The sequence below is a fragment of the Acinetobacter sp. genome (assembly GCF_041911495.1).
In the GTDB taxonomy this organism is placed as follows: Bacteria; Pseudomonadota; Gammaproteobacteria; order Pseudomonadales; family Moraxellaceae; genus Acinetobacter.
In genome coordinates this window covers 1-57,671 of the sequence record NZ_JAYROT010000030.1, presented here as the reverse complement: position 1 = coordinate 57,671, position 57,671 = coordinate 1, and the positions used below count along the sequence as shown (strand labels likewise).

Genomic DNA, 57,671 nt, shown 5'->3' with positions numbered 1-57,671 from the left:
GCAATCACAGGTTCAATGAATCAACTTGGACAAGTACAACCAATTGGTGGCGTCAATGCCAAAATCGAAGGCTTCTTCGATGCCTGTAAGCTACAAGGCTTCTCAGGTTCGCAAGGTGTGATTATTCCACGTCAGAACATGCAACATCTAATGCTTCGCCAAGAAGTCATTGATGCGGTCAATGAAGGCAAGTTCCATATTCACGCCATTGACACGATTGACCAAGCCTTAGAAATCCTCATGTCACGCCCTGTTGGCACTTTAGATAAAGACGGACAGTACAGTAAAGATTCGATTTTTGCTGCGGTAATGGAGCAACTGAACTACTGGCAAGCTGTTGAAGATGGCGAGATTGAAGAACCTAAAAAAGCCAAAAAGAAAAAGCCGAAAGATGATAAAACGAAAAAAGAGAAAGTCGCAGAAACAAAAGTGCCTGAAAGCAAAAAGATCTCACGCAAACAAAAATCAAAGCTGAAAAAGAAATAATGATTTTAATGAATCAAACTCAGCCAGTAATTCGTTACTGGTTTTTTTATTGAAAAATAATAACTAGATGAAAAGTTTACAGACTTTTCGCAATTTTCTAAAATCTAAGAAAAAACAAAAGTAATTGTTTGAAATTACAAATATAGTGATCACAAATTAAAGAAATGATAAAGCTAAATAAATTAATAAAATGCGTGGTTAAAATAGAAATACAGACACAATAAAATTGAAAACTTATTTTTATAATACATCCACAGTCTCACTATAATAATGAACACTATGGTGGGGACGGAGAGACTCGAACTCTCACACCTTGCGGCGCTGGAACCTAAATCCAGTGCGTCTACCAATTTCGCCACGTCCCCGATGTGTTGCGTATATTAGCAATGAGTTTTTCAATTGCCAAGTACTTTTTTTAAAAAACCATGACAAGCGTGTATTTAATCATCAATTTTATAATTTTCGTATATTTTTAAATCACTTATGACACTTTTTATCGCTGAAGCTCGATTTTTTTGATGTTTTGCGAGCATATGGTCCAAACATTCTTGATACTTTTGCAAACCTTTTGGAAGCAGTGGGATCTCTTGTTGGCAGTGTGCTTTCGCCCATTGTCGATAGCTATTCTGCTGACCACGAACCGTATAAGGCTTCTCACCGACTAATATTTCATAAAAGATAATTCCCAAAGCATATAGATCACTTTGCACAGACTTCGCTTGTCCATGAAAAATCTCAGGTGCCATATAGGCAGGAGTGGCAGTCATTTCACTTACAGTTTTTAAATGAGAAGAATGCACAGAATTGATTGGTTGCAATTGCGCAAAATCAATGAGTTGAATGGGCGAATCATGACTTTGTTCAGCTCGGAGAAAATGGCGAAGCTTTAAATCACCATGAATAAAACCCAAATCATGCAAATCATCAACACGTTTTAAAATGTCGATAAAAATCGTTATTCGCTCAACTATTGAATGCTTTTGAAAATCAATTGTATGAGCGTATGGGAGCACTAAAATTGTGGCGTTGGTATCGCTCTGATGCCGAAATTCAGCAGATTTTAGTATCAAAAAAGGTAAAACTAGCCCTGTACTTTGTAATTGCAAATACATTGCCATTTCATTCTGAAAGGCACTTTTTAGCTGTGAATCAGCCACGTCATCGAGATACTTGAAAACAAAATATTGGTTTTTTTGGTCAACCAAATCAACGAACTGCCCTAACTTTCGACTAAAATCCGCATTGAGCGATTTGATCTTCTGATAAGGCAGTTGTGGATCAAAGTCGATGTTCATGCGCTGAGGCTTGATGTTGTTGCTGTCCAGATTTCAAAACTGTCAGACAATGCTCAATGGTTTTGCCGATTCGAGCGTGCATTTCAATACTGCTAATCTTCGGCCAAGTCGCTCGTTCACCTTCTTTTTGCAATTGTTTAAAGATTTTTTTATCAGGATTTTTCACCATCCATAGATAATGATTCAGGTTATATTTCGCAGCAATATTGATATCACCATAATAGCGCTGTCCAACGATACCGTAGCCATGATCAACCACACGCTGAATCAACGGAAAACTGGATAAATTGTTGCGCGTAAAATCTAAACCTTGCATGGATAAAGTCTTGGCTTGATGACGAATAAAACGACTTGGCCAGCTGAGCAAATCTCGACGATAACGCTGAAAATCCGATTGCATGAACGGCACCACATGCGGATTGACCTGACAAGCAATGCTGTAATTAATATTATAAAGTCGAGCCATACGAATTTGTGGAAAATCACTGCGCACACTGCCATCCACCCAATGCGTATTTGCCATATAGGGTGTGTACACGCCATCATGGCGTTTAGTTTTGAGGCGGACAGGTGGAAAGAAAAATGGAATCGCACAGGATGCCAATGTCGCACTCCACACCAACAACTCTGGCGACATGATTTCATTCATAATCCGAGGGTTATAACCTGTGCTATAAGGCGCTACCACAATCGAACAATGTCGACCCGACTTGGCAAAGGCTTCCTCAAAAGTATAATCCCCAAGATTGGCAATCAAGAATTTTTTTAGGGTGCCGATATCCGCTAGACCACCTTGATCTGCCAAAATTTGGTAAATACTGCGATATTTAAAGGCATGGTCAATAAAACCATCGCCTTGGATAAAATCCATCAGCTCTTGATCATTATGCGTTGCCAACATCGCCGCCATGATCGCACCCGCACTAGAGCCTGAAAATACTTTTGGTAATAAATCTTGCTCATACAGCACCTTACACACACCAAGATGAAAAATACCCAGTGTCGCACCGCCTGAGAACATCAATGCAGGCTGACCATAAGCTTTTAAAGCGCCTTCGAAATATTCGATTTTTTCGGCTCGATTAAATGCAGTGAACTCATCGGAAGCGATATGAGCAAAAGCTTTACTCATGCTATCGACATAATCTTCAATCAGCTTCTTTGTCCCTGTAAAAGTTTGATTATAAAGTAAGGGATGCGCAATATTGGCAATATCAAAGTTTAAACCTTCGCGCAAATATTCTGCCAAATCAAGCTGTTGATCATTTTCAATCAATCGCTTCATCCGCACCAAACGCTGTGCCAAAAATGGATACCCGTAATGTGGCGAAGTATTATCAAATTTCCATGCTTCCAGACCCGTCGCCTCATCCAACTGCTGCGCAATAGTTTTCCATTCATTATAATTCTCGGCGTGTTGCAAATCACGCTTCAGTGAAGCGATCAAATAGCGTTGGTGACCATTAAGATGAGCATCGTTGTATATCGGCATAGAAAGCACCAAGTTGATTTTTATTGCATTTATTTAGGCATTGAAATCATAGCATGACACGAAGCCATCTGCTGACTGTAGCGTTTTGTAGTTGTCTAACAAGTTTTAAAAGTTAATTCAGTTGTATTAAAAAAGCCCTAAACCGTAATTTAGAGCTTTTCTTTTTTTAAGTTTACTTTTGAATTAAAGAAACTGTCGAATTAAAGCTGAACAATCGCCTTAATCTGAGCCACAGCTTCATCGACTGATTTTGCAGTGATTTCAGTATCTGCAAGCTCAGCTTGATCGACAAGTACAGTGATACCAGTTTCACGAAGTAAATTGATGCTGTCTGCATTCAAGTTCGCTTGTGCAATCACCACAATACCGTCAGAGAGTGAGGCACGTTCAAGCTGTTGCGACTGTGCAAATAGCTCAGCAGTCACTGCCAATACCGCAGGTTTTTGACCAAGTCGAGCCGCACGATCTTCAGCAGTCACAGGTTGTGCGCTATCAGACACTTGCGCCAAATCTTCGATCATCGCTGCGCCAATGGTGACATTGCTCAAACGATCAATAAAGATAAATGCACCTGTATGACGACTGTCTTGATAATGATCAAACACGATTGGACGGTCAAATTCAACAGTAATATCCGCAATACCGTTGAGCTCTAACTGCTCAACCTGACCATGCTCAAGCGTATTGACATCAATACGATGGTTAATACGGGTGACTTTGGCAGGGACACTTTGCACGCCAACTTTGACGTTGTACAACTTGCCCACCACGAGCGGATGGTCACTCATCCACACCACAGTCGAACGTACCGCACGAGATACAGACGGTAATGCGCTTGGGTGCGTGATCAAATCACCACGGCTAATGTCGATTTCATCATTTAAAGTCAAAGTGACGGCTTGACCAACTTGCGCCTGATCAAGATTGCCATCATAAGTCACGATTTCTTTGACGGTACTGCGTTTTCCTGATGGAAGCGCAACGATCTCATCACCGACTTTCACTGCACCGAGCGCAATTGTCCCTGCAAAACCACGGAAGTCGAGGTTTGGACGATTGACGTATTGCACAGGCAGACGGAAATCTTGCTTCTTGGCATCACGAGTGATTTCAACGGTTTCCAAGATATTCATCAAAGTTTGTGCTTGGTAACCATTCTCGTAGTACCACGGCGTACTTTCTGATGGATTGACCACATTGTCGCCGTTCAATGCAGAAATCGGCACAAAACGAATGTCTTTAGGCTGACGGTCGCCCAACTGCTCAACAAAAGCATAATAATCTTGGCGAATTTGATCGAATTTGTCTTGAGAAAATTCCACCAAATCCATCTTGTTAATTGCCACTACGATATTACGAATACCGAGTAATGCAGCAATAAAAGTATGACGACGAGTCTGTGTCTGTACGCCATAACGTGCATCAATCAAGATGATCGCAAGATCACAAGTCGATGCGCCAGTTGCCATATTACGGGTATATTGCTCATGTCCTGGCGTATCAGCGATGATGAATTTACGCTTTTCCGTGGAAAAATAACGATACGCCACATCAATGGTAATGCCCTGCTCACGTTCTGCTTGCAGACCATCGACCAACAGTGCAAGGTCAATTTTCTCACCTTGTGTACCGACCTTTTTACTGTCACGTTGTACCGCTTCGAGTTGATCTTCATAGATCATTTTCGAGTCATGCAACAAGCGACCAATCAAGGTACTTTTACCATCATCGACATTACCGCAAGTCAGAAAACGCAATAAGTCTTTTTGTTCGTGCTGTTTGAGATATGCCAAAATGTCTTGGCTAATCAGTTCGGATTGATGCGACATTTATATTCCGCCTAATATTCTTTAAAAACTTTACCAGTTAAAAACTTAAATCAGTCATTGCTGTGAAAAACCAAACCACATGCAATCAACAATGAAATGCTGTGAGAAAAAAATTAGAAGTAACCTTCTTGCTTTTTCTTTTCCATTGAACCTGCTTCATCATGGTCAATCATGCGACCTTGACGTTCAGAACTGGTGGTTAGGAGCATTTCTTGGATAATGTCAGGCAAGGTATCCGCTTTCGACTCGACCGCACCTGTTAGCGGATAACAGCCCAGTGTACGGAAACGTACCGATTTCATTTCAGGCACTTCATTTTCACGCAGTGGGAAACGCTCGTCATCAATCATGATCAAGGTGCCATCACGTTCAACCACAGGACGTTCCGCAGCGTAATACAACGGGACAATTGGAATCTGCTCAAGATAGATATATTGCCAAATGTCGAGCTCCGTCCAGTTTGAGAGTGGAAACACACGGATACTTTCGCCTTGATTGACTTTGCCGTTATAGATATTCCACAGCTCAGGACGTTGGTTTTTTGGATCCCAACGGTGCTTGCTGTCACGGAAAGAATAAACACGCTCTTTGGCACGTGATTTTTCTTCATCACGACGTGCACCACCAAATGCCGCATCGAATTTATATTTATCCAATGCTTGTTTTAAGGCTTGGGTTTTCATGATGTCGGTATATTTTGAGCTACCATGATCGAATGGGTTAATGCCCTGCGCCATGCCTTCAAGGTTTTTATGTTCGATCAATTCAAGACCATTTTTTTTCACCATCTCATCACGGAAGGTGATCATGTCTTTGAATTTCCAACCTGTATTGACGTGCATCAATGGAAATGGGAGCTTTGCAGGATAGAATGCCTTCATCGCAAGATGCAGCATCACCGCCGAATCTTTACCGATCGAATACAGCATTACAGGATTGTCAAACTCTGCTGCAACCTCTCGAATAATATGAATACTTTCAGCTTCAAGCTGTTTTAGGTGGGTTAATCTTTCGTCAGACATTAAGGAGACCCTACTACGATTCCAATCAAATATTCCAATGAACACGTTTTCAAAAAACGTATGACGCATACAACAAGGTGTTAAATTTCATGCAACTAGTCTAGCATATTACTGGTTAACTTTCTGAATGTTATGCCGATATTCTGCCATACTCATGGATTTTCAAGTCGATGATAAGAATTTTTGAGATATATTGATGAAATTACAACATATATATTTTTTGCATGTTGTTATGAAAAAATATGATAAGCAATCATTCTCATCTTCTGATTTTACGATATTAAAGCGTCAAACCGTTCGTAAAAATCAATCTCAGCAAAGTCATTGTCATGACGAATAACATAGCCATTTCCGACAAAATTTCGTATCATATGCACCTCAATTTTGAGGGCTTGTAAAGATGGCGAATACTTCAAATTTAGCATCATCAAACGCAACATCAGCGTGGACTGCACATGTCACCGTAGCAACTGTGGTACAGCGTGAAGATCGCTTCCTGTTGGTTGAAGAACATAGCGAAGGGTTTAGTCATAGCGTGCTTAACCAACCTGCGGGACACGTCGAAGCAGGTGAAACCTTAATCCAAGCTGCCATCCGTGAAACCCTAGAGGAAACTGCTTGGCGAGTGGAAATTACCGATTTACTTGGCATCTACAGCTATACCCCGCCGATGTTTACTGATCGTACTTATTATCGTTTTTGTTTCTTAGCGAATGCGCTTGAGGATACTCAGCAGGATTTAGATGATGGCATCGTGCAAGCGCTCTGGATGACATTTGAGGAATTACAACTGACTGCACGTGCACGGAGTCCATTGGTGATTCGAGCGATTGAAGATGCTTTGGCTGGTAAGAAGTATCCCGTCGATTTGATTTATGAACATCCATTTGCGCAAGTTTCAGCCTCACCCTTTACCGCTTGAGTTGATTTAAACGCTCTAAACGCCATATAGGCTTTTAAACTGCCTTGTTAATTTTAGGCTATAATTTTTTGGAACGACATTCTCCTATGACTGATCACAACACTCCTACACCACAAAACACACGTGTCATTGTCGGCATGTCTGGCGGTGTGGATTCTTCAGTTTCTGCGGCACTTTTACTTGAGCAAGGTTATCAAGTCGAGGGCTTATTTATGAAGAATTGGGAGGAAGATGACGGTACGGAATATTGTACAGCACTGGAAGATTTAGCCGATGCGCAAGCGGTTGCCGACCGCCTAGGCATTGTGCTCCATACCGCAAATTTTGCCTCAGAATACTGGGATCGTGTGTTTGAGCATTTCTTGGCGGAATATTCTGCAGGACGCACGCCAAATCCAGACATTCTCTGTAATAAAGAAATTAAATTCCGTGCATTTTTGGACTATGCCATGACGTTGGGTGCAGATTATATTGCCACAGGTCACTACGCACGCCGTGGACAAACCATGCACAATAGTCAAGGCGAAAGCTACGCACCATTACTACGTGGCGTAGACAATAATAAAGATCAAACCTATTTCCTGCATGCCGTGCATGGGCGTGAAATCAATAAAACTCTATTCCCTGTTGGTGAATTAGAAAAACCACAAGTGCGTGAAATTGCCAAGAAATATGATCTTGCCACAGCGACTAAAAAAGACTCGACGGGGATTTGCTTTATCGGTGAGCGTCGCTTTAGTGATTTCTTAAAACAGTATTTGCCTGCTCAAGCTGGGGAGATTGTTTTGGAGGATGGTAAAGTCATCGGCGAACATCATGGCTTAATGTATTACACACTTGGTCAACGAGGCGGTATTGGCATTGGCGGTCTGAAAGATGTGGCTGAAGGTGCATGGTTCGTATTGCACAAAGACATTGCAAATAATCGACTTGTCGTTGGTCAAGGACATGAACATACGCTGATGCTCAGTCATAGTCTTGACAGTGAAAACATTGACTGGATAGCAGGCGAACAAGCCATTCCGACGACTGGACTGCGCTGTACTGCAAAAACACGCTATCGCCAACCCGATCAAGACTGTACAATATTTCCACATCCTGATTTTGAACAGGGTGTGCGTGTGATATTTGATCAAGCGCAACGTGCCGCAACGCCAGGGCAATCTGTGGTGTTTTATCAAGATCAAGTGTGTTTGGGTGGTGGTGTGATTCGTAGTATTGATGCGCCGTTACCGAAATATTTAGCTTGATGGATTTAACTTGAGTAAGTTGATTTTAAAATTTCAATCGTAGCTAGCCTAGCAAGGCAACCTAACCGTTACAAGGCAATAGTACATGACCGATCTTAGCCCTTTTCAGCCAAGCGTGACGCTCAGCCGTGAACAGCATCAAGTGCTGGCGCTGGCTGCGGTGTTTCAAGCGGCGCAGATTGTGCATCTGATTGCGCTACGTGGCAGTCAGGCGGTACATGATGTCGGCGATCAATATAGTCAAACGCTATTGCAAGCTGCCCTAAATATTCGTGCGACAGACAACCCAAATCAAAACAGTTTATTATTTTTTGGCTCACTTGAGCATTTGGGTTTAGGCTTACGCACACTCGAACAAAGTTTGATTGCGCCTTACGATCCACAGCCGAAGCATCGTTTTCCACGCTTTAAATTGCCTGCGAGCAAACGGACTTTGGCTTATGCGATGGCGATGTTGCAGCTCTCAAACAAAGTTTACAGCAACAAAGATTTTCAGCAGAAAATTCTCAATACTCAGCAACAGATCATTCGTCAGTTGACTTTTTTTGAGCATAATTTTCAGCATCAAAGTATTATTCAAAGCCTAGCGACTTTATATACCGACACTGCAAGCACCATGAAACCTCGTATCATGGTTAAAGGCACGGCTCGGACATTTAAAAATCCGAATGATGTGGCACTGATCCGAGCGATGTTATTTACAGGTTTACAAGCGGCACATTATTGGCGACAGCTTGGCGGTAGTCCGTGGAAAATGATTTTCTCCAAATCCAAAACGCTAAAACAGATTCGTTATTTTGCTTCGATACAACATCAGCAAAGTCAAAAAGAGATGGTTCATGATGGTTAATCTAGCTCATTTAAAATCAGATGAGTAGAAACCATCTGATTCGTGGAAACGTCTGTTGCATTGTTCGAGGTCAGCATGAATTTTGAAAGATACTGTTTTTCAAAAGTATTTGATAGATAAATGGAGTTCGATCGAGTTTGCAACGGACAAATGGTTTTGCTTACTTTTCCCGAAAGAAAAGTAAGTCGAACCGAAGGTTAATCCCGACATATGCACATACACCGCAAGACCTTGTCGAAAATGCTTTAATTTTTTCATATAATGCGACACATATTTTGCACCACTTAACATATATTTCCCTTTAATTTCTTAGGAATTGTCATGCTCTCTAGCCTAACCGCACTTTCACCACTCGATGGACGCTACGCCAGCAAATGCGATGCCCTGCGCCCTTTTCTCTCTGAATTTGGTCTGATTCATGCTCGTGTTACTGTAGAAGTGCGTTGGTTACAAGCACTTGCCAATCACGCAGAAATTACAGAAATTCAGCCATTTAGCGCAGAAACCAACACTGCACTCGATGCGATCGTAGCGAATTTTTCAGAAGATGATGCCAATCGCATTAAAGAGATCGAACGCACAACTAATCACGATGTGAAAGCGGTTGAATATTTCCTTAAAGAAAAAATTGCACACATTGATGAACTCAAAGATGCAGGCGAATTTATTCACTTTGCCTGTACCTCTGAAGACATCAACAACTTGTCACATGCTTTGATGCTGAAAAGTGGGCGTGATGTGCTGATGACGAGCATGAAAAATATTTTAGATAGCATTGCAAAACTCGCTGAAACCCATGCAGCACAGCCTATGCTTTCACGCACACATGGTCAGACTGCAAGCCCAACGACTTTGGGTAAAGAAATGGCAAATGTGGCGTATCGCCTGTCTCGCCAAATCAAACAATTTGAACAAGTGGAATTGCTTGGCAAAATCAATGGCGCAGTCGGTAACTACAATGCGCATCTGTCAGCTTATCCAGAGCTCGATTGGGCGAAACATTCTCAAGCCTTTGTTGAATCTTTAGGTTTAACCTTTAACCCATACACTACGCAGATCGAACCGCATGACTACATGGCGGAATTATTCGATGCACTGCGTCGTTTTAATACGATTTTGATCGATTTTAACCGTGATGTGTGGGGTTATATTTCACTCGGTTATTTCAAACAAAAACTCAAAGATGGCGAAGTTGGTTCATCGACTATGCCACACAAAGTGAATCCAATTGACTTTGAAAACTCAGAAGGTAACCTCGGTATTGCCAATGCCGTGCTTGCGCATTTGGGTGAAAAATTACCAATCTCTCGCTGGCAACGTGACCTTACCGACTCAACGGTACTACGCAATATGGGCGTTGGCTTTGCGCAAAGTCTGATTGCATTTGATGCCTGCTTAAAAGGTATTGGTAAACTTGAGCTGAACGCTGATCGCTTACTTGCTGACCTCGATCAAGCACAAGAAGTCTTGGCTGAACCGATTCAAACCGTGATGCGTCGTTATAACATTGAAAAGCCATATGAAAAACTGAAAGCACTGACGCGTGGTCAAGCCATGACGCGTGACATGATGGTGAACTTTGTGAATGGTGATGAGCTCACTCAAGTGCCTGCATCTGATCGTGCTCGCCTCGCTGAAATGACCCCTGCAAGCTATACAGGTAATGCGGAACAGCAAGCGAAAGACTTGAAAAAGTTTCTTTAAGCTTTAATTATTGATTTTTGATAGTTAACACAAGTCGTTTTACTCATCAAAACCAAATACCATCCTAAAAATATGGGTGGTATTTTTTTGCTCGCACAAAGACGAATGTAAGTAATAAGATTCCGGAATTCCATAAAATCTACACGCAATAAAAAACACCTTATTCCATTCAGCCTATTTAAAATAGGCTGAGAAATAAGGTGTCTTTTTGGCTTTAGGTTTTGAGCAAACCTAAAACTATCGTGATCTAGAAATTAGTCAACTGGACGAACTTCTTCAGCTTGCAAGCCTTTTTGACCTTGAGCAACTGTAAATTCAACTTTTTGACCATCACGTAGTGAACGGTGACCATCTGCTTGAATCGCACGGAAATGTACGAATACATCTTCGCCACTATTACGTTGGATAAAACCGAAACCTTTAGTATCGTTAAACCACTTTACAACACCTTGTTCACGTGCCGTCATAACTATTCCTCATCGTTTTTTGGAAAAAAATAAGGACGCACAGGTGCTGCTAACAGTAGAGAAACACGATTGAAAAAACATCTTAGTTATTTTACTCTCGTTATCATTCTGAAGAACTTTCAACATCAACCCATTCACATCCATTTGTATTTTGTCAGTGGATCGTGCATTTCCAGCAACGAACTCTATTCAAAATTACGCAACGAGCTTAGCACGACTAAAAGGATATTGGTACTTATTTTTTAAGATATTGATATGAATCAGATGAATAGTTTTTATACAACGATTTATATCTTGATCAAATTTATTGATTCTGCGCTATCGTGGTGCGCTAGAACGTCCAATACCAAAATATTTTGCCATAATAGCGTCGTAGCACCATTGAAAAATAAAGGTATACACTACGATACACATTGCTAAGGCAATATCGAGGATTAATGCTTGCCAAAAGCTAATATCCATCATCCACGCAATGATTGGCACCGTAAAAATAATCAAGCCACCCTCAAAGCCGATCGCATGTAAAATTCGCACTGACAAAGTACGTTCCCACTGCATTTTATATTCAATCTTTTCAAAGCCAAAGTTAAAGACCATATTCCACAGCATCGCAATCACGCTCATGATCACCCACAGTACACCAGTATGTGCCAAATCTTTATTCAGCACCCAACTGAGAATAGGCGTACCGAGAATGAGTAATATCACCTCATAACTTAATGCATGGATAATACGATGTTTTAACTGAACTTGATTTGATGCGGCGCGTTTCATGGGCGTGATCGAAAAATTAAAACATAATCAAGCTCATTCTAGCTGATTCTGCGTTATTTTGGTGCGCAAATTGCCATTTTATTTTTATCAAGCCTAACTCATGTAAGGCTGACATCGGCATATGTTTTGCTTTATGATCCACCATACAATGTGATGAACGATCTTCGCTTGGTTCACCATTTTTATTATTGATTTTCTATTTTGATCTTATTGTTTCTTATTTCAGAGTCATCTTATGTCTAGCGCTCAATCCAGTTCTCAACCTACATCACAAAAACGCAATATCTACGCTTTAGAGGAGCACCCTTTTGCGCAGTATGTTCGTATTTTGGGAAAAGGCAAAACAGGGAGTCGCTCGCTGAGCTATGAAGAAGCGTATCAAGCATTTCGCATGATTTTAAATGGTGAAGCATTGGATTTGCAGATCGGCGCATTTTTAATGTTGCTTCGAGTGAAAGAAGAATCCGTTGATGAATTGACAGGTTTTGTTCAGGCGACCAAAGATTCATTGAATCTACCGAATCTTAGCTGTGAAGTGGATCTAGACTGGTCGAGCTATGCAGGTAAGCGGAAACATTATCCGTGGTTTTTACTTGCTGCGCTGACCTTAGCGCAACATGGTTATAAGATCGTCATGCACGGCGTTGCAGGTCATACCGTCAATCGACTCTATACGGAAGATGCTGTTCAAGCACTGGGTTTTCAAAGTTGTGAATCACTTGAGCAGGTTGATGCACATTTGCAAGCACAAAATTTTGCCTTTATTCCTTTAGATTTGCTGAGTCCAAAGCTTGCAGAAATGATTCAATTTCGTCAAATGCTTGGCTTACGCTCTCCTGTGCATACGCTCTCTCGCTTGATTAACCCATTTGATGCCAAAGCAACTTTACAAGCCATCTTCCACCCTGCATATCGTGCATCGCACCAACAAGCAGCATTTCAATTGGGTTATAAAAATAGTGCGGTGATCAAAGGTGAAGGTGGTGAGTTTGAGCGTAATCCTGATGCCAAGACATTGATTTGTGGTATTAAAGATGGTGAATGTTTTGAACTCGAATTACCTAAAATCAATCCTGATCGATCACAAGCGGAAGAAGCATTTGATTTAGATGTGTATAAAGCGGTGTGGTTGGGTGATGCGACGCATGATTATGGTGAACAAGCGATCATCGAAACTTTAGCCATTGCTTTAATGACCATGAAGATTGAGTCAACTTATACCACTGCCCAAGAAAAGGCAAAAACGCTTTGGCAAACTCGATTTGCACCAACCAGTTAAGCCTCACAAAATTACAGCGATAAAAAAAGCACTTCGATTGAAATGCTTTTTAAATTCTCGGCGCAACATCATGTAAAGCGAATCGGTTGAAACTCATCGTCATTTTTCGGATCATGTGAGTCGCAATGCTCATCTTCTTCTTTTGTGCCACGATCAATATAACCTGTACGCTCAGCTTCTGGTAGATGCTTATGATCCCAAACCAAAACCGCCTGCATACACGTTTGACGTTGCTCTTTTGTGAGCGCAACACCATTTGGCCATTTACCAATTTCGACCGCAGTTTTCAATTTTTCTACGATCTCTGGGGTGAGCGTATTTAACATTTGTTCAATATTCATCAGGTGATATTTCCATGTTCTTAGAGCATTTCAATCTGCTTGTCTACAATTCAAATTTTCATAACCAAAATCATTCATCATTCGGATCAAAGTCACGATTCCAACCCAACTTCGTGCGACATGCTGCATAGAAGTCATAACCTGGTGGGTGTAATAAAGTGAGTTTGAAAGGATGTTTACGAATCAACAAATGATCACCAACTTGTAAAGTCACGCTGTTCTGACCATCAGGACTGACCATTGGCAAGATTTGATTATCTCGGATAAAAATTTTGATTTCGCTCTGTCCACCGACCACGATAGGACGAGAGGACAAGGTATGCGGGTGCATCGGCACGACCACGATCGCATCCATGTTGGGATGCACAATCGGACCACCACCTGAGAGCGCATATGCTGTCGAGCCTGTTGGTGAAGAAATGATTAGACCATCACTGTGTTGGCGATAGACATACATGCCATCAATATTCATCTCAAAGTCGATCATATGCACCGACTTTCCAGAGTGCAGTACGATATCGTTTAAGGCAATATCTTCGTAGACCGTCTGCCCTTTGGAGCGAATTTCAGTTTCTAATAAAAAGCGCTGATCATAAACAAAATCACCATCTAACACTTGTCCAAGCTTATGTAGGACATCAGCAGGTGAAATATCAGTCAAGAAGCCCAAACGACCTCGGTTCACACCTACTACAGGGACGTTATATTTGGCGAGTGCACGAGCAGCATGCAGTAGTGAACCATCACCGCCTACTACGACCACTAAGTCTGTCACTTGCCCAAGATGCGATCGACTACTGGTTTGCACATTTTCAAATGGACCAAGCTCAGCTGTTTCTTGGTCGAAAATAGTGCGTAGCCCACGTTCAATGAGATATTGATGAATGATCTTTAATGTATCGACAACCGAAGACTTTCCTGGACGTCCGATCAGACCAATATTCCGAAAAGATTTCGAGAAATTTTGTTGCACCCAATTCACTCCAGTGAAATTCGCCTTTATCATAGCATTTCACAAGGGCTTGACCAATCAGACATTTACACTTTCTACATGAGTTTGCAGGTTGTTTTATGTTTTTTATGTGAAGTTGATGAAATTTAGCAATTTACAACATAGTTTTTATTGCATATCCCTGCTTGCTATCGCATTATTTAGCCACCTAGGTCGTTGTCATGAATTTTTAATCAATGCAAAAAGCAATACAAAATCAACGTGGTCTTGGGTTAATTTCCTTGATTATTCTTATTATTTTTCTCATATTTTTTATTGGCTTGGGGATTTATCTCGTACGTTTGGACAATATTGTCCGTGACCGTTTTGATGGTCAGCGTTGGGATATTCCTGCCAAAGTTTTTGCTCGCCCATTAGAGCTATATAGTCAAGCAGATAGTAGCAAGGCAGATATCTTAGAAGAGCTTCGCTTGCTTGGCTATAAGTCTGCCAATGACTACAACAATCCTGGGACTTATACCAATAAAGATTCACAACTTTTTATTCATACTCGTGGTTTTGATTTTGGCGATAGTAAAGAGCCTGAACGTGTCATTGAGTTGAGTTTTACAGGCGATACCATCGCAACGATTCGTACGACCAAGCCATCTACTTCAGGCATTCTTCGCCTTGAGCCAATGGTGATTGGTGGGATTTACCCACAGCACAATGAAGACCGTGTCTTGATCAAATTGCAAAATGTACCAGCGCCTTTGGTTGATGCACTGCTTGCAACTGAAGATCGTAACTTCTATGAACATCATGGCGTGTCGATTCGTGGTACTGCACGTGCTTTACTTTCCAATATCACAGGTGGAAAGCGTCAAGGTGGTTCAACATTGACGCAACAATTGGTGAAAAACTTTTACCTGACACCTGAGCGCACGTATAAACGTAAAGCCAATGAAGCGCTGATGGCGCTTTTGGTGGAGTTTCATTACAACAAAAATGACATCCTCGAAGCCTATCTCAATGAAGTCAATCTCGGGCAAAATGGCAACTATTCAATTAACGGGTATGGTTTAGCTGCGCAATATTATTTTGGTCAACCATTACGTGAGTTAAATACTGCAAAGCTTGCTTTCTTAGTCGGCTTGGTCAATGGACCTTCTTACTACAATCCGTGGCGCAATCCTGAACGTGCTCGAGCTCGTCGTGATGTGGTGCTCAACAATATGTTAGTTACCGGTAAACTGACCCAAGCAGAGTTCGATGAAGAAATCGCTCGTCCGCTCGGTGTGTTAGAAAAACCAGGGTATACCGCCGTCAAGTATCCTGACTTCATGGATATCGTACGTCGCCAACTCAAAGAAGAATACCAAGTAAAAGATTTGACCAATCAAGGTCTACGTGTCTTCACGACGCTTGACCCATTGGCACAATCTCGTATTGAAAATACTTTCCATAAAACTGTCGATCGACTTGCAAAAGGCAACCCTGCTCGATTAAAAGATTTGCAAGGTGCGGTCGTGGTTTCACATCCTGAAAATGGTGAAATCGTCGCTGCCGTCGGTAGTACAGGTGAGTTTACTGGCTTTAACCGTGTGCTTGATGCAAAGCGTCAAGTGGGTTCATTGCTAAAACCTGTGATCTATATGCAAGCATTGCAATCTGGTCGCTATACATGGGCAAGTCAAATCCAAGATACGGACATTGTGATTCGTGGTGCAGGTGTTCAAGATTGGAAACCTAAGAACTATTCAGGTGGTGAAAAAGGTCTTGTGACCATGCAATCTGCACTAGCGAACTCGTATAACCTTTCTGCTGTTCGACTCGGTTGGGAAGCAGGTTTACCAACATTTATTAACAACTTACATCGTCTTGGCGTACAAGGTGAGATTCCACGCTACCCATCCATTTTACTCGGTGCAATGACCATGTCACCAATGGACATGCTTGGTATCTATCAAAACTTCGCCACAGGTGGTTATTCTTATCCAACACGCAGTATTCGCTCAGTCGTCAATGCGGATGGTGAGCTCTTAGAGCGCTATAGCTTAAAGGTGCAAAACACTATCGACCCTGCGACAGCATATCTTGTGAATTATGGCTTACAACAAGTCATGAGCACTGGGACAGGTCGTGCAGCTTATAGCACATTCCCACCTGAGATGGGACTTGCAGGAAAGTCTGGTACAACCAATGATGCACGTGACTCATGGTTCGCTGGCTATAGTGGTAATTATCTAGCCGTGGTATGGCTCGGTGAAGACAATAACAAACCGATCGGTTTAACTGGTTCATCAGGTGCATTGCCTGTGTGGATCAACGTCATGAAACAGCTGAAAAATACGCCAAATAACATGCCTCAACCTGACGATATTTCTTGGCAATGGATCGATAGCTTTGAAGGATTACTCTCTGCGCAAGGCTGTGCAGGTGCGATCTATGTCCCATTACTTCGTAATACTATTCCTCGTCAAGCGACGACCTGTGGTCTACCGCATTATCAGGTTGAGCCTCAGTACTATGAAGAAAGCTATGTCGATGAGTTTGGCAATCCAATCCCTGCGACGAATTTTAATGGTGAGCATCCGATCAATCCTCAACCCAATACTGGCCTTACGCCAATGCAAAATCCAAATACACAAGGACAAACAGCGCAACCAAATCAACAACGTGGCGCACAACAAGCACGCAATCCGCAAAACCTCAACAATCCATTAACTCAAAACCCAAAACGACCTTCACAAAACTATCTCCGTGAAAGCGACATTGATCGAGCACCACAACAGCGCACTGCAACGGTCATCTCTGAGGGTGAATATACGATTGGGAGTCGATAATGAATCAATTTAAATTAACTCTAGTCGGTGCAATGACCATTGTATTTGTAGGCTGTCAAAGTACACCAACAAATCCGCCGGAAACTCTACCCAAAGTAAAGCAAGATCAAAAAACAAGTCAAAAGACGCAGAAAGACACATCAAAAGTCGTGGTCACCCCACTTCCTGATGACGGGATTCGTCGAGAATCTCAACCGCTTCCTTCTCGACAACCTCCCCGTCTGATCTTACCTGAAAATCAGAAAAATCATCAACATCTCAAAGATGGTCAAGGTGTTCCTGCTTATCAAAATTTGATGCAATCTTATCTCGGCAATCTTCGACAAAATAAACTCAAAGTGGCAGAAAGTAGCTTACTACAAGCACAGCGCATAGCACCGCAATCGGCGGAAGTTTATCGAGAGCTTGCTCGTCTTGCCAATCTTCGAAAGCAAGCCAGTAGCGCAGAAGCCTTTGCACGCAAAGGACTTAGCTTTGCGCAAAACAACACGATGCGTAAACAGCTTTGGGAGCAAATTCTACAATCGGCTAAGCTACGTAACAATGCAAACCTGACACGTCAAGCTACACAAATGATGCAACGCTACTAAGTAACTTAGCATATAAGCTGTCATCAAAAAATGGCTAGAAAATCTAATTTCTAGGCATTTTGTTTTCATGGTACTTACGTTTTAAATGATTTAGATTGTAAGTAGCTTAGATGTTAAGTAGTTGGGATTTTAAGTCTTTAGTGAGATTTTCTTAGAAAATCTCGAATCCCTGCAACACCATAAGCACCATATGCTTTCGCTACATCCAAATCATCTCGCCCTACACCACCAAGCGCATACACTGGCATCTCCGCCATTGCTGTCAATTTTGAAAAACTTTCCCAACCCAAGCCACTTTGCTCAGGGTGTGTTGGCGTCGCCTGTACAGGACTGATAAATATCGCATCGCAAGCGATCAAGTTTGCGCATTCAATTTCGTTTTCATTATGACACGCACCGATTAAATTTTTATTTTGTAATGACAATGGAAGTTCATTATTTTGAGGTACAGACTCAGCAAGGTCTACAAGTTGCTGACTATTCAAATGAATTGCAAAGACTTTTTCCTGTAAATCATCATTCAATTGTTGATAATCCTGCCAACGTACAATGACCTTTTTTTCTACAAACAATTGCGGATTATCGATGAGTAAGGATTTTAAATTCTCATCACTTTGGCGCAAATAGATTGTAACTACATCATGATGTACTTGTTGTTTTGCGGTGTGATCGCCGTTCAATATCGCAATTCTACGTGACCATGAAATTCGCTGAATAATCGCCTGATTGGCTTTGGGAAATTGATAATTTTGCACATCATCCAAATCAATCCATCGCCAAGCTTGATCCATTTTGTCTAGTTCAGCATAGTTTTTAACTTTGCATAAAATAAAAAATAAAGATAAACAACGGTCAGAATAGTCAAACTGAAATGAGGCAAAACGCTTGAGGGGCATGACATCAATATCAACCTCCTCTTGTACTTCTCGGATCACGGCGTGCTCGGGCGTTTCCCGAGCCTCCAGCTTGCCACCTGCAAATTCATAGCAACCGCCTTGATGCAAATTTTCATCTCGCCAACCCAACAGCACTTGGTTTTTGTGGCGGATAATGGCGATGGATACTTGGATGTGTTTTTTCATTTCAGTCTAATTGATCATCAGTTTACAAATTTGGTGAGAAATATAACAATTATTTCATGAAAACCATTGACAGATGATTTCGATAATTATTATCATTTAAACCGTTAAGACAAACCACGGAGTAAACAACAATGAACGCACCTTTCACGATTTTCACACGCAGCAACGACACACAACACAATTTACCAATGCTTCATTCTAGCAATCTTTTTGCACTCGGTCGTGAGATTCGTATTTTACACGCAGGTGAAGAATATCGCCTACGTTTGACGCGTAACAATCGTTTAATTCTCACAAAATAATACGATAAATAGTTCGATAAGAAAATAACACGTGGGAATGAGAGCGTATCTAAGCTTCGGTTTAGGTTCGCTTTTTTATCAGCATTATATTCAGATTCACTTTTGTAACATCGAATAATCTAAGATGAAATCTGCTTCTTAGGCGCAATATTTGCATTTTTACACGGTACATTTTTGTCAAATGTCGTCTACGTCAAAGGAGAATTGATAATGATCAGTAGCCGTGAACAAGTCACCCAACTTATCGTGTCAGCAAAAGTTGCCAAAGGCATCAAATGGGCTGAAGTCGCAGAAGCTGTTGGTTTATCTAAAGAATGGGTAACCGCCGCTTGCTTAGGGCAAATGACATTTAATAAACAACAAGCCGAAATCGTTGGTAAACTCTTTGATCTGAGTGACGAAGCAGTGGCTTGGTTACAAATCGTGCCCTACAAAGGTACATTGCCAACGGCTATTCCGACTGATCCTTTGATCTATCGCTGGTACGAAGTCGTCAGTGTGTATGGTTCGACGATTAAAGAGCTCACCCATGAGGAGTTTGGTGATGGGATTATGAGTGCGATTGATTTTAGTATGGATATTCAAAGAGAAAATAATCCGAATGGTGATCGTGTCCGTGTGGTTTTGTCTGGGAAATTCTTACCTTACAAAAGTTATTAACTCGCTAGCCTAAAACTTCGTACAAAGTCTTGAGCCTCTACACAGAGCCTCAAGGTGAACGTTAAAGTGGAACGACTCGCATTACTTCTTCAAAGCTTGTGACGCCTTCAGCAATACGTTTCGCACCTGCAAGCCTTAGCGGTTGTAAACCTTCTTGATATGCAGTCTGTCTAATCTGATCTAAAGTTGCGCCCTGCCCAACCAATCTTTTTAAATCATGACTAAGTGGCATCATTTCATAAAGTCCAACACGACCTTTATAACCTGTGTGACGACATTGATCACAACCCACTGCTACATAGACTTGTTCAGGTGGTGTACCATTCCACGGCTGAGTGAGCTGTTGCCAAAGTTGTTGATCTGTATTCACACATTGTTTGCAATGTGGGCAAAGGGTTCTCACCAAACGCTGTGCCAATACACCTAATATCGTTGCAGCCGATAAGAACGGCTGTACACCCAAATCATTAAGACGAGTCAGGCTTGATGGTGCATCATTGGTATGCAATGTGGACAATACCAAGTGCCCAGTCAGTGCAGCTTGAATCGCCATATTGGCAGTATCTTGATCTCGAATCTCACCCACCATGATGATGTCTGGATCTTGACGCATCAGTGCCTTGATGCCTTCAGCAAAACCAAGCTCAATCGCGGGATTAATCTGCATTTGGTTAAAGCTTGGCTCGAGCATCTCGATCGGGTCTTCGACCGTACAGACATTGACTTGATCGGTGGCAAGCTGTTTCAAGGTAGAATACAAAGTTGTGGTTTTACCCGAACCTGTAGGACCTGTGACCAAGATAATGCCGTGCGTATGATTGCTTAAATCTCTCCACGTATCAAGTAGTTGTCCTGTAAAACCGAGCTTTTCAAATGAACGCACGAGGACTTCAGGATCAAAAATACGCATCACCATCTTCTCACCAAACGCTGTTGGCAAGGTTGATAAACGAAGCTCAGTTTCAATGCCTTTTGGTGTACGTGTTTTTAATCGTCCATCTTGCGGTTTGCGTTTCTCTGCAACATTGAGCCGTCCCAAAATCTTAATCCGTGCAATGACAGCGATCAAAATATTACTCGGCATATCATAAATATTGTGGAGTACACCATCGATACGGAAACGCACTCGACCATTATCTTTACGAGGTTCGAGATGAATATCACTTGCGCCTTGCTCAAAGGCAAATTGTAAAATCCAATCCACGATACGCACGATATGCTGATCATTCGCATCGGGATTATTACTCACATCGCCAAGCTGCAATAATGCCTCGACACCTTTTTCAGACTTAAATGCACCCAAACCTTGCGCAGATGCAACCGCACGACTGACTTGATAATATTCTTGTAAATATCGAGTGAGCTGCTCAGGATTTAGTAGCACCACATCAATGCTTTTATTTTTAATGGTGTTGCCAAGCCCTGACTTCCATTCAGTGAAAAATGGCTGATCTGTTCCGATCACCACCCGATCTGCAAAGACTTCTACTGCAAGAATCCGATTGCGTACTGCAAACTCTTGCGACATGACTTGAGTCAATTTGCCAACATCAGCTTTTAGCGGATCAATGACGAAATAAGGGATATTTGAGCCTTGCGATAGCCATTGGCATAGACGGTTTAATGTCAATTTTGACTCAGGATGCGTTTGATCAACCACATTAAAATACGCAATCCATTGTAATGGGTGCCAATTGAGCTGCTCTTTGGAGCGAGAAGTGGTTTGGATGAGATTGGCGTCTTTTTCACTGATTTTTTTTGCTTTTTTCAGTTGGCTTAAACACCATTGCAAATCAATTTTAAAAGGATGTGCGTACAAGTCCATATGTTTTCATCTATTTCAATTTTTCATTTCTAAAACTGATCTTAGCATTGATCGACATTGCACAACACAATAATCAGCGGGTTTAACGAAATTATCCTGACACTTAAATGACTTGAACAAGCAATAAAAAAGAGTGCCGAAGCACTCTTTTAATGACTGAATACATTTTGTATATCAGTCATTTTTGCGAATCAAATATTATGAAGTTGCATAAACGTTGATTTCAACACGACGGTTTTGTTCACGACCAGCCGCAGTATCATTTGATGCGATTGGATTGCTTGCACCATAACCTTCTGAGCTGATACGGCTTGAAGATACGCCTTTGTTGATCAAGTATTGTTTCACAGCAGCAGCACGATTTTTAGACAATGGAATATTAATACCATCATTACCTGTGCTATCTGTATAACCAGATACAACCACTGCAACAGTACCGTCATTCAAAGTTTGCGCCACTTTGTCTAAAGTCGCATAAAATGAAGGACTGATTGAATATGAATTGGTTGGGAAAGTAATGTTACCCGGCATGACCAAACCAATTGAACCATCTGCATTACGACCAACGTCAACGCCAGAACCAGCCAATTGCTCTTTCAATTTTTTCTCTTTTTGATCAAGCACATAACCACCTGCACCACCAAGTACTGCACCAATTGCTGCTGCACGATTATTTTGTGCACTGGTATTTGCATTGCCTTTTGACACACCATAACCAGCGGCTGCACCAATTGCCGCACCGATTGCTGCTTTGTTATAGTCACGTTGACCAGTGGTAGGATCAGTAGTACATCCTGTTAATGCTACTGCCCCGATAAGTGTTGAAATCGCTAATGCACGCATGGCATGCCTCCTTTAACGTTATGTTTAATATGTCATTCATTATGATATATAGTTTTTAATAAACCATTGAAGTAATGTAAAAAAACGTCCGTTTTGTTACAAATTGCAATCTTTATGCGTTTGCTTCGTGAGATTCTCATCATAATTTATACACAATACACTTTTTTTTGCTACTAACCAATTATTATACAATTGCACATTAAATAATTTTATCACCGCTTGGTTTCATCTCACATCTCTGCTATGTTTTGCAAAAGCAGAAAGTACTTCATTTAGGTCAAATATGTCCAAAGTAAAATCCAATAATGTTTTTAAAAAGATTGCCAAAGGTTTATCCGTATCTTCTACGATTACAGCAAGCACCTTCTTGCATGGCCCCCCTGTACTGGCACTCGGTTTAACTAAACTTTTTGCACAATCAAAAAAAATTGATGAAGCCAATATCAATATCGCCAACAACTGGCTTGGCATCAATAACTGGCTGATTGAAAATGTGCTGCCCGAAACAGAGTGGGATATTTATGTCGATGAGCAACTTGACTTAAATATGGATGGACGCTATTTGATGATGTGTAACCATCAAAGCTGGGTCGATACCACGGTCAATCAATACTTTGGCGTTTCACGTATGCCATTAACACGGTTTTTCACCAAGTGGGAATTGATCTTTATTCCATTCGTTGGGCAGGCATTCAAAATTCTCGGCTTTCCAATGATGAAACGTCACACTAAAGAACAAATTGCCAAAAATCCTGAACTCAAAAAGCGAGACCTCGACGAAGCTCGTAAGTCTTGTCAGCAATTACTCAGTCAACCTTTTACGCTGCTCAATTATTTGGAAGGCACTCGCTTTACCCAAGAAAAGCATGACCAACAGCAATCTCCTTTTCAAAATCTACTTAAACCCAAAGCTGGCGGCTTGGCATTAGCATTAAATATTCTAGGTGATCAAATTGATGCGCTTGTTGATATGACAATCGTCTATCCTGATGGCGTTCCAGGCTATGGTGAATTTTGGTTAGGTGATGTCCCTCGAATCGTTGTACAGCTACACAAAGTCCCATTACCTGAATGGATTTTGCAAGGAAATTACGAGGAAGACGATGCATTTCGTGCCAAGTTTCAGCAATGGGTTGAGCAAATTTGGCATGAAAAAGATCAACGTATTTCTGCGATCAAAGCCAAATACGTCTGTGAATAAATAGCCTCCACACATTTTTTTTGATCTGATGACTTTTGTGTTATTTTGCCTGAAAGAGATCTTCGGATAACTTTCAGGTTTTTTAGAATTTATAAACCAGTAGATTGAATCAATATAGATTCAGTAAAGTCATCATTAGGACGATGTCATGATTGATCAGGCCAATACCGACGGCAATACACCGAATCCAAATCAGCATAGGCAAATCGACCACACCACGACACAGTGGAAAATGTTCTTAGTTTATGACGTGATCATGATGGTGCTGATCGTCTTGAATTTGATCGTACTCGGTTTGCAGGCTTTGATATTAAGTGATTTTGGTGCGTGGATTGCTGAAGTGTTGAATATCACCACACAGCGAAGTGCTTATATTCAGCAATGGGATCCGATCATTCGGCATATTGATCAATACTTTATTATTTTCCTCATTGTCGAGTTGGGTGTGCGTTGGCTAATTGCCATCATCGGCAAGCATCATAGACGTTGGTGGTTCTTCCCCTTTATTCATTGGTATGAAGTGATTGCAATTATTCCACAATTACGTTTTTTCCGCCTACTGCGAGCAGGTGTCATCGCCTATCGTTTGCACGAACTTGGTTATAAAGTGATTCCTCATAACATGATCAATCGTGGTAAATTTTACTATGATTTGGTCATGGAAGAGCTGACTAGCCGTATCGTCCTCACGGTACTTAGTCAAGTAGAAAAAGAGTTGAAAGATAGTGACGATCATAATCACCGCATTCATCAGTTGATTGATCGCCATCGAGATCAATTCGCCAATGTGCTCGCCATGATCTTACAAAAATCACTTGCGACGGCATTGAGCCAACACCAGCAAAACATCAGTCAAAATATTGGTCAAATCGTGCACCAAGCCATTGATGATACACCCGAATTAGTTCAGCTCTTAAAATTAATGCCGATCGTGGGCTCACGTATCGAAAGCCTGATTCAAACCATTGGCCAACAACTGGGCGAAAATATCACGCAAGGCATCATAGCTGAACTGTCTGCTGTGCAGTCGCCAAATCGACAAGCCAATCCGCTACTGACCGAAGTTGCCCAAGAGATCAGCCAAGTACAATTGAATTATCAACAAGTCGATGATCTTGTGGATTCGGTTGTAAAAGACAGTTTGGAGCTGATTCGTGAACAGGTCAAAGTCAAACAGTGGCAGCAGATCATTGATGAAACTCAGCAGTAAACTGAGCGACTTATTTATTTTCTCCACACGATACCAAACTCAAAAGATTTAAATGGATCACAAAATCGTTAAATATTACGCAAATGCGACTAGATCAATTCACTATTTTGCTCTAGCATGTTGCCTCATATGTAATGAAATCTGTATTAGCGAATCAATGCTAACATGACAATAGCAAAGGACAACACATGACAGACATACGCATCACTGGGCGCATGGTCAATTTTTCTCGTCTTACCTTTAGTAATAATGATTTAGATCAAATTCGTCAGCAACTCAAAGCACTGACTGAAGAGCAAAATTATAATGGCACATTAATCATTATTGACAGTACAGTGAAACAAGAGCTGATTGAACTGATTCAACTACTGATTGAGTTTGGGCTGCAGCCGATGGCTGTGGTTGATGGTTTACTTGGTGACGATGCACGCTCCATTCAGTTCCCAGTCCTTCCAAAAGATCAGCCAGTACAGCGCATCACTGCAAGCTCTCAAACCAATACATTACCAGAGGCAGAATTAAGCACACCTGTTGCCAATGAGCCTGTTGTTGAATCTGCACCAGTAATACCAACACCACAAGCAAGTCCCGCAACGGTATATCACGACGAAATCTTGCGCACAGGTCAAAGCCTAGTTGAAGATCATGGCAATATCGTCCTCACAGCAAGTATGAATAATGGCTCGGAGCTAATAGCTGCCGGCAATATATTCATCTATGGTACTGGGCGTGGGCGCATCATTGCAGGTGCGAGTGGTGATCCAAACGCACGTATTTTCTGTCAGAGCTTAGAAGCACAGCTGATCTCAATCGCAGGGACATTCTGCGTCTATGATGACATTCCTGCGCATTACTTGAATAAATCGGTACAAATTTACCTAAATAACAATCAAGAACTTGAATTTGAACTGCTATCCATTTAAGGTTAGTGAGGAAAATTTGAAAGCCCTCTAAACACAGAGGATATAAGACAAACAGGAGTATTTTCGGTGGCCAAAATTGTTGTCGTAACATCCGGAAAAGGCGGCGTCGGTAAAACAACCACGAGCGCATCATTTGCAACCGGTCTGGCAAAACGTGGTTATAAAACTGTCGTCATCGATTTTGATGTAGGTTTACGTAATTTAGATTTGATTATGGGCTGTGAACGTCGTGTCGTTTATGACTTCGTGAATGTCATCAATAATGAAGCACGCTTACAACAAGCTTTGATTCGTGATAAAGAATTAGAAAATTTATATATCCTACCTGCATCACAAACACGTGATAAAGATGCCCTCACAGACGAAGGCGTAGAACGTGTTATGGATGAATTGGCTGAAGAATTTGACTACATCATCTGCGACTCTCCTGCGGGGATTGAGCGTGGTGCTATGCTTGCAATGTATTATGCAGATGAAGCCATCATCGTGACGAATCCTGAAATTTCATCAGTTCGTGACTCAGATCGTATTATTGGTATGCTCGACAGCAAAACCAAAAAAGTAGAACAAAAAGAAGGACGTATTCGCAAGCATTTGTGCATTACTCGTTTCAATCCAGAACGTGCTGCACGTGAAGAAATGCTGAGCATTGAAGATATTTCTCAAGATATTCTACGTGTTCCAACTCTGGGGGTAATTCCTGAATGCCCAACGGTACTTCAAGCATCGAACGAAGGTAAGCCTGTGATTCTGTATGAAGACACCAAAGCTGGTCACGCTTACGATGACTTGGTGGCACGCTTCCTCGGCGAAGAGCGTCCTTTCCGATACATCACCGCTCAACCTAAAGGCTGGTTGGCTCGACTATTTGGAGGCTAATCATGGCAGGATTTTGGAATAAATTATTCGGTAATGACGAAAAGCCGACCAGTGCACAAACAGCAAAAGATCGCTTAAAAGTCATCGTTGCATCTGAACAAGGTCTAGGACGTCGCTTAAGCCAAGACAAGATCAATCAAATGAAAAAAGAAATCTTGCAAGTGGTGAGTCGTTATGTGCGTGGTGTGGATGAAGAACACATTCAAATGAATGTACGTTCTGAAGCCAATATCGAAATGCTTGAAATGAATATCAATTTACCTGATGACCATTAAAGTCAGAATTGACTAGTCAAGTCAGTTAAATCAAGGCAAAATAACGCCAGTTATTTTGCTTTTTTTAATGTCTATTTATATACAGGCATTATTTGATATTTTTAAGGAATTTAGCATGGCGTTATCCCAACCGGCGACGTTTAATGAAGAATGGTCTGATGAACGTGTATTTGCTTATCTGAACCAATTACCTCCGCAAGATGTGAGTGCGGATTACCATGTGCTGTATCATGCGTTCAAACATATGCGCCCTTTTGACTATGAGCGTCTTTTGACTCAATTTGTCGCTGATGGTCGTGATGTCAATGCAACCAATCCTGAGGGTGAGCGTATACACGATGTCATTGCAAAATATCCACGTCAAAAAGATGAGTTCCTTGCTGTACTTGCAAAATTCGCTTAAGTGATTTGAATGATTTTTATAAAAATGGCATCCAATTGGATGCCATTTTTATGGATATACTAAACAACTGAAAGTTACAAACTATTCGTATTGAAGGTATCACACTGATTAATATCACCACTGGTGAAACCACGATCAAACCAACGCTGACGTTGTTCACTGGTACCATGTGTAAAGCTATCTGGTACAACACTACCACGAGATTTGCGTTGTAAATAATCGTCACCAATCTTCTCAGCCGCATCCATTGCTTCAGCAATATCGCCTTGCTCTAAGAATTGATGGCGTTGATTGGTCTGCTTCGCCCAAAGCCCTGCTAAGCAATCTGCTTGTAACTCTTGACGTACAGAGAGTTGATTACCTTCTGTTTGACTGACTTGTTGACGTGCTTTATTCACTTGCTGTGAAATACCCAATAAAGTCTGCACGTGATGACCAACTTCATGCGCAATCACATAAGCTTGCGCAAAGTCACCTGCTTGATCTTGACGACTAAGCTCAGACTGATTCTGCTCACCTGAGATGTCCATCTGTGTACGCATTTCTTTGAAGAATGTGGTATCAATGTAGACCGTCTGATCAGCAGGACAATAAAAAGGCCCCATCGCAGATTGCCCTGTACCACAAGCCGTCGAGGTGGCGCCGCTATACATCACCAAAGTTGGCTCTTGGTATTCACGACCGATCTGCTGAAAAATCGGTACCCACGTATCTTCTGTATCCGCCAAAACGGTCGAAACAAAAAGCCTTGCTTCTTGCTGTTCTGCAGTTTCATTCTCAGGTGCAGCTTGTTGTGCACTACTCGATTGGGTCACTTGACTGGACATCTGATAGGCTTGCATCGGATTGACTCCGAAAAACTTCCAAGCGACAAAAGCAATAATCACTCCAATAATACTAATTCCACCAGTCTTTACCGCACCGCCACCACGACGATCTTGCACATTACTACTTGTACGACGACCTTTCCAGCGCATGGTCTTACTCCTCGATAATTCAAATAATCCTTTTTGCAGCTATGCTTTTTTCAAACTCTGCTATTTTCAAACTAGTTTTTTCGAACTTAGCTTTTTCAAACTTAGCTCTTTTAAATTAAGCTTTTTTCGAGAATAACTTCTTCCCTAATGTCAGAATCAAAACAACAATAATCCCTGCAATCGCACCAATGACAAAATTGATTAAAGTCGGTGTCAACGCACCAAAAATGCTACCAACCGTAGGAAGATGACTCGTTACTTCGGTCGCATCTTCGGTAAAGTGATGCAGGAATGGTAATGCGTGATTGATGATCCCACCACCAACTAAGAACATTGCAGCCGTACCGACGATAGATAATATTTTCATTAAAATCGGTGAAAAACTAAGCAAACCTTGTCCAAAACTTGCCGCTACGCCGTCTTTATTTTCAACCAAGTAAAGCCCCATATCATCAAGCTTGACGATCAATGCCACCAAGCCATACACACCAACTGTCATGGCAATTGCGATAAACGATAAAACACTCACTTTGGTAATAAATGGCGCAGCCAATGAAATCGTCCCTAATGTAATGACGACAATTTCAGCAGATAAAATAAAATCGGTACGAATCGCACCTTTCACCTTGTCATCTTCAAAGGCTTTCATATCCGAAGCATTTTTTTCCAACTGTGCTTTGGCGGCATTAACATCATCCTCTGCATGCGGATTTCTTTTATGTTGAATGGTATGCCAAACTTTTTCCACACCTTCGTAACACAGGAATAAACCACCAATCACCAGTAATGGATTGATCAACACAGGTGCAAGCCAACTGATCAATAATGCCAATGGTACTAAGATTAATTTATTGACAAATGAACCCTTTGCAACACGCCATACGATTGGTAGCTCTCGCTCGGTACGCACACCACTGACTTGTTGCGCATTCAATGCCAAATCATCGCCCAATACACCCGCAGTTTTTTTGGCAGCCACTTTACTCATCACCGCAACGTCATCCATGATCGTCGCAATATCATCTAAAAGGAGTAATAAACTACTGGCCATGCGTTCTTTCCTAAATTTTGTTTGACTCTAAATTTTATAAAATAACTTTATAAAAACATTAATTTACTTACAATAATTAAACTCTTGCGCTTGTGCAACATAATTCATGCTAAAAACTGTAGCACCAAACATTTTCTCTTACTTTGCTTTTCACGCTTCTTACTTTTTTTAATTGCCTTGATATTTGCCTTGCTGAATTACTTTGCCATAAGTCCGTTTGTTTTTATCTGAGTTGCTATAAGGATAGCCATAGTTCGGTGTATGGTTATGCGGATAAGTGTATTGTGGATAGACTGGATACTGCCCTGTTGATTCTGTGGTTTTTCGATAGGTGCCACCATAAGGCAGATAGACTTCTTCGGTACTTTGGTAATGGGTCTGTGTTTCAGGTTGCACGTGTATCTGAACATGCGGTGTGCCGATATAGACCTGTGTGCCATGATTTCCATGACCATTTGGAAAGTCATGTGGATAGCCATTTGGGTAATGTGGAGAATGGTTTGGATCGTAATTCGGATAACGGTTATAAGGATTATTTCTAGGCTGTGCATATGGATCAGGACGCGGCTGACCCAGTACACGATCTCGGATTTGAGCGTGTTTATTTGGATAAGTAGGATTGCCACTTGAATAGCTTTCACCAGTGTAGACTGATTTATACACGCTCTTTGTTGCAGAATACGTCGCACTACTCAATACAAAGATCGTATTCACAAACAATGCCTTCACGGCAACAGCATGAATACTCAAAACTCTTTGCTGATTGAAAACCGCTTGACCGTTTGACCTTCTCATTAAAACCATCAAAGGCTCCTTATCTTTAGGGTCTGTTGACATTTCACAGATGCTTGCGACTATGGAAGTTTTTTAGACGATACTAGGCAGGAATGAGGAAATTTAGTCATTCTAAATGACTCTTTTCTAACGACGTAGCGTCAAAAAACTTCCTAGTCCCGAAGGGTTATCGCTAAAACTGCCATAAACTTCGTTATGAAACTTGGCAAGGGAGTAACCATTCCCTTCATTTCATGCCTCGTTTCTGTGGTTTTAGCTGATAACGCAATGCATGGCTGAAATGTCAACAGACCCTATATCTTTCAATTTGCTTAATGAATATATTTTAACCGATTTTAAATCATATCTTTTTTATATTTGTATCCATACTTTCTGACTCAATGTCTGTTCTGTACAAATTTAGACGCTTAAAAACCAAGCACTTAAAAGCAACCATTTAAAGCTAGGAAATTAGGGCGAGCTTCTTTACAATACAGCCTTTCAAGATCACTTCAATATATCGTCACTAAAAGACCGACATGGGAAAAATTATGACTGAATCAGCAGAGCGTCCAATTATTCTGACAGGCGACCGCCCTACTGGACAATTACACTTAGGACACTTTGCAGGCTCATTGCGTACTCGTGTTGGCTTACAAGATTCGCATCAACAATATCTGTTGCTTGCAGACACCCAAGCGCTGACTGACAATGCGGATAATGTTGAAAAAGTTCAGCGTAATATCATCGAAGTGGCGTTAGATTATTTAGCGGTAGGTATAGATCCAACCAAGACGACGATTTGTATTCAATCTTGCTTACCTGTGTTATTTGAGCTGACCAGTTACTACATGAACTTCGTTACTGTTGCACGTTTGGAGCGCAACCCAACGATCAAAACAGAAATCCAATTGCGTGGTTTTGAGCGTGATATTCCTGCAGGATTCTTATGCTATCCAGTGTCACAGGCTGCGGATATTACCGCATTTAAAGCGACGCTCGTTCCAGTCGGTGAAGATCAAATCCCAATGATCGAACAAACCAACGAAGTCGTTCGCCGTGTCAACCGACAGATTGGCAACGAAATACTTCCTGAATGTAAAGCATTGCTTTCCAATGTCGGACGTTTACCGGGCTTTGATGGTAAGGCGAAAATGTCAAAATCTTTGGGCAATACCATCGTACTTGACGCATCGGATAAAGACATTAAAAAAGCCGTCAACGCCATGTACACCGATCCGAATCATTTGCGTATTGAAGACCCAGGTCAGGTCGAAGGCAATGTTGTATTCACTTATCTTGATGCTTTTGATCCGAACAAAGCAGAAGTTGAAGAACTCAAAGCACACTATCGTCGTGGTGGACTCGGCGATGGTACTGTGAAAAAACGCCTTGAAGGTGTGCTGAAAGAGTTGATCGGTCCAATCCGCGAACGACGTCATGAATTGGCTAAAGATCCGACCTATGTCATGGATGTCTTACGTGATGGTACGGAAAAATGCCGCTTAATCACCCAAGATACATTGGACGAAGTCAAAGCAGGTTTAGGTTTATTCCGCTTTTAAGTTTTGAGAATGTAAGCATTTTCAAATAATTAGTGACACTATTTACGCACGCTTACATTCTTTAACGGCTTTGCTAAAGTCATTACTTTGCCGATTAGAGATAATAGGTGCATAAGTGATGAGGCGATGAACCTTTATCGCAGTGATTGAAGTATTCAGCGCAATGATTCCCCCAGATCATTGCGTTTTTTTTGACTTTAACTTCTTAGCGATATAATACTAATTTTTATTGGACCACGCTCAATTTATAAACAACACCCCTTTGACAGCGTAACAAAGCGTGCTAAGTTAAATCATCACTTTTATTAAAAATCTTATGAACATGACAGCACTTGAACAATTAAAGCAATTCACCACCATCGTTGTAGACAGTAGCGACTTAGAGGCGGTACAAAAATTTCGTCCTATCGATGCAACAACGAATCCCTCATTGATCACCGCAGCTGCAAGCATCCCTGAAAATCGTGCTTTGATCGAAGATGCCATCGCCATGGCAAAATCAGAAAACTATGAAGGCGATGAACTGGTTGAGCGTGCCATTGATATTTTAACGGTCAAATTTGGCGTTGAAATTTTAAAATATATTGATGGTCGTGTATCAACTGAGGTCGATGCCAGCCTGTCTTATGACACCGAAGCGACTATTCAGAAAGCTTATGATCTCATTAATCTCTATAAGCATTTTGGCATTGATACCAATCGTGTGCTGATTAAAATCGCATCGACATGGCAAGGTATCCAAGCGGCAAAACATTTGGAGCAAAATGGTATTCATTGTAATCTGACTTTATTGTTCGGTTTGCATCAAGCGCAAGCCTGTGCCGATGCGAAAGTCACGCTGATCTCACCATTTGTCGGTCGTATTTTGGATTGGTATAAAAAAGCGGAAAATAAAGACAGCTACCCGATCGAGCAAGATCCAGGTGTTAACTCGGTGAAGACGATTTACACCTATTACAAGCAAAATGGTGTACAAACTCAGGTGATGGGTGCGAGCTTCCGTAGCACTGCTCAAGTCTTGGCATTGGCAGGTTCTGATCTACTGACCATTGCACCGAATTTGCTAGATCAACTCAGCCAAGATAAGCAAACTGTTACAGCTCAATTAACTGTTGAGAAAGCACAGCAAGCTGACAAAATCGAGCGTGGCAACTTAGATCAAGCCACTTTCCAAAATGAATTAGAGCATGATTTGATGGCATTCCAACTGCTACAAGGTGGGATTGATGGCTTTATCAAAGCACGTGATCAGCTTCATCAAGTGCTTCGTGAAAGTTATGGTTTGGCAAATATTCATGCTTAAACCAAAATTTTTATAGCGACACATTACCAACAGAACAGCGATGCATTTGCATCGCTGTTCTTATATTAACTTGAATTTTAATTGTATTACCCACCCGCCATTTTACCTGTTCTGTACCAGTCGTAAACTGATGTCGCCCGTATTTAAACTGTTCAAAGAAGCACTGACCGCAGATTTGATCAAAAAATAGCAAAAGCATTTCCCTGAAAAATTGGAATGTTTCATACATCACAATGCGCCGTTTTTTGGTTATAGTAGTTTGCAGTACTAATGACACATCGGAAGAACAGAACATATGTTGCGCAACGACTGGACTCGAGCAGAAATTCATCACCTCTATCAACTGCCGTTGATGGATTTATTGTTTCAGGCACAAAGCATTCATCGCCAACATTTTGAGAAAAATACCATTCAAGTCAGTACTTTACTCTCGATAAAAACAGGGAAATGTCCTGAAGATTGTAAATATTGCTCGCAGTCTGCGCATTACGATGCCGACCTCGAAGCAGAAAAACGTATCGCTGTAGATAAAGTCATCAGCGAAGCACATGCCGCCAAAGCCTCAGGTTCTTCTCGATTTTGTATGGGTGCAGCATGGCGCAATCCGCATGAGCGTGATATGCCCTATGTTTTGGAGATGGTCAAAGAAGTCAAAGCACTCGGGCTAGAAACCTGCATGACACTGGGCATGCTCAACGCTTCCCAAGCCACACGTTTAAAAGATGCAGGCTTAGATTATTACAATCACAATCTCGATACCTCTCGTGAATATTATGCCAATATCATCAGTACCCGCACTTTCGATGATCGTTTAAATACGTTGGATCATGTGCGTGATGCAGGCTTAAAAGTCTGTAGTGGTGGGATTGTCGGACTGGGTGAATCTGAACAAGATCGCATCGGCTTACTGCATGAATTATCGACTTTGCTAATTCATCCTGAATCTGTACCGATCAATATGTTAGTACCCATCGCAGGGACACCGCTTGCCGATGTCGAGAAGTTAGATGTGATTGAATGGATTCGCACTATTGCGACTGCTCGGATTCTCATGCCGAAAAGTTATATTCGGCTCTCCGCAGGTCGTGAATCTTTAAGTGATAGTGATCAAGCTTTAGCATTTATGGCTGGTGCAAATTCGATCTTCTCAGGTGAAAAACTGCTGACTACACCAAATGCAGGGCAAGGACGAGATCAGCAATTATTCGCCAAACTTGGTCTAGTTGCAGAAAAGCCACAACTGAGTGTACGTGAAAGCGCAGTCGATGCGATGGCGATTTAGTTACTGTTTGGTTTTAATTCTAAAGCATGTGTCTAAAGAGATTTTAGGGGCATGCTTTGCTATACTTGCACGCTCTATTCTTATTCCCTTTTGCATAGCTTATGTCCTCGCCACTGCAAACGCCCAAACATCAGATTTTAGTACAGCAAATTGACCAACTACTACCACAAACCCAATGTGGACTGTGTGGTCATGTTGCTGGCTGTTTGCCCTACGCACAGTCGATTGCTGACGGCGAGGAAGCCAATAAATGTATCCCCGGCGGTCAGCCTGTTGCCGATGCCATTGCTAATCTATTAGACCGTCCAAAACTCGACGCCGAACCAAGCGTCTGGGCAGTACAAGCCGATGGGCGACCGCAGCGCATCAAGGCAGTGATTCGAGAAGATGAATGTATCGGCTGTACCAAATGTATTGCCGCCTGCCCTGTGGATGCGATCATCGGCAGTGGCAAAGTCATGCACACCATCATGCCTGACCTGTGTACTGGCTGTGAGCTGTGTCTTGCACCTTGTCCTGTAGATTGCATTGATTTGGTCGAAGACCTATCACCATTACCAACGCCTGACGAGCGTATTCAAGAACAAAATGATTTGCGCAACCGTTATAAAGCACATCTCTTGCGAGAGCAAACTCGTGAATCACAAAAGCAATCTGCTCGCCCAGTAACCAAAGCCTCTACTTCAAAATCACAGCTCGAAGTCATTCTTGGGCAATCCTTGCCTGAGCAAGCCGTATCAACACAAAATGATACTCAACCACTTAAAGTACAAGATGCACAAACTACCATTGAATTGGCAAAGCTGCGCACGCAAATTAAGAAATTACAGAAACAACTCAGTGTACGCCCTGATGCAGGTAAAACTGAACAAATGCATGCACTTGAGCAACAACTTGCCCAGTTGATGGAGTCTTGATTATGGAAAAAACTATAAAAACGAGAACAATCAAAACGAAAACAGTCAAAGCCACAACTGAAAAAGCGAATGCGAAACAGCCCTCTCAGAAACAAAGCATCAAGAAAGAAATCGGCAAAAAAAATGGTGTCGAGAAAAAATCCTCTAACAGCAAAGCCATGACTAAGGCGCAAATTCAAACTTTTTTCGAGCGCCTACGTGAACAACGCCCAAATCCAGAAACCGAACTGAACTATGGCTCACCTTTTCAATTATTAATCGCTGTTTTGCTCTCTGCGCAAGCCACCGATGTCAGCGTGAATAAAGCTACTGATCAACTTTTCCAAGATGCGCCAGATGCACACAGCATGTATGCGCTTGGCGTGGAAAAGCTCAAAAGTTATATCAAAACCATTGGCTTATTTAACTCTAAAGCCGAAAACGTCATTAAAACCTGTCATATTCTGATTGAACAATATGGCGGTGAAATTCCACAGCAACGTGAACAACTCGAAGCACTGCCTGGTGTTGGTCGTAAAACAGCAAATGTCGTATTAAATACGGCATTTGGTCAGCCGACGATGGCGGTGGATACGCATATTTTTCGGCTAGGTAACCGCACTGGTTTGGCTAAAGGCAACGATGTATTAGAGGTCGAACAACAACTGCTCAAACGTATTCCAACCGAGTTCATCATTGATGCGCATCATTGGTTGATTTTGCATGGTCGATATTGCTGCATCGCCCGCAAACCGAAATGTGGCGAATGTATTGTGTGTGATGTCTGCAACTGGAAAGAGCGCTTTGATTACGGTGCCGAGATTCCAGAGTTAAAGTCCTAAGTTAAAACTATAAATGAGTACAAATAATTATCGGCTAATTTTCAGCATCTTGCATATATTTGATATTGAGCACGTACCACGTCTTTTTGCCATTCGGTGTATGCACGACGACTTCATCATCCACCGCTTTACCTAGACAGGCTTTTGCCATCGGCGCTTGCAATGAAATGTAATCCTGATTGCCATAGATTTCTTCATCACCAACGATGCGAAACTTCACCTGTTGCCCTTCATCATTTTCAAGCTCAACCCATGCGCCGAAATAGACTTTCCCTGCTTGGTCTGGGTGATATTCAACTTTTTGAGCGACTTCAAATAGCTTGGTCAGGAACCGAATCCGTCGATCTATTTCACGTAGGCGACGTTTGTTGTAGGTATAATCGGCATTTTCTGACCGATCACCAAGACTCGCCGCCCAAGATACGATTTTGGTTATCTCTGGACGTTCTGTGCGTAACAAATGATTTAATTCATTATGTAGCCGAGTATAGCCCTCAGCAGTAAGCAGTTTTCTTTGCATAAAAAGTCAGTATTTCTTGAATAATTTGAAAGTTTGCCATGCAAATTTTATTTTATCCACTGATGACTGGTCAGTTTTCATACACTCTATTTTCATTGAAATTCAGTCACTGCTCAAACTTTAATCTCCATGATTACAACACATTAGTTGTGATTTTGTGACCAAAATCTCAGTTATTTGACTACAATCGTTTATTTGGATAAAATGCGCCACCACGTTAGGTTTTTGCAATATATCTGTACGATATTTATTCTTTTTTGTTATTTCGCTGCACAAACCTATTTTTTATATGCACATGCCAAGCATTTCATTTAATGCTTCGGCTCGTTTAACTAGATCATTAGCTATCCAATTTAGTTAATTAGCAAATGTTCAAATACGTTTGTCGCAAACAGCCTTTTATAATCTCATTTGATTTCCGTTTCTATTATGAATCTAGGTGTTTGCCACAGTGAATAGCATTACTGCGGAGATATCATGAAGCAAAATCGTCAGCTTTCTCGATCGAGGCTCTGCCTCAAATATCTTAACTCACGACCCTATCTTAAAGCGACTATCTTGTTCGCTGCCATCGCACCTTTAAGCTTAAATGTTTCTCAAGGTCATCAGGTCAAACAAGATCTCAAACCAAGTAACACCCTTACTGTTGTTGCCGTTCAAGGTCCAACGACTGTATTCCAACAAGATGGTTTTACCCACGGCTTTGGCTATGATCTTGCGCGTAGTTATGCAAAAAGCATGGACTTACGCCTAGAGCTGAAAACAGTCAAAGACAATGCCACTGCCCTCAAATGGGTAAAACAAGGCAAAGCTGAATTTGCTTTGAGTACAGCAAATATCGCAACCATTGAAAATGCACAACTCACAGCCGTTGAAGGTAGCTGTGGTGCACAGCCTGTCTTAGAAAAATACGGCTTAGATACCAACTTTTCTTGGGTGTTTAAATCTGCTGAAGATCCCTTGGCTGTGACTGCAACAGGTCATCTCTGCCAAAATAAAAATACAGGTACAATTCAACAGCTTGCATCATTTTATGATCGCAACTATGTCAAAGAGAGCGACATGGTCAAGGTTGATAAAGACTTACAAAAACGTCTTCCAATATATCAAGCGTCATTCAAACAGTCTGCAAAAAAGCACGATTTAGATTGGCACTTCCTTGCAGCGATTGGCTATCAAGAGTCTTACTTACGTCCTGAATCAGTTTCTCCCACTGGTGTGCGTGGCGTGATGATGCTGACCAGTAGCACAGCAAAAGCGATGGGTGTAACCGATCGCACAGATGCGACCCAGAGCATCCAAGGTGGTGCAAAATATATGCAACTGATGCTTGATGAGTTTGATCATGTGCCTTATCCTGATCGTAATTGGTACGCATTGGTTGCCTACAATATGGGACCGGGTGCGGTAAACTCGATTCGTAAGCGTCTTGAACGTCAAGGTAAAAACCCTGATCAATGGATCAATTTGTATAATTATCTTGAGCGCAATCAACGTGCAAATGGTCGTTATCGCCAAGCTTTACAGTACGTGAAACGCATCCGTGTTTATATGGAACATATTAAAAGTAATGAGTTGGCTCAGCTCTAGTCGTTTTAAACTACTTTAAATAATCCCATCGCTAGAAATAACGGTGGGATTTTTAGTTTTGTCTTGCTTATTTTGATTAAATCTTTTCAGATTTTTCTTGATCTGAACCAAATAGCGAACGGCGTTGATGACGTTCAACTCTCGGACATTGTTTTGAAATTTGATACAACACTTTGGCGAGACTTGGAATATGCGTTCCCACTACAGATTTACCTGTCGTGAGTAGTGAAACACTAATATCACGCTTTGGATCAGCCCAACATAGAATATTTGAAAAACCAATATGACCAAAAGCCTGTCCTGTCATTGGTCCGAAGATTCCCACGGGATCACCACCTAGCATTGGTCCAAGTGCATAACGCATCGGAATCAAGAGCGATTGATCCATCACATAGCCTGAAGTCGGTAATGTTGCGCGGAAGACAGTTTCAGGTGTCAAAATTTGCTTGTCTTGATAACGACCGCCATCGAGTAGCATTTCAAAGAATCGACCGATTTCCTCAGCACTGGTATAAATATTTGCCGCAGGACTAATCGTATCCATAAAGCGTGAATCATTGGTAATATTGACCGTCGTGTCCAAATCTGCACCTAAGACATGATGCAAATATTGATCTGTACCCATTTTGGCAAAGAAGCCTGTGGCATAGTTCTTCGCCACTTCTCCACGAAACTCAGGTGCAAGTCCGTAGTTAAAACAGCGCATCCCCATCGGGTCACTGATACGCTCCTGCAACAACTGCGTTAATGGTTTTTGCGTCACTCGTTCTAACACTTCACCCAAGATATAGCCTGCTGTCACCGCATGATAGGCGAGTTTTGACCCTGATACCGACATCGGCTTGGCGTCATAAAGTAGCTGTAAAATCTGTTGTTTATCGAATAAGGTTTCAGGTTCGATTTTCCCTTCTACACGTGGAATTCCGCCACGATGTGACAGTAAATGGAAAATCGTCGTATGACGTTTGCCATGCTTTGCATATTCAGGAATATAGTAGCTAATCGGATCCAGTAGATTGATCACACCCTCTTCATCGAGCATATGCACAAGCATTGCCGTGACCAGTTTTGATGCAGAAAATAAACACACAGGCGTCGTGGTTTTTGCCAATCGTTTTTCTGAAAAAGCATGATCGTCAGGACCATTACCATCTGCAAAGCCAATACTGCGATTAAATACGATCTGCCCTTGACGGCGCAAACATAGCGAAACTTGTGGATGATTGCCAGTGTGATATAACTGTTCGACCGCAGACCAAATGCTTTGTTTCTGCTTTTCTGTCATTCCTGCCAGTTCAATATTTGCTTCATCAGCAATATCGATCACTGCGGCTAAATCGTCGGTCACTTGACTGGTATTGGTTGACCAAAATTTCATAGCTTATCCTTAATACTACAACTGTATTTGTTTTTCTGATGTATGCACTACATCTCACATCATTGTGCAAAATAAGTGAGCGAAAATCTATGCTAACTTGAATAAAAGTCGTGATCATTTTTGCATTAAAACATTTTCAATAAAATAGCGCATAAATGAACAACACATTCACATTAGAAAAATTCAGCTTCTTGCCTCTTTGGCTTCTTCTTCATCAATCTGTAATGGCTGTTTTGGTGGCCAAAAAAACTCACTCGGACGCGTCACAAAATGCGTCGCAATCAGCTTAAATAGTGGACGCCACTCTTGTACACGGACACGGCGTGCACGTAATGCCACAAAGATCGTTAAGCTAAAACTGACAAATAAGTTGGTTAGACCAATCAGCAATACGCCTAAAAATGACACCACGATCAACCCAATATCAGGAGAACCATTGATATTCATTAGCCCTTGAATAAAGTTCGCCGATGCAAAAGCAATATGTCGAATATCCAGTGGCAATCCGAGAATAAAACCAATCGTCCCCATACTGCCTAGCATCACACCGAATAAAAAATTACCCATAATTGCGCCAAGATTTTGCTCAACATAGTTGGCAATTCGTTCAAGGCGATTTTTTGAAAATAGTTTTTTTAGTTTTGGATGGGCTTTGATACGTGGACCAATCTGACGATAAATCGCCATATTGTCATAGTAGCCTGCGATTAATCCTGAGAAAAATAAACACACACCTGCAATCGCTGCATGCGGAATCGCAAGCGAAGTAAATGGATTGAGATCATGCAAGACGTGACTTGCCTTGGCATGATTCATGAGCTCTTCACCGAATACGATGTCCCAGCTAAATGCAATCATCGCTGCCACAGGTATCGCAATCGAAATATTGCCAAGTATCGCTATGAATTGGGTACGAATAATATTAATAATCAGCGCAGCAAGCTCTGCCATATGCGCATTTTTCGTACCTTTTTTCTGCTGAATCGTCGCTGCCAAAGCGGCTGCCGTCATCGCAGGTTGTTTGGTCGCAACGGTAAAGTGCATGATATGGATAAAAACAAAGCCCAAACCATAGTTCAAACTATAAACAATGGCTTGCATCAGTGGTGCTAAAGTCAATCGTGCAGAAAGTATCTTTAGCGTCGCCATGATCGCAATGATCGCCCCTGCACCTGCCGCCGAGCGATACATTTCGAAGTAACCTTTTTTATCGGTACTTACATAATGTTCACCAGTACGACTGGCATTTTCGGTGACTTGTAGCGCAATCAATTCGGTATTTGTGGTGAGTAATGAGCGTACACTTTGGTCGCTATAATGCGCATAAGTGATATTACGGAGCATCTCCATAATCGCAGCTTGTTGTGCCTTATCTTCATCAGTCACAACGTGCAATAAAATCTCAATACGATGTAAACATTGCTCAAGTAATGCCAATAAATACGTCAGATTTAAACTTACACCAATACGCTTGGTCGCACGACGTACACGCTGCATGATGTCACGACATTGATCAAGCATCACCAAAGCCTGATTTGGGTCAGGTACAGGCATCACCGATGCTGTATCGTATTGTGCTTCGTACTTTTTATAGGTTTCGATAAACTCGACGATTTCTCTGTTTTGATTGAGAAATGGTGATTCAAACTCATCAATCTCAGGATAAGCATGAGTAAACTCGGAATGCAAACCGATCGCACTGATACGATAAGATAAAATCATGATCGCATTGATCATTTGCATACGAATGCGATGCTTATTGCCTTGATTGGAATTGGACTGGCTGAGTAAGCGAAAAACTTGTTGCCAATCTTCTGTTTGAATATTATCGAGCCAGTGACGGTCGCTTTTTTTATAAAAAACTTTTCCAACAAGGTCTTTTAGCTCAGACTCATCTTTCACTAAAGGAAGGAAATGTGCACCGATACGCTGTGATAACTGCGTATTAAACCCTTCTGACCCTAAGATGCCACTTTCGACATATAGACTGACTTGTTTATATTGATTAAGTAGTCGCAACACATAACGCTGTACGATATCAGGTGCAGTCGGTGTCATGATCAACGCACGAATAAATGCTTTGATTCTTTTATTAATTTCGCTCTGATCCTCGGCATCACTTGGACGTAGACGATCAACAAGACGCACTAACAGCTGAAGGTCTAAGCGATCTTCATCAATCTGCGCCTGCATCTCGATCAATAAGTCTTGCAATTGAATATGCATCAATCGTCCTCAGTTCAGTCTTTACCAAAATTAATCATTGAATGCGGTCTAAAGCCAACTTGGCTAAATTCGCCAAGGCATCACGATAAACAGATTGTGGCAAGGCTTGTAAAGATTGTAGTGCTGCATCAGTTTCTTGCTTGGCACGTTGCATGCAATAGTCCAAAGCACCTGATGTTTTGACGATCTCAATCACTTGCTCAAGCTGATCCGTACCGCCTGTGGCAATACTTTTATGTACAATTTTGTACGCCTCAGAACCTTGCTCAGTCATCTTCATCGCAGCGATGAGTGGTAAAGTGGGTTTGCCCTCCATCAGGTCATCACCGATATTTTTACCCAACGTTTCTGCATCAGAAATATAATCAAGCACATCATCGACGATCTGAAAGGCATTGCCAAAATGCCCTGCATAATCACGCAGTGGCTGACGATATTGCTCAGTACCCGCTAGAATCGCTGCGCCTTCGGTGGCAAGTTCGAACAAACGTGATGTTTTACCGTGGATAATTTTTAAATAAGTATCTTCAGTGGTATCAGGTTGGTGTTGCGATTGTAATTGCAAAACTTCACCTTCTGCGATCTCACAGGTTCCTGATGAAAAGTCTTTGAGCAGATCAAAATTCTTTAAATTCACCAACAAATCAAAAGCCCGGGCAATCAAAAAATCGCCGACCAATACCGCCGTTTGATTGTCCCACGTGGCATTTGCCGTTGGGCGACCACGACGTAATCCTGACTCATCCACCACATCATCGTGGACGAGTGTTGCGGTGTGAAGCATCTCAATCACTGCTGCAAGATGGCGTGAATGTATCATTTCTTTTTGACCGCAGGCATGTGCAGCAAGCAGGCACATGATCGGACGCATACGCTTACCACCGGCCTCAACGACATGCTTACTCACCGCCATGACCAAGCCGACTTTTGAAGTAATCCCTTCATTAATAAATTGATCCATCGCAGCAAAATCTTCAGCCACTGGCGCAAGAACATCCTGTTTAAAATCAATACTCATGCAGACAAAACCTCTAAATATTTATACAGCAAAATGACAGATGAAAACTTCAAATTTGATTTTCCCGAATCTCATTTTTTGATTTTCAATCAGCCTTAAAATTGAAAGGCTTAAATTAAAAACTCAGAACTAAAAACGTAAAATTAAAAGGCTAGAATTATTGAAAATGTGGAAGATGAATCAAGATCCCCAATCTAAAGCAGATAACCTAATCTGATAACTCAATCTAATAACTACATCAGAAAACCAAATCAAATAACCTCTACAATACATCATACAAGCACATACAATTTCTGCTATTTTCATGAAAGTTCAATGAACTTGCAAGTAGCTACCAACAAATATGCAACCAAATCAAATACAAACAACAAGTCGTACTCAGCAAACTGATACAGAAATTTCAGTAGATTACGCTAATCTCAATTTTTTATGATCTAGATACTACAAATTTACCTTTATCCATATGATATTTAAATATAAATTTCATTCATATTTTGTAAGAATAATCCTAACCTTGTCTCACTGCCTTCGGCAGCTCGGCAAGGGGGCTTTTGGGGCGAAGCCCCAAAGTCCATACGCAATTTTGGTTGGCGTAGCCAACCAAAATTGCCAAAATATAAATTAATTCAATACTTAGTGTAATATTCATACTTTTCTAAAAGTTGAGATTGGCGTATGGATTGTACCAAAGCGCTAAAACTCCCCTTTTTTCTACAAATATTTCAATTTTTACTAGAAATCCAAGGCTTAAAACTTGTTGTTTGAAGAGAAATTGCGTAAAATTGTGCGCCTTAAACCCCAGTGGCGTTCGTTAAAAGTTCGATATATCCCTTTATTGGCACGACGACACGGGCTAGTGTGGAGTACGTTATGTACGCAGTAATCCAAAGCGGTGGTAAACAGCACCGTGTAGTTGAGGGTGAAACTCTTAAAGTCGAATTGTTGAAAGCTGAAACAGGCGCAAGCATCACTTTTGATGATGTTTTGATGGTTGTAAATGGTGACAACATTCAAATCGGTGCTCCAGTTGTATCTGGCGCTAAAGTCACTGCAGAAGTGGTTGGTCATGGTCGTCACGACAAAGTACGCATCGTTAAAATGCGTCGTCGTAAGCACTACCGTAAACAACAAGGTCACCGTCAATGGTTTACCGAGTTGAAAATTACTGGTATCGCAGGCTAATCACGAGGAGTAAGAGAAATGGCTCACAAGAAAGCTGGTGGTTCGACACGAAATGGTCGTGATTCTAACCCTAAAATGCTTGGTGTTAAAATGTACGGTGGTCAACCTGTGACTGCTGGTAACATTATCGTTCGTCAACGTGGTACAGAATTCCACGCTGGTGCAAACGTAGGTATGGGTCGTGACCATACTTTGTTCGCTACTGCTGACGGCGTCATCAAATTCGAAGTGAAAGGTCAATTTGGTCGTCGCTACGTGACTGTTGAAACTGCATAAGTTTCTATATTTCAGAAAAACCCGCTTTATGCGGGTTTTTTCTTGCCTTGATTATTTCGCCAAACTAAACATCAATCTAACGAATAAAACTCCCATGCTCTAAGTCATGATACGCCTCAAGAATTTCTTCATAATTATTCATCACAAAGAAACCATGTCCCTGAATCGGTTCGAGAATGGGCTGTCCCGAGAGCAATAAAAACCGAGAAGATTGTAATGCTTTGATCAGCACATTATCGCCATGACTTGATAGCACCGCCATCTTATTTTCTTCTAAAACACCACTACTTTCAAAACCACTTTCAACATCATCTTCAAACTGCAATCGACCTGATAGCAAATAAATCAACGTGGTATCACCATGCTTTGCAGGAAGTATGAATTCATCTTCTGAAACATTTAAAGCCACATCAAGTACCGTCATCGGTGTATATGTCGTCGCAATACCTTTTACAGTCTGTCCTGCTTCATCGACATACTGCCCTGCGATCACACGAACAAAGCCTTTTTGATCGGCTAAATCGACTTTGGGAATCTCAGCATTTTTTAAACTTTGATAATGCGGTGCAGTCATCTTGTCTTTGGCAGGCAAATTGACCCAAAGCTGTACCATTTCAAAACGACCACCTGACTCCCGAAAGGCATCACTATACTGCTCAACATGCTGAATGCCCGATCCTGCGGTCATCCATTGCACATCACCGCTTGAGATGATACCACCTGCTCCTGTGCTATCTCGATGCTCAAGCTCCCCTGCATACATGGTCGTGACGGTTTCAAAACCACGGTGTGGATGCTGATGGACACCACGTTTATTCGATTTGGGAGCAAGCTTTGCAGGACCTAAATGATCTAACAATAGAAATGGCGAAGTCGTTCCACCCAATTCATGATAAGAAAACACCGTCTGTACAGGATAAAAGTCACCCACAGCAAACTTGGTATCATTATGATGGGTAAAAGCAACTGTCTTACGAGCATTCATAGCGCATGCACCTATCATAAAAGCAATTGATCTTAAATATCTGCATAGCTATTGAGATTAAAAGAAATATTCACAATAAAACAGACTAAATAGCTAACGCAGTGTCGTATTCATCGACTGATTTAAATTACAAAACATTCAACATTTTCGCTAAATAGCACAATCATTTAACTTCACTTTGCATAAAGTATGCTTTTACATACTAAAATGCACCATTCGCCACAGGAATTACACAAAACTTAGAATTTTCTCCATTTTATTCGTTTTGAAAAACAGTAAGATGTGCTCACAAACCTTTAAACAGGAAAAGTAATAATGCCTTTATTTTTAAAAACAGCTATTCAAAAAACAGCTTATGCCTTAACCATCACCTCAATGGTGGCTTCTCCTATCGTGGCAACACAAACTTATGCTGCTGCGGCATCATCTCAAGTGGCGACCAACAACTTGGTTAAACAATTGAGTGCGATTCAAAACTTAACTGCTGACTTTGAACAAAGCACCAAATTAACCAATCCAAAAACGACTCAAAAGAAAAACCAACCCATGCCACAGCACATGAACCAAAACTTTACAGGTCAGATGAAAGTGGCACGTCCTGGTAAGTTTTACTGGAAAACCGTGAAACCTGCGGAGCAAACCATTGTAACCACTGGTCAATCGGTATGGATTTATGATCCTGATCTACAGCAAGCGGTAAAACAACAATTGGATGATCAAGTGGCGAATACCCCTGCACTGCTATTATCAGGGAATGCTGAGCAGATCATGCAAGCTTATGAAGTCAGTCAACCCGATGCGAAAAAAACCTACTACAGTCTAACGCCTAAGAATGACGAAGGAGCGTTTGAGCGTCTATTGATCAGCTTTGGTAAAAACAAAGCGCCAAGTCTAATGATCTTGCAAGATGCGATGGGTCAGACCACGACGATTAAGTTTAAAAATACCAAGCTGAATGCCAATATTGATCAAAGCGTGTTTAACTTTACGCCGCCTAAAGGCACAGACATTATTGAGCAATAATTGATGTCAGTAAAACTGCTCAATTGAAATTAAAATTCTCAATTTAAAAAAACCTCGTTTGTTCGCAAGCGAGGTTTTTTCTGAGAATAATCAAGCATTCGTTAAAACTTACTTTTTAATATTTTGATTTTCTAACTGCTTCAGTCCAATCCAATGCTTAGCAAACTGGTACGCCGCACGACCAGAACGCTGTCCACGCATCTGACTCCAACGCAGTGCCTCAGCACGTGTTTCATCGTTCAATGTTAAATCTGCCTTGCTGAGCCAATGTGTCACCACTTCTAAATACAACTGTTGACCCATCGGATAAAAAGACAACCACAACCCAAAACGATCCGATAAAGAAATCTTCTCCTCGACCGCTTCTTGCGGATGTAGCTCATCATATTGTGGAACATCGACTTTGCGCACCGGTGTATTCTCATGCATAAATTCAGGCAGTAAATGACGACGATTGGAAGTCGCATAAATCAAAATATTTTCCGCACCTGATTGTAAGGAACCGTCTAACGCGCTTTTTAGACTGCGATAATTTTCATCCTCTGCATTAAACGCCATATCATCACAATAGACGATGTACTTTTCCCGACGATCTTTGATCAACTCACGAATGATCGGTAAATCTTTTAAGTCATCACGCTCAATCTCAATAATGCGCAAACCTTGCGACTGAAAATCAGTGAGTAACGCACGAACTAAAGATGACTTCCCTGTGCCTCTTGCCCCTGTCAAAAGTACATCGTTAGCAGGAAAACCGTGCAGAAATTGCTGTGTATTTTGCACCAACTTTTCTTTTTGACGGTCAATACCTTTGAGATCATCAAGGTGTATGGCTTTTGGCGCATGAATTGCCAGTAATTGCTGATCTTTCCATATATACGCAGGCGCACTAAAATCCACCTCTTGCTTGAGCGCAGGGAGTTGCTGTTGCACTTGTTTGGCAATCTGTTGTAATAATTCAATAAAATGATCGGGAAGCTCAAGCTGCGCCATATTTACCGCCAAAAAAGAAACGATGGAAAGCGTTATTGTAAATCGAATATGATCTTCACAGATGAGAAATTGTATTGAATTTAGCCAATTAAGCAGTTTTCTATGGAAAAAATTTGCCAAGACTAGAAAAAATTTATAATATAGCGCCCACAGGAAGCGTGGCAGAGCGGTTTAATGCACCGGTCTTGAAAACCGACGAGGGTGTGAGTCCTCCGTGAGTTCGAATCTCACCGCTTCCGCCAAATTTTAAAAAAGCCTTTGTAGTTGATACAAAGGCTTTTTTGTTAATGGTCTGATAATTCTTAATATTTATTCACTAATATGCTATTACACAAATAATAGAATTGTAATTATATGATCCTCAACTACGTTTGACATATCGAGATAATTCCAAATGATAATTCAATCCATCCAAACACTTTGGCAAAAACTACAAGACACACAACCTTTGGTACATTGCATTACCAATAGTGTGGCAAATAACTTCGTCGCCAATGTCTGCCTCGCAATCAAAGCATCCCCTGCAATGATTGATAATAAGCAAGAAGCTGGAACCTTTGCTCGGATTGCCAGTGCTTTAAGCATCAATACAGGCACACCAACACCTGAACAAGCCTTAGCAATGCAATACGCAGCGCAAAGTGCCAATGCTGAGCATACACCGTGGGTACTTGATCCAGTGGGTTATAGCGAAATCTTGGCGTGGCGTAGTCAGATCGTCGATGATTTATTGCAATATCACCCAACGATTATCCGTGCCAATGCTTCAGAGATCGCAACTTTAGCAGGCGCACAAAGCTCCACTAAAGGCGTGGATAGCACCTTGAGTGCTGAGCAAGCTGTCGATCAAGCTCAGGAACTTTTGGGCATTTGTGATTGTGTCGCAATCTCAGGTGGGACAGATTATATTCTGTCTAAAGAACTTGGCGTCGTTGCCATTACAGGTGGTTCACATTTACAACCTAAAGTGACTGCGATGGGTTGTGCACTTGGTGCGGTATGTGCGGCTTATCTTTCTGTATTAGAACCTGATGAGTCCCCTGCTTTGGCAGCGATTGCTGCGCATGTACATTTCGCTGTCGCCGCACAAATTGCTGAGGAAAAAATGACTATGCAAAATGCAGGTATTGGCTCATTTCAAATATTATTTTTAGATGCTTTATTTCAGATCACAGCGGATGATTTTGAAAAAGTCGAAATCAATCAGTTTGCCAAATAAGCTTTAAGTCATAAACTTTAAAAACTCAAAAAATAAGGGCTGTCGAAAAAGCCCTTATTTTGGATTCATTACGCAATCGTTTTTTAACCGAAGCGGCCTGTGATGTATGCCTCAGTCAACTGATGATCAGGTTGCGTAAAGACTTTCTCAGTTGAGTTCACTTCGATCAAATCACCCAAGTGGAAGTAAGCAGTACGATTCGATACACGTGCTGCCTGTTGCATTGAGTGCGTTACGATCGCAATAGTGTATTGTGTAGAAAGTTCAGAGATCAACTCTTCAACTTTTGCAGTTGCAATCGGGTCAAGCGCAGAACATGGCTCATCCATCAAGATCACTTCAGGACTCACCGCAATGGTACGTGCAATACATAGACGTTGTTGCTGACCACCAGAAAGACCTGTACCTGGTTGGTTCAAACGATCTTTGACTTCTTCCCAAAGCCCTGCTTTACGCAAGCTATTCTCAACGATTTCTTCAAGATCATATTTGCTCTTTGCCAAGCCGTGAAGCTTTGGACCATAGGCAACATTATCAAAAATCGACTTTGGGAATGGGTTTGGTTTTTGGAACACCATACCGACTTGCGCACGAAGCAACACCACATCAAGGTTTTGGTCATAAATATCACGACCATCCATGTTGACTTGACCCGTCACACGGCAACCATCAATGGTGTCATTCATACGGTTTAAGGTACGAAGGAAAGTTGATTTACCACAGCCAGATGGTCCGATAAATGAAATCACTTCATTTTGGTAAATATCTAGATCAATCCCTTTGATTGCCTCGGTTTCACCATAATAAACATGGACGTCTTTGGTGCTAATTTTCACTTCAGCATTTTGACGCTTTTGATCATCTTTATTTTTTACATCAAACTTTGAGCTGTCACGTTGTGGTTGCTCTGGAGTTTGATCATCATGAGTCTGCGAGGTGCTTGGATTGTTCACTTTGATATCCTGTGTATCAACATTTTTTACTTCAGTTGTTAGCATCATTTTTCTCCAATTACCAACGAACTTCAAACTTTTTACGTAACCAAATGGCTAAGCTGTTTAAACCGATCATCAAGGCTAAAAGTACGATGATCGCCGCAGCGGTACGCCCTTCAAAGAAGTTACGCAATTCATTGCCTTGCCATAGATAAATCTGTACAGGTAATGCAGTCGCTTGATCCATTGGTGTAGAAGGAATACTGGCAACGAATGCACTCATTCCGATCAATAGTAATGGTGCTGTCTCACCTAAGGCTTGTGCCACACCGATGATCGCTCCTGTCAAAATACCTGGTAGCGCAAGTGGTAATACATGATGGAATACACTTTGCACTTTTGATGCGCCTAGACCAAGAGCAGCTTGGCGAATCGAAGGAGGTACAGCTTTTAATGATGCACGTGTGGTGATAATCACCGTCGGTAAAGTCATTAAGCTTAACACCAAACCACCGACTAATGGCGCAGATAATGGTAGATGGAACCAGTTAATAAATATCGCCGCACCAAGCAAACCAAATACAATCGAAGGCACTGCTGCAAGGTTGTTAATATTGACTTCAATGATGTCAGTAAGCCAGTTTTGTTTTGCAAACTCTTCAAGGTAGATCGCACTTGCCACACCAATTGGGATCGAGATAAAAATCACGATCAGCATCATGAACAATGAACCCATAAAAGCACCCGCCAAGCCACTCAACTCTGGCGCACTTCGTGAATCAGGATTACTAAAGAGATTGGTATTAAAGCCATTATAAATAATGCCTTCATTTTTCAGCTGATCTGCAAGCTGACGAACTTCAGGGCTGAGCTGTTGTTGCTCATCAGGTAGACTACGGTCAATCTTGCCTGTTACCCAGACATCGACATTCGCAGAAGTCAAGAACTTCAACTCTTGGCGTTGACCAATCAAACTCTGATCTGCAAGTACCATATCACGAAGTCGATAGCCTTCTGAGCTACTAAAAATAGCGACTAAATCATCACGGCGACTTGCAAGCTCAGGATTTTTAGCGATCACGCTATTGACCAATAAGCTATCCCAATCGACCATGGCAAACTCGCCTTGCCAGTTCATGAATCGTTCTTCAAAAGCCGCAGGTGATTCCCCAGATTGAGGCATAGGCTTTGGTGCAACATTGATAATGGTAGGATCGAAGAAAACTTCAGTTTTCATTGAAGATTGCCAAAATGCTGGCAAGCCACGACTCAAAATACTACCGAATAACAACACCACGAAGAATAAACCAATCAATACAGCGATAAAGCCCATTGATTTAAATGCTTTTTCTTTACGATGACGCTTGCCCAATGAGTTTTCGATACGCTTACGACGCTCTGCTTGCTCTGCCGCGGCTTTTTGTGGATCAAACTCTGTGTACTGATCCATTGGCGGATTATTTGATGTACTCATTCGTATTGCTCACGATATTTGCGCACGATATATAGTGCAATGATATTCAGACCAAGAGTGATCACGAAAAGGGTTAGACCCAATGCAAACGCCACCAAAGATTGTGGACTTGCGAAATCTGTATCACCTGTCAATTGATTAACGATCGTCACTGTCACAGTTGATACGGCTTGTAATGGATTGCCATGCAGTAATGGGCTATTCCCTGCTGCAAGTACCACGATCATGGTTTCGCCGATCGCACGAGAAGCCGCAAGTAAGAATGCACCAACTACACCCGGCAGTGCTGCAGGCATCACCACTTTCAAAATCGTTTCAGACTTCGTAGCACCCAAACCGAGTGAGCCATCACGAAGTGAACGAGGGACTTGGGTGATAATGTCATCCGACAGCGAAGATACAAAAGGAATAATCATAATTCCCATCACAAATCCTGCAGTCAATGCGCTGGTGGCATTGATATTTAGACCAAGCGTATTCCCCATACTATGGAAGAACGGACCAATCACCATCAATGCAAATACACCATAAACAATGGTCGGAATCCCTGCCAAAATCTCAATGATCGGCTTTACGATTGCACGGAAACGAGGCTTGGCATATTCAGCCAAATAAATCGCAGTCATCAGACCCACTGGTACAGCTACAAGCAAAGCAATGATACTGACCATGATCGTTCCCCAAAGTAGCGGCAACAAACCATAACTACCTTCGGCAGAACCAGTGGTACTAAATCCTGGATTCCACTCTGTACCCAAGAAGAAATCAACTGGGCTGACAAAGTCAAAGAAGTTTAATGCTTCTGACAACATCGACATGACAATGCCGACAGTAGTCAAAACCGCTATACCTGAACACAATGCCAAAGCGATAGAAATGGTTTTTTCAACTTGGTTACGTGCACGGTATTGTTGGGAGATACGTTGGCGAGCATACGCCAAACCAAATAAAGCAACTGAAATCACAACAGCAAACTTAGCGATCAACCCAACTGTTTGATAGTTTCTTAATTTTTCCGCAGCGGCAACTTCATAAGCTTGTGCTGTATCGGTGACGCCAAAGCCCGATGCAATCGACTGAATACGACGTAAAATCACATCGAGTTCAGTTGCAGACAGACTACTTGCGATTTGTGCAGGAATCTCCCCCATTGCGACATGGCGCAAAATAGAAGGTTCTGCAAAATTCCAAACAAACAACAATAACGCTGCAGGGATACCACACCACAATGCGACGAGTGTCCCATAGTAGCCCGGACGAGAGTGCAACATTGCTGAGTTGTTCCCCTTACCAGCAATCGATCGACTACGTGTCAAACCGATCTGATAGGCAACTGCGATAATCGCTAGCAAAATGCCAACCAGTAATAAATTCATGGTGACTCCAAGTATGCTGTTTTATGGGTTAAACCCACAATTCATAATACAAATTCATTTACTTTTTAATAGACAAAAAAGCCGATGACAGAGTGTTCCATCATCAGCTTCCTTGCTGAAAGACTTATTTTACTGTTTTACCAGCTTTGAAGTCTGCCAAGATTTTGCTACGCTCAGAAGAGCTTAGTGGAATCAAACCAGCATTTACGAGCTTAGAGTTTGGACCAGATACTTTCGGGCTCAAGAAGAACTCAACGTATTGTGGCAAGCCTTTGATTGCCTTAAGGTGTTCGCCTTTTACATAGAAGTAAAGTGGACGAGACACAGGATATTTACCACTGATTACAGTCGCTTCCGAAGGTGTTACACCATTCACAGTTGCAACACGTAGACGGTCACGGTTTTGATCATAGAAGCTCAAACCAAATACACCAACTGCACTTGGAGAAGTTTTCAAACGAGCAAGCGTTTCTGTATAGTCACCAGCGATTTCAACAACACGTCCATCTTTACGGAAAGTTGAACATGCTTTCTCACGTGCTTCTTTGTCCAAAGCTTTGAAGTAGTCATATGCTTCACAGCCTGCTGTAACCATTTTTTCTTGGAAAACTTCACGCGTACCGTGGTTAGACGCAGGAATTACCAATGTGATTGGTTCATTAGGTAATGCTTTGTCAATTTGATTCCAACGTGTATATGGGTTTGCAATCAGCTTGCCTTTAGATGGCATTTTTTCAGCCAAAGCAGCGAATACATGATATGGCTTCAATTTGAATGCTTTTTTACTTGAGTTAGAAGCAAATACGATACCGTCGTAACCAATTTTGATCTCTTGGATTTTGTTTACGCCTGCTTTGTTACAGCTTTCGATTTCGCTATCTTTGATTTTACGAGAAGAGTTTGCGATGTCGATCGTGTTGTCGCCAACACCTTGACAGAATTGACGCAAACCGCCTGAACTACCGCCTGAACCGACAACAGGAGTTTTGTATTGTGGGAATGTATTACCAAACTCTTCTGCAACGATACTTGCAAATGGCAATACAGTTGATGAACCAGCGATTTGGATGGTGTCACGTGCAGCGTTAGCAGCTGTCATTGTTGAAGCAACAGCGATTGCTAGACCGATTTTTTGAGTTAAGCGCATTCTTATCTCTCTTTATACGTTGAGGGTTTAAAAAGCTATATTTGAGGAGTTAGCTTCTTGTGTAGCGTTATTGTGAAATTTAAATATGACAGGAAAGTGACAACAATATGACTATTTTGTTAATTCCTTTATTTTTAATGAATTATTTCGTTTTTTATCCAAAAATATTTCATCGTTTAAAATAGAAAAGAGCCTAGTTTAGGCTCTTTTCATTTCATCTTGATGTCATTAAATTCTGTTATGAAACTTGTTTAATCATATCAATTATAGATGGCTTACAATTCCTTACTGCGGTGTCACACAGAATCTTACTGTACCACTGCTCGCAGGGCTTAAGTTCCCTGTGAGTTGCCACAATAATGCTTCACCTGTACGAGTTGGTGTACAACTGTTTCCGCTAGGTGTAGATTGACAAGAGATACTACCAAATGTTGTACCAGTTGGCACCGCATCTTTGATTTTGACATTCTGAAGATTCTTCACGCTATTGTTCTTATAGGTGATTTCATATTCCAATTTGTCTAATGTCGTCGCTTCATTGATTGTGCTAAATACATCCGTATCTGCTGCAGTCGATGGGCAAGAGGCAACCTTACGCACTTTCTTACTCAGTTCTAATCCTGCACTTCCTGTTAAGGTCGTATCTTGGACTGTATTCGAGTCACCTGTGAGCGTGTCCTCAGGATTACTCAACGTCACGCTATAGCTCGCTTCGAGCTGTGCATTATGTTGTGCACCCGCATAGACATTGGTCGGCACATGAACCCTTTGCACCAAGCAGATAGCTGCCGATGGTAACAAGGTCGCAGGTGTAGATGTCGTTGGGTTAAATAATGCTTCTCCAGCATCTACTGTGCCATTACAGTTGCTATCACGATAGATCAGCGCTTGCCAATCTTGATCAGATGCACTGCTTGGCTGTTGATTCAATGTCTGAGTAATGCCTGTCACTTGCACTGTTGCGTCCGTTTGCAAGCGATGTGGATAGTCTGTCACTGCACCTGCAACAACGGTATGTTGACCGTTTTCCGTCAGAATAAGATTCAACTTCGCATCACCAAAGTTCAGATCAGTGTAGTTTCCTGAAGTTGCCTTAGGTACTGTAATGGTATCTGTACCACGTGTATAGCCAGTCGTACCACTCACTGAGGTATAACCTTCGACATTGGTCTGTACAACACAGAAGTTTGGACTTGGCAATGTCGCTTGACTCACTGCAAACTGATATTGACCCACTGCATCCGTTTCTGTTGTCGCAAGGACAGTGCCCGAACAGTTTGTCAATTGTACTGTGCTATTTGCTATGCCTACTTCGCCAGTGTTTTGCACTGCATTGTAGGCATTCGAGGCGATCCCAGTCGTACCACTATTATCTTCAAAGACTTTACCACTAATCACAATTTGACTAACTACAGTGACCTGATAATCCTCAACCTCGCCATTCACGACTAAATCAGAAGTAGCCGAAACATTAGAAACAGTTGACCAGCTGAAGCGAGCAAAGGTATTTCCTGCTACCGCTGTTGCGGGTACATTGACATTAAAGACGATCGTACCAGATGCTGGATTAGTATCTAACCCACTGTTATCAGCGAGATTAGTCGCAATTTGCTCATTGCTATCGAAGACTCCATTACCATTCCAATCAACCCAAGCTTGCAACATACCACCACTACCTGTAGCAACAACAGTAACTTGGGCTGTTTGACTAGCAACAAAACTTGGTAAAGTTACGCCATCATCACCTACATCACCTGAGGCACTCGCTGAGTTATAAGGTTCGTCTTCGGCTGTATTAATACTTCCCAAAAGAATACCAGTAACTATCGTATGTGATGGTGAACCGTAGCTATCTGGTGCATCACCAAAATCTATGGGTCTAACTGGGAAAATTGCTTCTCGACAAAAAGCACCATCATTTTGGCTCATCACTTCAGGTGGCACTGCTATAGCAATTCGTCTTAAACTACCATCTGTTGGATCTAAACGATAAATATCATTTGAAGCATTGTCGCTAAAATACATTCCGTTATTTGTATCTAGATAGCCTGCCCCTAAACCTAAACCAATACTTGGTCCAATTGTCGTACCCATTCCACCCGTTAAAGGAATTCTCACTGGCGTGCTATCACTACTAGTCAAATGTGAAATACCATATGCATAGCCGTCATCATTAATCACGATATCACCATGAATTGCTTTTGGCGTCGTACCACCTGTACCAATTACAGTGCGCTGTTCAACATCAATAATTTGTAAAGCTCTTCCAGCACCATTTGCAATAACATAAAACTTACCATCATCATCAAAGCTACCAGCGACATACTGTGTAACACCTACTGTCGGCAATCCTGAAACAAGTCCTAAATTGACCTGCGTTCCATTATCACCTATGCGGACTAAGCTATGATCTGAAAGACGAATTGCATAAAGATAACCATCTTTCGGGTTATAACCCAACGCATTAATGGTTGGATACGAAGAGCCAATTGCAGGAGAGCGAGAAACTTGATTCACTCCAGAAATAGTCAATTCATATAGAGCTGTATTAGAATTATTTCCCTGCGTCATATAAATATTTGGCTGACACATAAAGGCTGTTAAAGGTGTGACACTATTTGTATCTGTTGCCGTATTATTTGCCGTATTACTATCTGTAACACCTGATGGCACATCAATAGTTGCCGTATTTGAAACACTACCGCTATTGGCAGTGACTCTCGCTCTAATTGAAAAAGTCACACTACCACCGCTTGGTAGTGTTGGAATTGCCAAACCAGATGCAGACTCAATCGCAGCAATCCCTGTTGCATTATCAGTAATCGTTGGACAAGTTGCTCCGCCCGCAGCTGTACAAGAAATTGTATTCTTTGTTAAACCTGTCACTGCAGGATCTTTGAAGATCGCACCATCAGCAGCGTTAGAACCAGCATTAGATACAACTATCGTATACGTTGTATCTGTATCATTATAACTAGTCGTTGCATTATCAGTTTTCGTAATCGTTAGATCAGTTTGAGGAGTCGAAATTGTTAAACTCACTGAACTTGTGTTATTCGTCGATACAGCGTCATTTACACCTGTTGTAGACACCGAAGCAGTATTGGTAATGCTACCTGTAGTAGAAGCCGTTCCTTGAATCACATAAGTACACGATGCACCAGATGCGCCACTGAATGTGCCACTCACCGTTTGACCACTGATCGTAGGTGCAGGACACTCTGTCGTACCAGTGGTGACTACCTGAAGAGCTGTAATATTCGACGGAACACTATCGGTAAATGATGCTGTACCTGTCGAAGTCCCACCGATTCCTCGTGGTCCATTGTTCGTGACTTTGATTTGATAGAAAATATTGCTTCCACGATTCACAGTCAAAGCTGTTGATGCAAATGAGCCGTTCGTCAAGCTTTGTAGCTTTTCAATCGCCATATCTACAGACGGCAATGACACTGAGTCCGTATCCGTTGCAGAGTTATTAGTACTTACTGGATCAGTCGTACCACTTGGTGCTGTGATTGTTGCAACGTTCGATACATTACCACTGGTCGCTGTGACATTGGCTTTAATTGTAAATGTCACCACACCACCATTTGGCAAGGTTGGAATAGCCAAGCCATTGGTAGACTCAATATTTGCAATGGTAAGATTTGCCGCAGTCGGACAAGATGCACTATTTGTAGCTGAACACGTTACAGAAGTTTTCGTCAATCCTGTTGCTACTGCATCTTTGAACAATGCACCATTTGCTGCACGTGGACCATTATTTGTGACAACCACAGTATAGGTAACTTCATCACCTGTATAAGTTGCCGTCACACCATCTGTTTTAGTAATACTCAAATCTACAGGAGGTAATGACACTGAGTCTGTATCCGTTGCAGAGTTATTGGTACTCACTGGATCAGTCGTACCACTTGGTGCTGTGATTGTGGCAATATTCGATACATTACCACTG

The 57,671-nt window shown here is 41.7% G+C and carries 49 protein-coding genes, 2 tRNA genes and 2 pseudogenes (1 of these 53 running past the window's edge); 27 read left to right on the top strand and 26 right to left on the bottom strand.

The annotated features are described in order from the left end of the window. Positions 1–486, top strand: the final stretch of a protein-coding gene (locus ACE3PQ_RS03650; protein ID WP_374295324.1) for a Lon protease family protein. It extends 2,157 nt beyond the left edge of the window; only the last 486 of its 2,643 coding nucleotides appear in the window; its start codon lies beyond the left edge, outside the window; the stop codon is at positions 484–486. Between the two features lie 280 nt (positions 487–766). On the opposite strand, the gene ACE3PQ_RS03645 is transcribed toward ACE3PQ_RS03650, so the two are convergent. From ACE3PQ_RS03645 to cysD, 5 genes are all read right to left on the bottom strand, one after another. Continuing rightward, positions 767–851 (bottom strand) — tRNA-Leu (locus ACE3PQ_RS03645). 75 nt (positions 852–926) lie between these two features. Beyond that, positions 927–1,781, bottom strand: coding sequence for a protein kinase (locus tag ACE3PQ_RS03640; RefSeq protein ID WP_374295302.1), 855 nt, complete (start codon positions 1,779–1,781; stop codon positions 927–929). Further along, on the bottom strand, positions 1,765–3,273 hold the full coding sequence (locus ACE3PQ_RS03635) for a DUF3336 domain-containing protein (RefSeq protein ID WP_374295301.1): 1,509 nt from the start codon (positions 3,271–3,273) through the stop codon (positions 1,765–1,767). Before ACE3PQ_RS03635 ends, ACE3PQ_RS03640 begins: the two co-directional genes overlap by 17 nt. A gap of 200 nt (positions 3,274–3,473) precedes the next feature. Continuing rightward, positions 3,474–5,102 carry a sulfate adenylyltransferase subunit CysN gene (gene cysN, locus ACE3PQ_RS03630; RefSeq protein ID WP_374295299.1) on the bottom strand — a complete coding sequence of 543 codons (1,629 nt, stop codon included), beginning with the start codon at positions 5,100–5,102 and terminating at the stop codon, positions 3,474–3,476. Between the two features lie 113 nt (positions 5,103–5,215). Next, a complete protein-coding gene (cysD, locus tag ACE3PQ_RS03625; protein WP_241571355.1) occupies positions 5,216–6,124 on the bottom strand; it encodes a sulfate adenylyltransferase subunit CysD in 909 nt (302 codons plus the stop codon). 400 nt (positions 6,125–6,524) lie between these two features. Between cysD and ACE3PQ_RS03620 the strand changes: the two genes are divergently transcribed. The 4 genes from ACE3PQ_RS03620 to purB all read left to right on the top strand — a co-directional run bounded on the left by ACE3PQ_RS03620 (position 6,525) and on the right by purB (position 10,850). Then, the gene (locus ACE3PQ_RS03620) at positions 6,525–7,046 is read left to right on the top strand and encodes an NUDIX hydrolase (protein ID WP_374295297.1); all 522 of its coding nucleotides are present in this window, start codon (positions 6,525–6,527) and stop codon (positions 7,044–7,046) included. An 86-nt stretch (positions 7,047–7,132) separates the two neighbouring features. Next, the gene (mnmA, locus tag ACE3PQ_RS03615; protein ID WP_374295295.1) at positions 7,133–8,296 is read left to right on the top strand and encodes a tRNA 2-thiouridine(34) synthase MnmA; all 1,164 of its coding nucleotides are present in this window, start codon (positions 7,133–7,135) and stop codon (positions 8,294–8,296) included. Positions 8,297–8,381: 85 nt separating this feature from the next. Then, entirely contained in the window at positions 8,382–9,146 is a 765-nt protein-coding gene (locus tag ACE3PQ_RS03610; RefSeq protein WP_374295293.1) for a DUF489 family protein, read from the top strand. 321 nt (positions 9,147–9,467) lie between these two features. Continuing rightward, entirely contained in the window at positions 9,468–10,850 is a 1,383-nt protein-coding gene (purB, locus tag ACE3PQ_RS03605; protein WP_374295291.1) for an adenylosuccinate lyase, read from the top strand. 254 nt (positions 10,851–11,104) lie between these two features. Here purB and ACE3PQ_RS03600 read toward each other — a convergent pair whose 3' ends face one another. Both ACE3PQ_RS03600 and ACE3PQ_RS03595 read right to left on the bottom strand, forming a co-directional pair. Further along, complete coding sequence (locus ACE3PQ_RS03600) at positions 11,105–11,317, bottom strand: cold-shock protein (protein ID WP_298890614.1); 213 nt, start codon at positions 11,315–11,317, stop codon at positions 11,105–11,107. Between the two features lie 318 nt (positions 11,318–11,635). Beyond that, entirely contained in the window at positions 11,636–12,091 is a 456-nt protein-coding gene (locus ACE3PQ_RS03595) for a PACE efflux transporter (protein WP_374295288.1), read from the bottom strand. A 235-nt stretch (positions 12,092–12,326) separates the two neighbouring features. Here ACE3PQ_RS03595 and ACE3PQ_RS03590 point away from each other — a divergent pair, with 235 nt between their 5' ends. Next, the gene (locus tag ACE3PQ_RS03590) at positions 12,327–13,370 is read left to right on the top strand and encodes a glycosyl transferase family protein (RefSeq protein WP_374295286.1); all 1,044 of its coding nucleotides are present in this window, start codon (positions 12,327–12,329) and stop codon (positions 13,368–13,370) included. Between the two features lie 68 nt (positions 13,371–13,438). On the opposite strand, the gene ACE3PQ_RS03585 is transcribed toward ACE3PQ_RS03590, so the two are convergent. Both ACE3PQ_RS03585 and ACE3PQ_RS03580 read right to left on the bottom strand, forming a co-directional pair. Further along, the gene (locus tag ACE3PQ_RS03585; RefSeq protein WP_374295285.1) at positions 13,439–13,711 is read right to left on the bottom strand and encodes a YeaC family protein; all 273 of its coding nucleotides are present in this window, start codon (positions 13,709–13,711) and stop codon (positions 13,439–13,441) included. Between the two features lie 70 nt (positions 13,712–13,781). Beyond that, positions 13,782–14,684 (bottom strand): NAD(+) kinase, encoded by a 903-nt coding sequence (locus ACE3PQ_RS03580; RefSeq protein WP_374295283.1) that lies wholly within the window; start codon positions 14,682–14,684, stop codon positions 13,782–13,784. 227 nt (positions 14,685–14,911) lie between these two features. On the opposite strand from ACE3PQ_RS03580, the pseudogene mrcB reads away from it, so the two are divergent. Together mrcB and ACE3PQ_RS03570 are read left to right on the top strand one after the other, a co-directional pair. Beyond that, positions 14,912–17,182 (top strand): annotated as a pseudogene (mrcB, locus tag ACE3PQ_RS03575) (penicillin-binding protein 1B); the annotation flags it as partial. A 305-nt stretch (positions 17,183–17,487) separates the two neighbouring features. Further along, complete coding sequence (locus tag ACE3PQ_RS03570) at positions 17,488–18,078, top strand: hypothetical protein (RefSeq protein ID WP_374295281.1); 591 nt, start codon at positions 17,488–17,490, stop codon at positions 18,076–18,078. 137 nt (positions 18,079–18,215) lie between these two features. Here the strand turns inward: ACE3PQ_RS03570 and mutT are convergent, their stop codons facing one another. Continuing rightward, positions 18,216–19,160, bottom strand: a complete 945-nt coding sequence (gene mutT, locus ACE3PQ_RS03565; protein WP_374295279.1) for an 8-oxo-dGTP diphosphatase MutT — start codon at positions 19,158–19,160, stop codon at positions 18,216–18,218. Between the two features lie 131 nt (positions 19,161–19,291). Here mutT and hemP point away from each other — a divergent pair, with 131 nt between their 5' ends. Both hemP and cynS read left to right on the top strand, forming a co-directional pair. Then, on the top strand, positions 19,292–19,462 hold the full coding sequence (hemP, locus tag ACE3PQ_RS03560; RefSeq protein WP_092615537.1) for a hemin uptake protein HemP: 171 nt from the start codon (positions 19,292–19,294) through the stop codon (positions 19,460–19,462). A 210-nt stretch (positions 19,463–19,672) separates the two neighbouring features. Beyond that, on the top strand, positions 19,673–20,122 hold the full coding sequence (gene cynS / locus ACE3PQ_RS03555) for a cyanase (RefSeq protein WP_374295277.1): 450 nt from the start codon (positions 19,673–19,675) through the stop codon (positions 20,120–20,122). Between the two features lie 61 nt (positions 20,123–20,183). Here cynS and ACE3PQ_RS03550 read toward each other — a convergent pair whose 3' ends face one another. Both ACE3PQ_RS03550 and ACE3PQ_RS03545 read right to left on the bottom strand, forming a co-directional pair. Next, on the bottom strand, positions 20,184–21,947 hold the full coding sequence (locus tag ACE3PQ_RS03550; RefSeq protein ID WP_374295275.1) for a GspE/PulE family protein: 1,764 nt from the start codon (positions 21,945–21,947) through the stop codon (positions 20,184–20,186). Between the two features lie 198 nt (positions 21,948–22,145). Further along, complete coding sequence (locus ACE3PQ_RS03545; RefSeq protein ID WP_374295273.1) at positions 22,146–22,790, bottom strand: OmpA family protein; 645 nt, start codon at positions 22,788–22,790, stop codon at positions 22,146–22,148. A gap of 283 nt (positions 22,791–23,073) precedes the next feature. On the opposite strand from ACE3PQ_RS03545, the gene ACE3PQ_RS03540 reads away from it, so the two are divergent. From ACE3PQ_RS03540 to ACE3PQ_RS03515, 6 genes are all read left to right on the top strand, one after another. Continuing rightward, on the top strand, positions 23,074–23,991 hold the full coding sequence (locus ACE3PQ_RS03540) for an acyltransferase (protein ID WP_374295271.1): 918 nt from the start codon (positions 23,074–23,076) through the stop codon (positions 23,989–23,991). A gap of 148 nt (positions 23,992–24,139) precedes the next feature. After that, the gene (locus ACE3PQ_RS03535) at positions 24,140–25,201 is read left to right on the top strand and encodes a preprotein translocase subunit SecA (RefSeq protein ID WP_374295269.1); all 1,062 of its coding nucleotides are present in this window, start codon (positions 24,140–24,142) and stop codon (positions 25,199–25,201) included. A gap of 188 nt (positions 25,202–25,389) precedes the next feature. Then, positions 25,390–26,124, top strand: a complete 735-nt coding sequence (gene minC / locus ACE3PQ_RS03530) for a septum site-determining protein MinC (protein WP_374295267.1) — start codon at positions 25,390–25,392, stop codon at positions 26,122–26,124. Positions 26,125–26,190: 66 nt separating this feature from the next. After that, complete coding sequence (gene minD / locus ACE3PQ_RS03525; protein ID WP_241571380.1) at positions 26,191–27,003, top strand: septum site-determining protein MinD; 813 nt, start codon at positions 26,191–26,193, stop codon at positions 27,001–27,003. Between the two features lie 2 nt (positions 27,004–27,005). After that, positions 27,006–27,278: a cell division topological specificity factor MinE gene (gene minE, locus ACE3PQ_RS03520; RefSeq protein ID WP_241571382.1), complete on the top strand. Its 273-nt coding sequence runs from the start codon at positions 27,006–27,008 to the stop codon at positions 27,276–27,278. Between the two features lie 115 nt (positions 27,279–27,393). Then, positions 27,394–27,681, top strand: a complete 288-nt coding sequence (locus tag ACE3PQ_RS03515; RefSeq protein WP_241571385.1) for a PA4642 family protein — start codon at positions 27,394–27,396, stop codon at positions 27,679–27,681. A gap of 74 nt (positions 27,682–27,755) precedes the next feature. On the opposite strand, the gene ACE3PQ_RS03510 is transcribed toward ACE3PQ_RS03515, so the two are convergent. The 3 genes from ACE3PQ_RS03510 to ACE3PQ_RS03500 form a co-directional block, all read right to left on the bottom strand. Next, the gene (locus ACE3PQ_RS03510; RefSeq protein ID WP_374295265.1) at positions 27,756–28,658 is read right to left on the bottom strand and encodes a neutral zinc metallopeptidase; all 903 of its coding nucleotides are present in this window, start codon (positions 28,656–28,658) and stop codon (positions 27,756–27,758) included. A 115-nt stretch (positions 28,659–28,773) separates the two neighbouring features. Then, complete coding sequence (locus tag ACE3PQ_RS03505; protein ID WP_374295263.1) at positions 28,774–29,709, bottom strand: DUF808 domain-containing protein; 936 nt, start codon at positions 29,707–29,709, stop codon at positions 28,774–28,776. Positions 29,710–29,877: 168 nt separating this feature from the next. Then, positions 29,878–30,423 (bottom strand): hypothetical protein, encoded by a 546-nt coding sequence (locus ACE3PQ_RS03500; protein WP_374295261.1) that lies wholly within the window; start codon positions 30,421–30,423, stop codon positions 29,878–29,880. Positions 30,424–31,034: 611 nt separating this feature from the next. Between ACE3PQ_RS03500 and trpS the strand changes: the two genes are divergently transcribed. From trpS to nth, 5 genes are all read left to right on the top strand, one after another. Continuing rightward, complete coding sequence (trpS, locus tag ACE3PQ_RS03495; RefSeq protein ID WP_374295259.1) at positions 31,035–32,048, top strand: tryptophan--tRNA ligase; 1,014 nt, start codon at positions 31,035–31,037, stop codon at positions 32,046–32,048. Between the two features lie 316 nt (positions 32,049–32,364). After that, positions 32,365–33,351, top strand: coding sequence for a transaldolase (tal, locus tag ACE3PQ_RS03490; RefSeq protein ID WP_374295256.1), 987 nt, complete (start codon positions 32,365–32,367; stop codon positions 33,349–33,351). A gap of 295 nt (positions 33,352–33,646) precedes the next feature. Further along, complete coding sequence (bioB, locus tag ACE3PQ_RS03485; RefSeq protein ID WP_374295254.1) at positions 33,647–34,633, top strand: biotin synthase BioB; 987 nt, start codon at positions 33,647–33,649, stop codon at positions 34,631–34,633. A 101-nt stretch (positions 34,634–34,734) separates the two neighbouring features. Next, a complete protein-coding gene (locus ACE3PQ_RS03480; RefSeq protein ID WP_374295253.1) occupies positions 34,735–35,550 on the top strand; it encodes an RnfABCDGE type electron transport complex subunit B in 816 nt (271 codons plus the stop codon). A gap of 158 nt (positions 35,551–35,708) precedes the next feature. Next, on the top strand, positions 35,709–36,371 hold the full coding sequence (gene nth, locus ACE3PQ_RS03475; protein ID WP_374295322.1) for an endonuclease III: 663 nt from the start codon (positions 35,709–35,711) through the stop codon (positions 36,369–36,371). Positions 36,372–36,405: 34 nt separating this feature from the next. Here the strand turns inward: nth and greB are convergent, their stop codons facing one another. Further along, on the bottom strand, positions 36,406–36,891 hold the full coding sequence (gene greB, locus ACE3PQ_RS03470) for a transcription elongation factor GreB (RefSeq protein ID WP_374295251.1): 486 nt from the start codon (positions 36,889–36,891) through the stop codon (positions 36,406–36,408). Between the two features lie 477 nt (positions 36,892–37,368). On the opposite strand from greB, the gene ACE3PQ_RS03465 reads away from it, so the two are divergent. Beyond that, positions 37,369–38,481, top strand: a complete 1,113-nt coding sequence (locus tag ACE3PQ_RS03465) for a transglycosylase SLT domain-containing protein (RefSeq protein ID WP_374295248.1) — start codon at positions 37,369–37,371, stop codon at positions 38,479–38,481. 76 nt (positions 38,482–38,557) lie between these two features. Here the strand turns inward: ACE3PQ_RS03465 and ACE3PQ_RS03460 are convergent, their stop codons facing one another. The 3 genes from ACE3PQ_RS03460 to sdsA all read right to left on the bottom strand — a co-directional run bounded on the left by ACE3PQ_RS03460 (position 38,558) and on the right by sdsA (position 43,103). Beyond that, the gene (locus ACE3PQ_RS03460) at positions 38,558–39,859 is read right to left on the bottom strand and encodes a serine hydrolase domain-containing protein (protein ID WP_374295246.1); all 1,302 of its coding nucleotides are present in this window, start codon (positions 39,857–39,859) and stop codon (positions 38,558–38,560) included. 183 nt (positions 39,860–40,042) lie between these two features. After that, on the bottom strand, positions 40,043–42,085 hold the full coding sequence (locus tag ACE3PQ_RS03455; RefSeq protein WP_374295244.1) for a site-specific recombinase: 2,043 nt from the start codon (positions 42,083–42,085) through the stop codon (positions 40,043–40,045). 34 nt (positions 42,086–42,119) lie between these two features. Further along, on the bottom strand, positions 42,120–43,103 hold the full coding sequence (sdsA, locus tag ACE3PQ_RS03450; RefSeq protein WP_374295242.1) for an All-trans-nonaprenyl-diphosphate synthase: 984 nt from the start codon (positions 43,101–43,103) through the stop codon (positions 42,120–42,122). Positions 43,104–43,973: 870 nt separating this feature from the next. Between sdsA and rplU the strand changes: the two genes are divergently transcribed. Further along, the gene (gene rplU / locus ACE3PQ_RS03445; protein WP_241571408.1) at positions 43,974–44,285 is read left to right on the top strand and encodes a 50S ribosomal protein L21; all 312 of its coding nucleotides are present in this window, start codon (positions 43,974–43,976) and stop codon (positions 44,283–44,285) included. Between the two features lie 18 nt (positions 44,286–44,303). After that, a complete protein-coding gene (gene rpmA / locus ACE3PQ_RS03440; RefSeq protein WP_374295241.1) occupies positions 44,304–44,561 on the top strand; it encodes a 50S ribosomal protein L27 in 258 nt (85 codons plus the stop codon). Between the two features lie 76 nt (positions 44,562–44,637). Here rpmA and ACE3PQ_RS03435 read toward each other — a convergent pair whose 3' ends face one another. After that, positions 44,638–45,546 carry a pirin family protein gene (locus ACE3PQ_RS03435; protein WP_374295239.1) on the bottom strand — a complete coding sequence of 303 codons (909 nt, stop codon included), beginning with the start codon at positions 45,544–45,546 and terminating at the stop codon, positions 44,638–44,640. Positions 45,547–45,861: 315 nt separating this feature from the next. Here ACE3PQ_RS03435 and lolA point away from each other — a divergent pair, with 315 nt between their 5' ends. Then, on the top strand, positions 45,862–46,569 hold the full coding sequence (gene lolA / locus ACE3PQ_RS03430; RefSeq protein ID WP_374295237.1) for an outer membrane lipoprotein chaperone LolA: 708 nt from the start codon (positions 45,862–45,864) through the stop codon (positions 46,567–46,569). A gap of 108 nt (positions 46,570–46,677) precedes the next feature. On the opposite strand, the gene ACE3PQ_RS03425 is transcribed toward lolA, so the two are convergent. Further along, on the bottom strand, positions 46,678–47,562 hold the full coding sequence (locus ACE3PQ_RS03425) for an ATP-binding protein (RefSeq protein ID WP_374295236.1): 885 nt from the start codon (positions 47,560–47,562) through the stop codon (positions 46,678–46,680). A 152-nt stretch (positions 47,563–47,714) separates the two neighbouring features. Here ACE3PQ_RS03425 and ACE3PQ_RS03420 point away from each other — a divergent pair. Both ACE3PQ_RS03420 and thiM read left to right on the top strand, forming a co-directional pair. Beyond that, positions 47,715–47,804, top strand: a tRNA-Ser gene (locus ACE3PQ_RS03420). 152 nt (positions 47,805–47,956) lie between these two features. Then, entirely contained in the window at positions 47,957–48,781 is an 825-nt protein-coding gene (gene thiM, locus ACE3PQ_RS03415; protein WP_374295234.1) for a hydroxyethylthiazole kinase, read from the top strand. A gap of 83 nt (positions 48,782–48,864) precedes the next feature. Here the strand turns inward: thiM and pstB are convergent. From pstB to ACE3PQ_RS03390, 5 genes and pseudogenes are all read right to left on the bottom strand, one after another. After that, positions 48,865–49,620 (bottom strand): annotated as a pseudogene (gene pstB / locus ACE3PQ_RS03410) (phosphate ABC transporter ATP-binding protein PstB); the annotation flags it as partial. Between the two features lie 172 nt (positions 49,621–49,792). Further along, positions 49,793–51,190, bottom strand: coding sequence for a phosphate ABC transporter permease PstA (gene pstA / locus ACE3PQ_RS03405; RefSeq protein WP_374295232.1), 1,398 nt, complete (start codon positions 51,188–51,190; stop codon positions 49,793–49,795). Next, positions 51,187–52,566 carry a phosphate ABC transporter permease subunit PstC gene (gene pstC / locus ACE3PQ_RS03400; RefSeq protein ID WP_374295230.1) on the bottom strand — a complete coding sequence of 460 codons (1,380 nt, stop codon included), beginning with the start codon at positions 52,564–52,566 and terminating at the stop codon, positions 51,187–51,189. Before pstC ends, pstA begins: the two co-directional genes overlap by 4 nt. A gap of 124 nt (positions 52,567–52,690) precedes the next feature. Beyond that, on the bottom strand, positions 52,691–53,713 hold the full coding sequence (locus ACE3PQ_RS03395) for a substrate-binding domain-containing protein (protein ID WP_374295228.1): 1,023 nt from the start codon (positions 53,711–53,713) through the stop codon (positions 52,691–52,693). Positions 53,714–53,998: 285 nt separating this feature from the next. Then, the coding region (locus tag ACE3PQ_RS03390; protein WP_374295226.1) for a GEVED domain-containing protein at positions 53,999–57,671 on the bottom strand (3,673 nt) is incomplete at its 5' end.

Bases quoted from the DNA above. Each gene is read 5' to 3' on its own strand.
- ACE3PQ_RS03640 (WP_374295302.1), bottom strand. From the start codon at position 1,781: ATGAACATCGACTTTGATCCACAACTGCCTTATCAGAAGATCAAATCG.
- ACE3PQ_RS03635 (WP_374295301.1), bottom strand. From the start codon at position 3,273: ATGCCGATATACAACGATGCTCATCTTAATGGTCACCAACGCTATTTG.
- cysN (WP_374295299.1), bottom strand. From the start codon at position 5,102: ATGTCGCATCAATCCGAACTGATTAGCCAAGACATTTTGGCATATCTC.
- cysD (WP_241571355.1), bottom strand. From the start codon at position 6,124: ATGTCTGACGAAAGATTAACCCACCTAAAACAGCTTGAAGCTGAAAGT.
- ACE3PQ_RS03620 (WP_374295297.1), top strand. From the start codon at position 6,525: ATGGCGAATACTTCAAATTTAGCATCATCAAACGCAACATCAGCGTGG.
- mnmA (WP_374295295.1), top strand. From the start codon at position 7,133: ATGACTGATCACAACACTCCTACACCACAAAACACACGTGTCATTGTC.
- ACE3PQ_RS03610 (WP_374295293.1), top strand. From the start codon at position 8,382: ATGACCGATCTTAGCCCTTTTCAGCCAAGCGTGACGCTCAGCCGTGAA.
- purB (WP_374295291.1), top strand. From the start codon at position 9,468: ATGCTCTCTAGCCTAACCGCACTTTCACCACTCGATGGACGCTACGCC.
- ACE3PQ_RS03600 (WP_298890614.1), bottom strand. From the start codon at position 11,317: ATGACGGCACGTGAACAAGGTGTTGTAAAGTGGTTTAACGATACTAAA.
- ACE3PQ_RS03595 (WP_374295288.1), bottom strand. From the start codon at position 12,091: ATGAAACGCGCCGCATCAAATCAAGTTCAGTTAAAACATCGTATTATC.
- ACE3PQ_RS03590 (WP_374295286.1), top strand. From the start codon at position 12,327: ATGTCTAGCGCTCAATCCAGTTCTCAACCTACATCACAAAAACGCAAT.
- ACE3PQ_RS03585 (WP_374295285.1), bottom strand. From the start codon at position 13,711: ATGAATATTGAACAAATGTTAAATACGCTCACCCCAGAGATCGTAGAA.
- ACE3PQ_RS03570 (WP_374295281.1), top strand. From the start codon at position 17,488: ATGAATCAATTTAAATTAACTCTAGTCGGTGCAATGACCATTGTATTT.
- mutT (WP_374295279.1), bottom strand. From the start codon at position 19,160: ATGAAAAAACACATCCAAGTATCCATCGCCATTATCCGCCACAAAAAC.
- hemP (WP_092615537.1), top strand. From the start codon at position 19,292: ATGAACGCACCTTTCACGATTTTCACACGCAGCAACGACACACAACAC.
- cynS (WP_374295277.1), top strand. From the start codon at position 19,673: ATGATCAGTAGCCGTGAACAAGTCACCCAACTTATCGTGTCAGCAAAA.
- ACE3PQ_RS03550 (WP_374295275.1), bottom strand. From the start codon at position 21,947: ATGGACTTGTACGCACATCCTTTTAAAATTGATTTGCAATGGTGTTTA.
- ACE3PQ_RS03545 (WP_374295273.1), bottom strand. From the start codon at position 22,790: ATGCGTGCATTAGCGATTTCAACACTTATCGGGGCAGTAGCATTAACA.
- ACE3PQ_RS03540 (WP_374295271.1), top strand. From the start codon at position 23,074: ATGTCCAAAGTAAAATCCAATAATGTTTTTAAAAAGATTGCCAAAGGT.
- ACE3PQ_RS03535 (WP_374295269.1), top strand. From the start codon at position 24,140: ATGATTGATCAGGCCAATACCGACGGCAATACACCGAATCCAAATCAG.
- minC (WP_374295267.1), top strand. From the start codon at position 25,390: ATGACAGACATACGCATCACTGGGCGCATGGTCAATTTTTCTCGTCTT.
- minE (WP_241571382.1), top strand. From the start codon at position 27,006: ATGGCAGGATTTTGGAATAAATTATTCGGTAATGACGAAAAGCCGACC.
- ACE3PQ_RS03515 (WP_241571385.1), top strand. From the start codon at position 27,394: ATGGCGTTATCCCAACCGGCGACGTTTAATGAAGAATGGTCTGATGAA.
- ACE3PQ_RS03510 (WP_374295265.1), bottom strand. From the start codon at position 28,658: ATGCGCTGGAAAGGTCGTCGTACAAGTAGTAATGTGCAAGATCGTCGT.
- ACE3PQ_RS03505 (WP_374295263.1), bottom strand. From the start codon at position 29,709: ATGGCCAGTAGTTTATTACTCCTTTTAGATGATATTGCGACGATCATG.
- trpS (WP_374295259.1), top strand. From the start codon at position 31,035: ATGACTGAATCAGCAGAGCGTCCAATTATTCTGACAGGCGACCGCCCT.
- tal (WP_374295256.1), top strand. From the start codon at position 32,365: ATGAACATGACAGCACTTGAACAATTAAAGCAATTCACCACCATCGTT.
- bioB (WP_374295254.1), top strand. From the start codon at position 33,647: ATGTTGCGCAACGACTGGACTCGAGCAGAAATTCATCACCTCTATCAA.
- ACE3PQ_RS03480 (WP_374295253.1), top strand. From the start codon at position 34,735: ATGTCCTCGCCACTGCAAACGCCCAAACATCAGATTTTAGTACAGCAA.
- nth (WP_374295322.1), top strand. From the start codon at position 35,709: ATGACTAAGGCGCAAATTCAAACTTTTTTCGAGCGCCTACGTGAACAA.
- greB (WP_374295251.1), bottom strand. From the start codon at position 36,891: ATGCAAAGAAAACTGCTTACTGCTGAGGGCTATACTCGGCTACATAAT.
- ACE3PQ_RS03465 (WP_374295248.1), top strand. From the start codon at position 37,369: ATGAAGCAAAATCGTCAGCTTTCTCGATCGAGGCTCTGCCTCAAATAT.
- ACE3PQ_RS03460 (WP_374295246.1), bottom strand. From the start codon at position 39,859: ATGAAATTTTGGTCAACCAATACCAGTCAAGTGACCGACGATTTAGCC.
- ACE3PQ_RS03455 (WP_374295244.1), bottom strand. From the start codon at position 42,085: ATGCATATTCAATTGCAAGACTTATTGATCGAGATGCAGGCGCAGATT.
- sdsA (WP_374295242.1), bottom strand. From the start codon at position 43,103: ATGAGTATTGATTTTAAACAGGATGTTCTTGCGCCAGTGGCTGAAGAT.
- rplU (WP_241571408.1), top strand. From the start codon at position 43,974: ATGTACGCAGTAATCCAAAGCGGTGGTAAACAGCACCGTGTAGTTGAG.
- rpmA (WP_374295241.1), top strand. From the start codon at position 44,304: ATGGCTCACAAGAAAGCTGGTGGTTCGACACGAAATGGTCGTGATTCT.
- ACE3PQ_RS03435 (WP_374295239.1), bottom strand. From the start codon at position 45,546: ATGAATGCTCGTAAGACAGTTGCTTTTACCCATCATAATGATACCAAG.
- lolA (WP_374295237.1), top strand. From the start codon at position 45,862: ATGCCTTTATTTTTAAAAACAGCTATTCAAAAAACAGCTTATGCCTTA.
- ACE3PQ_RS03425 (WP_374295236.1), bottom strand. From the start codon at position 47,562: ATGGCGCAGCTTGAGCTTCCCGATCATTTTATTGAATTATTACAACAG.
- thiM (WP_374295234.1), top strand. From the start codon at position 47,957: ATGATAATTCAATCCATCCAAACACTTTGGCAAAAACTACAAGACACA.
- pstA (WP_374295232.1), bottom strand. From the start codon at position 51,190: ATGAGTACATCAAATAATCCGCCAATGGATCAGTACACAGAGTTTGAT.
- pstC (WP_374295230.1), bottom strand. From the start codon at position 52,566: ATGAATTTATTACTGGTTGGCATTTTGCTAGCGATTATCGCAGTTGCC.
- ACE3PQ_RS03395 (WP_374295228.1), bottom strand. From the start codon at position 53,713: ATGCGCTTAACTCAAAAAATCGGTCTAGCAATCGCTGTTGCTTCAACA.